Below are 56,473 nucleotides of genomic sequence, written 5' to 3' on the forward strand. Positions count from 1 at the left end.
CTACGGTGCGCCATGGCGTCTGGCCTGGGGCCCGGCTGCGGCAAACGAAATTCCCTACCACGTCATAGTCAAGGGCCGAGCCATTTTCGAGGATCCGGAGACGAGAACAGCGAGGGAGCTGGTGAGCGGAGATATCGTGCTGCTGCCACACGGTGCAGCGCATGTACTACACGACGGTAGTGGGCAAGCACCAATCCGTACCCAGGAACGCCAGGGGTCTGCTGGATGGATGCTGAGCGAGAACGACGGCGAGGGCGAGCAACTCGATCTGATGTGCGGGCGCTTCTTCATTGCGCCACCCCATGATCGGCTGATCCGCAACTACATGCCGACAAATCTAGTGGCGCGGGCTATTGACGGCCACGGAGAAGAGGGCATCGGGTCCGCGTCCAACCAACTGGCCAGTCTGGTGGGGTTGATGCGAATGGAGTCCGCTGGCGACCGAGCGGGAGGACGCGCCATGCTCAACGCACTTTCTTCGGCTCTGTTCACACTGGTACTGCGAGCGGCGAGCGAATCCGAGAAAGCCCCTGAAGGCTTGCTGGCCCTGGCCGGCCATCCGCGACTGGCTCCGGCCATCGCGGCAATGTTTGCCGATCCAACACGGTCCTGGAAACTGCCTGATCTGGCGGACTTGTGCGGCATGTCACGCGCCACGTTCATGCGACACTTTCAAGACAGGTTGGGTTGCTCCGCCCTCGACCTGTTGACCGATCTCCGGATGAGCTTGGCCGCCAACGAACTTAAGAAGCAAGCGATCAGCACCGAGGCTGTGGCCGAGACGGTTGGGTATCAATCCGTTTCGGCATTCCGGCGTGTGTTTGCCGAGAGGATGGGGATGACGCCGGGGGAATGGCGCCGACTGGCGCACAAGGGCGAGTAGACGCACGCGGCCCGGGAATTCTACGCGTGTCAATTTGATCCTTTCGGGCATTATATTGAGGCAATTAAGTCTCGAAATTACTATTCCCTGCCGTAGGTTGAGCTCCGCAATCACTTGATGAAGGAGCCACCCAATGAACTGCATCAGCATCGCTGCCACCGAACCCGCAACCGGCGTAGCCGCGGAAATCTACGCGCAGACCGAAAAGAGCGGAAACACTCTCGCGACCCAACCTTCCCATTCACCCACGCGGCCGACGCCGACAAACGCCGTCATCGAAACTATCCTGAGCCGTAGTGCTGCCAAGTACTACGACCCCAGCGCCACCCTGAGCGACGATCATATCCGCGACCTGGTGCGGATCGGCACCTCCGCGCCGACATCTTTCCATCTGCAGAACTGGCGCTTCATCGCCGCGCGTACGCCTGAGGCCAAGGCTCGGTTGCGTCCGATCGCATGGAATCAGCCTGCGATCACCGACGCCGCCGTTACCTTCATCATCATCGGCCAGTTGGCCGATGCCAGTACCGTCCCCGAGCGCCTGGCGCCGGTGGTGGAAGCCGGCATCATGCCGGCGCACCTGGTGCCGGAATGGGAAATCCCCGCTCGCGGGCTGTATGACGATCAGCCCCAGCGGCAGCGCGACGAGGCTGTGCGCTCCGCGACCTTCGGCACTGCGGCGATCATCTATGCGGCTCGCTCGCTGGGCCTGGGTTCGACGCCGATGATCGGTTTCGACGCAGAGGCCGTGCACCGCGAGTTCGGCCTGGGCGAAGACGAAGTCCCGGTCATGCTGTTGACCGTAGGGCCGGAGCGAGCTGGCAACTGGCCGCAGAAGCCGCGCATGCCGGTGGCCGATGTCTTGGACTTCGCATGATTATCAAGCGACCCAACCACTCATGGAGACTATGATGCCAAGAACTGCAGCCCTGAAGCCGGAACAGGTGCCGGCCGAGTCGAAACCGACTCTCGATGCGTTCACGAAGAACATCGGGTTCACCCCCAACATGATGGCGGCCTTCGCGCAGAGCCCGATAGCGTTCAACGCGTGGGCCACCCTGCTCGGCGCGCTAAGCAAAGCGCTCGACGTGAAGACACGCGACAGCATCGGCCTCGCGGTTTCGGAAGTGAATGGTTGCAACTATTGCCTGACGGTTCACAGCTTCACAGCCGAACATATGGCCAAGCTGCCACCCGATGACATCATTCTCGCCCGGAAGGGCTATGCCAGCGATCCGAAACGGGATGCGGCCGTCCAGTTTGCGCGCAAAGTCATCGAGACCCGCGGGCAGGTCAGCGACGCCGATCTGAAAGCCGTTCGCGATGCTGGATACACCGAAGCAAACATCATCGAGATCATCGCACTGGTGGCGATGTACTCCCTGACGAATTTCTTCAACAACGTGTTCGATCCCGACAAGGACTTTCCCGCCGTTGCACCGGCTGGCTCGATCTGAGCTCTGTCCCTGTCGCAACCTCATGAAGCCATTGGGATCGATCACATGAACATCCTCCATATTGATTGCAGTCCACGTCAGGAATCGTACAGCCGGCAGCTTTCGGCGGCGATCGTCGAAAAGCTTCTCGAGGTTGCGCCTGGGGCGAGCATCACCCGGCGCGATTTGGGGACTGAACCGTTGCCCCACGCCTTGGCTGACTACGCGGTCGCGCTGTCGTCGCCGGCCAGCTTGGCGGCCCCGCCGAAGGGCGCTCTGGATCTTGCCGACGCGCTGATCCAGGAAGTCGAGGCGGCCGATGCGATCGTCATCGGCACGCCGATGTACAATTTCACCATCCCCTCGGTGCTCAAGGCGTGGATCGACAAGATCCTGCGCGTCGGTCGCACGATGAAGTCGACGCCGACGGGGAAGGTGGGAATGCTCAACGATCGTCCGGTATTCATCGGCGTCGCCTCCGGCGGCGTCTTCTCCGGCGACCGAGCCAACCAGCCGGACTTTCTAAGGCCGTATCTGTCGCTGGCGTTTAGCTCCATTGGGCTGACGACCCAGCAATTTCTGCCCCTACAGGCCACTGCGTTCCTCGACCGAGACAAAGCCGAATTGGCGAGGGAGAGGGCCTTGGCGGCGATCGATCTGACAGTCGTGCGAGAGTTTCGAGGTGTCGACGGTTGGCCTGCGGTGCTCGCAAACGCCAATAGACCGTCTCGCGATGCCCCCTGCTCTGGAGAGCATCGCAAGGAGCATTCTGAGGGCGCGCCGCAAGCTCTTGGCGACGCGAGCATCATTACCATCCGGCCTTCGCCGGACTATCAACACGAGGTCTTGTGATGATTTTACCTACCGGTACGATCCCCCAAATCGGCGACAGGATCACCGACAAATCGGCACCGCCCGATGAGAGTGCCGTCCGCGAATGGATCGGACCCGAGGCGTTCGAGCATTGGGCCGAGCTGCGAAACTGGATCGACGAATTCTACCCTGGAGTTTTCGCGCCAGACTGGCTCTACGGTGGCAAGAACCGCGGCTGGTCCCTGCGCTACAAGAAGACCAAGGCGTTCACCGCCTTGGTGCCGGAATACAGGCGCTTTTCGGCTATCGTGGTCATGGGTGGAACAGAGCGAGAAAAGTTTGACGAGCGGCGTTATGTCTGGCGCCCGCAATTGGTCAAGCTCTACGATGACGCCAAAACATACATTGACGGGAAATGGCTGACAGTCGCGATCTCATCGGCTGATGATCTGCATGATGTGACGGAGCTCTTGACCATGAAGCGCCCGCCACTGTCGCGCGGTTAAGGTCACAAAAATCCTGGATTCACGGCGTGGTGGCTCCAACGAACCCAAGTGGCATCACACAGCAATTCGACATCAAGGTCGTCGCGGAAGGCGTCGAACCTGCAGCCAATTGCGTGAGAGATCGAAACGACCCTCGATGCCGAGAGGCGGATTACACTGCGCTAATCCGCGCTACTTCACTTCACCTGCCATGAACAGCACAAACGAACGCCCGGCCGTCTTGTACGTGCTCTCGAACGCGAACTGCGCGCCTGCCGCTTGCTCCGGCGCGTTGGTATCCAGCAGCAGCGACCAGTGCGGGCCGGCCGACGTCGCCGGCAGCTTGAAGTCGACCTCGCCTTCATAGCTGTTGAGGATCACCAGCACGGTGTCGTCCTGGCCTTCGCGGGCGATCGCGGTCTTGCGGGCGCGGCCGTCGAGCACGACGCCGAAGCATTTGATCCAGCCGGTGGTCCAGTCGTCTTGCGACATCTCGGCGCCCGCGGCGTTGATCCAGACCACGTCGCGGATGGCGAGCTGCGGATCACGGTCGCCGGAGAGGAAGCGGCTGCGGCGCAGGATCGGATAGTCGCGCCTCAGCTTGATCATTCGCTTGGTGAAGGCGAGCAGCCTGTTGGCGTCGTCGGAGAAATTCCAGTCGAACCAGGAGATGTCGTTGTCCTGGCAATAGGCGTTGTTGTTGCCGCGCTGGGTGCGGCCGAACTCGTCGCCGCCGAGCAGCATCGGCGTGCCCTGCGAGGCCAGCAGCGTCGCCAGCATGTTGCGCTTCTGGCGTTCGCGTAAAGCTCGAATCTCGGGATTATCGGTCGGCCCCTCGGCGCCGCAATTCCAGGAGTGGTTGTCCGACGAGCCGTCGTTGTTGTTCTCGCCGTTGGCCTCGTTGTGCTTGTTGTCGTAGCTCGCCCAGTCGTTCAGCGTGAAGCCGTCATGGGCGGTGATGAAGTTGACGCTGGCCCAGGTGCGGCGACCCTCGCGGTTGAATACGTCGTGCGAGCCGAGCAGCCGCGGCGCGAGGCTGCCTGGCGCGGCCTCACCGCGCCAGAAATCACGCACCGTGTTGCGGTATTTGTCGTTCCATTCCGCCCAGCCCGGCGGAAAGCCGCCGACCTGGTAGCCGCCGGGGCCGCAGTCCCAGGGTTCTGCGATCAGCTTGACGGTCGCGAGCAGCGGGTCCTGGTTCATCGCCTTGAGGAATCCTGACTGCTCGTCGAAGCCATAGACCTCGCGTGCCAATATGGTGCCAAGGTCGAAGCGGAAGCCGTCGACATGCATGTGGCCGGCCCAGTAGCGCAGGCTGTCCATCACCAGCTGGATTACCCGCGGATGCGACAGGTTCACCGTGTTGCCGGTGCCGGTGTCGTTGATGTAGTAGCGGCGCTTGTCGGGTGACAGCCGGTAGTAGCTCGCATTGTCGATGCCCTTGAATGACAGCGTCGGGCCGCGCTCATTGCCTTCGGCGGTGTGGTTGTAGACCACGTCGAGGATCACTTCGAGCCCGGCGCCATGCAGCCGCGACACCATCTCCTTGAACTCGCGCAGGCTGTTCGCGACATCGGCGGCATAGCGCGGGTCCGGCGCGAAGAAGCCGATCGTGTTGTAGCCCCAGTAATTGGTCAGGTGCTTGTCCAGCAGGTTGCTGTCGTTGATGAAGGAATGCACCGGCAGCAGTTCGACCGAGGTGATGCCGAGCGCCTTCAGATGATCGATTGCGGCGTTCGAGCCGAAACCGGCATAGGTGCCGCGCAAATGTTCGTCGATGCCGGGGTGCTGTTTGGTAAAGCCCTTGACGTGCGTTTCGTAGACGACGGTCTCGTCCCAATGCACGTCCTGGCGCTGCGCCTCCTGGATCCAGTCGAAATTGGGATCGACCACCACGCATTTCGGCATGAACGGCGCGCTGTCGCGCTCGTCGAAAGTGAGGTCGTCGCCGCTCTCCATCTTGTAGCCGAACACGGCCGGATTCCAGGTGAGGCTGCCGGCATGAGCGCAGGCATAGGGATCGAGCAGCAGCTTGTTCGGATTGAACCTGTGGCCGCCGTCGGGCTGGTAGGGACCGTAGACCCGATAGCCGTAGTACGTGCCCGGTTGCACGCCGTTGATGAAGCCGTGAAACACCTGGTCGGTATATTCGGGCAGCTCGAAGCGGTGCGTCTCACGCTCGCCGTCGAACAGGCAGACCTCGACCTTGGTGGCGTTGGCGGAGAATACCGCGAAGTTGGTGCCGTGGCCGCTCCAACGGGCGCCTAGCGGATAGGGTAGTCCTTCCTCAATCGTGAAATCGGACATCGGTCCCCCAAGGCCTGCAACTGACAAATCAACCTGCAACAAACGCCGCCGCGCGGAAAACGTTGCATGGGTGATGTTAGCGGCAAGAGTTCGTGGTTCGTATGACGCCGAGACAGCACTCGCTCAACACATTCGGTGTCGTCCCGGCGAAAGCCGGGACCCATAACCACGAATAGTCATTGTTGAGCGATGTTGGAACGACGAGTTCCTTCAGCAATATCCGCCGCGGAGTCGGGTCCCGGCTTTCGCCGGGACGACGTATGAAGAGAATCTTGTCCCGACCTACACCCGTCATCGCCCGGCTCGCCCGGGCGATCCAGTACGCCGCGGCCCCTCGGCTCAAGCACTGCTGCCTCTGGAATACTGGATCACCCGCATGCGCGGGTGATGACACCGAACACCGTCGCCCCGACATTCGCCAGGACCACGGCGCAACTAGTTGTTCGCCAGCAGCGCAAACCGGCGTCGGTCGATCCGCTCGCGCGCCCCTTGTCCGGCCGCCGCACAAAGATCGGGCGCGTAGAGCTGGCAGGTACCGCGCTTCTCGATGGCCGCGTCGATCAGATGTAGAAGTCGTGCGGGCGCGATGTCGGGAGGCGCGGCAATGCGGCCGACAACGACCTGCTTCTCCATTTGCTCGTGATCGGCGTGATCGATATCGGGGTTGCGCCAGCAATTCGCGCACATGATCTTGAAGCCCTCGGAGTGCGAATAGATCACGGCGTCGCCATCCAATTCGTCGCTGATGTCGGCCAACTGCCGTGCGGTCTTCTGCGTGCCCGCGAAATCGAAGAACTGGTAGTTCCGGCGCAGCAGCGTTGCCAAATGGGGGAAGACCGGAATCTGCTGCTCGCCATAGGTGTGATGGGTAATCGGGGCGCCATCCATCAGGATGACATCGCCATAGTCGACGCCGAGATCGCGGTACAACACGCTGCGGATGATGCCGTGGCATGGGCTCAGCCGTTCGATCCACACGGTTTCCTCTTCGCCTGGATCGTCAGAGTCCGCCGTGCGCTCGGCAAGCGGCCGCTCGGCAAGCCGCACCTTGCAGGCCGGATATCCGCCTTCCGGCAAGGCGAACCGCCCGGGCGCGATGTTCTGTCCCATCCGCTTCCACACGTCCAATGCGGTCTCAGCGTCGCCGGCGCCAGTGGCGCAGATTCCAACGTTCCATTCGAAGCTGTCGACGACCTCTTGCGACAGGCTTGCAGCAGCCCGGTTTGCCGCGACGCCTTCTGCGAACTTACCTCGCGTCTTGTAGAACAGGCCCAGATTATAGTGGGGCGAGCTGTTCTGCGGATTGAGTTCAACCACCTTGCGAAGGCTGTGCTCGGCGATCGCATCGTTCTGGCGCGCCATCATCCGCGCCGCGGTGGCGAGCCCGCGCAGGATCTGCTCCTGCTCAGGCTTCCCCTCATGGAGCCTGGCCAGGCGGTCCAGCTTCTCGACCGTGGTCTGGAAGATCGGGTGTTCCGGAGGCGGCGCGTTCAGATCATCAATGTCGCGCACCGCTTCGAGGCATTGCCCAAGCGTCGAGAGGACATCGATGTCGTCATCGTGAGCATCCGCGATCTCCGAAAGCAGGTCCGCCGCCTCGTCCCTTGGGAGGCTCCGCTGGTCGACAATCCATACCAACGCCCTCGCAGCCTCAGGCTGGTGGCGCTGGACCTTCCGCAATGGTTGGATCTTCTGCCATGCAGCCGGCTTGCGGTCCGCCTGTCCCTCTGCAACGGCGTCACGCGCAATTGCAGCGATCTCGTCGGACGAGAGAACCGCGCTGGGAGCATTCGACATCATCGTCTCCGTGGAGGCGCCGCGATGTGGGCAGGGATCGGTGCGGGACGTCTCAACGCCGCGAGACTACATCAATCTCATGCCCTTGAAGCTGGTATGTCCGTTCTTGCCGACGATGATGTGATCGTGCACGGCGATCCCGAGTGGCTTGGCGATGTCGACGATCGCTTTCGTCATCTGGATGTCGGCCTGCGACGGGGTCGGGTCACCGGACGGATGGTTGTGCACCAGGATCAGCGCGGTCGCGGACAGTTCCAGCGCGCGCTTGATCACCTCGCGCGGATAGACCGGGGTGTGGTCGACGGTACCGGTCTGCTGCACCTCGTCGGCGATCAACTGGTTGCGCTTGTCGAGGAACAGCAGGCGGAACTGCTCCTTGTCGGCGAACGCCATGCCGGTGCGGCAATAGTCGATGACGTCGTTCCACGACGACAACGCGATGCTGCGCTTGATCTGGCCCTTGGCGATCCGGCTCGCCGCCGCGGCGAGCAGCTTGATCTGGTTGATCGAGGCATCCTTGACGCCGTCGACCTCGCGCAGCCGCGCCACCGGCGCGTGCACCACCTCGGCGAAGGAGCCGAATTTCTTCAGCAGCGCCTTGGCCAATGGCTTGGTGTCGCGGCGCGGGATCGCGGCGAACAGCGCCATCTCCAGCAGCTCATAGTCGGTCAGCGCGTCGGGCCCGGCAGCATAGAAGCGCTCGCGCAGCCGCTCGCGATGGCCGTGATAGTGCGGCGTTTCGTCAGGCTCGTCGTTGCTGGCATCGGGTTTGGCGGGCATCGGCCACAACCTTGCCGTGCCAGCCGCGTTTTGCAAGGGCTGATGCTGTCGAGATTTGCCACCGCGCGGCGGGCGAATTACCGTCGCTTGCAGCGAGATCGAAAGGGGGGAGGGCGGCGTGACGTCATTCAAGGTGATCCGCGCGCGCGCCGAGAAGCGCAAGGGCGGGCCGAAGGCGCTGGAGAAGCTGCTGCACCCGCCGGCCGGCACCAAGGCACTTGCAAAGCTCGGCGACGACCGCGTACTGGCCGAAATGACCCGGCGCGTGTTCTGCGCGGGCTTCGCCTGGAGCGTGATCGACGCCAAATGGGAGGGCTTCGAGGCAGCCTTCCTCGGCTTTCAGCCGGCCAAGCTCGCCTTCAAGCCCGATGAATTCTGGGAGAAGCTCACGAGCGACGCCAGGATCGTGCGCAACGGCGCCAAGATCATGTCGGTCCGCGACAATGGCCGCTTCGTGCAGGAGATCGCGCGCGAGCACGGCAGCTTCGGCAAATTCCTCGCGGCATGGCCGTCATCCAACGAGATCGGGCTGCTGGAGCTGCTCGCCAAGCGCGGCAGCCGGCTCGGCGGCAACACCGGGCAGATGCTGCTGCGCTTCCTGGGCTGGGACGGCTTCGTCACCTCGCGTGATGTCGTGGCCTGCCTGCGCGATGCCGGGCTCGATATTGCGGAGGAGGTCAAGTCGAAGCGCGATCTCGCCAAGGTGCAGGCGCAGTTCAACGCCTGGGCGGAAGAGACTGGGCTGTCCTATCTGCATCTGTCGCGGATCTGCGCGATGTCGATCGGCGACAACCACACGCCCGAGGAGATCAAGCGGCGCACGCGGAGTGACTATTGAGTTTGTTGAGGTCGGCTAGACCTGCACCCAATTACACTTGCACCCACGGCTTCTCGCCGTGGCGTTCGGACAGGGTGAAGATCTCGACGCCGTCGGCGGTGACGCCGACCGAGTGCTCGAACTGTGCCGACAGCGAACGGTCGCGGGTCACCGCGGTCCAGCCGTCGGACAGGATCTTCACATGCGGCTTGCCGAGATTGATCATCGGCTCGATGGTGAAGAACATGCCGGGCTTCAGCGGCGCGCCTTCGCCGGGGCGGCCGATATGGATGATGTTCGGCTCGTCGTGGAACAGGCGGCCGAGGCCGTGGCCGCAGAAGTCGCGCACCACGCTCATGCCCTGCGGCTCGACGAAGCTCTGGATGGCGTGGCCGATATCGCCCGTGGTGGCGCCGGGCTTCACCGCGGCGATGCCGCGCATCATCGCCTCATAGGTCACTTCGATCAGCCGCTCCGCCTTCCGCGCGATGGCGCCGATCGCATACATCCGGCTCGAGTCGCCATACCAGCCGTCGACGATGAAGGTGACGTCGACATTGACGATGTCGCCTTCCTTCAGAGGGCGGTCGCCCGGCATGCCGTGGCAGACCACGTGATTGATCGAGGTGCAGGTCGAGTAGCGATAGCCGCGATACATCAGCGTCGCCGGATAGGCGCCGTGATCGAAGGCGAACTTGCGAACGAACTCGTCGATCACAGAGGTCGGGACCCCCGGCTTGACGATGTCGGTCAGCGCATCGAGGCATTTCGACACCAGGGCGCCCGCCTTGCGCATGCCGGCAAAGCCGCTCGGTCCGTGCAGCTTGATCTGGCCGGTCTTGCGAAGCGAGGTGTCGGTGGCGTCGATATAGCTCATGGGCGGGATGTTTCTGCGGGCAAGGGGCTGATTTCAGGCCCTAATTTAATGATCGGCGCGCCCGGCGCAAGCCAAGCTTGGGCATGGGGACAATGTCCACACGGCTTGATTCCAGGACAAAATCCGGAACAGCGGCCGCAATACCGCGCAAAACCGGGCTCTAGATTCCTGTTTTGACGCGTTTTCTTGACGCGAACCGGTGCCCACTTCGCTCGAAAACGCCTTAGCTGGAAACCTCGACCACGCTCTCGACCGGCAGCGCGCCGCCGCGGATGCGGAGTTCCCGCACCGGGTAGGGCACCCGGATGCCCTCCTGCTTGAAGGCATCCCACAGCGACAGCATGACGTCGCTCTTCACGCCGTCCATGCCGTCGGGGTCGGCGATCCAGAAGGTCAGCGAGAACTTCATCCCGGCCTCGGCGAACTCGGTCAGGATGCAGTTCGGGTTGCGGCCCTTGGTGGCGCGCGGATGGGCCGCGGCGGTTGCGATCGCGAGCTTGCAGACCTGCCGCGGATTGGCGTCGTAGTTGGTGGAGAAGGCGATCTTCACCAGCGTGTTCTTGTCGGTGTAGGTCCAGTTGGTGACCTTCTGCGTCACCAGGTCTTCGTTCGGGATCAGGAACTCGCGGCCGTCGCCGGCGGCGACCGAGATGTAGCGGGTCTTCATCGCGCTGATCCGGCCCGAATTGTCGCCGATCGTGACGAGGTCGCCCGGCTTCACCGATTTGTCGACCAGCAGGATCAGGCCGCTGATGAAGTTGGCGACGATCTTCTGCAAGCCGAGACCGATGCCGACGCCGGCCGCGCCGGTGAACACCGCGAGCGCGGAGAGGTTGATGCCGACCGCGCCGAGCGCGATCGCGATCGCCAGCACCATCAGGCCGATGCGGATGATCTTGACCAGCAGCACCTGGATCGACGGCGTCAGGTCGGTGGCCTTGTTGATGCGGCTTTCGGCGAAATTGCTGGCGAGGTTGGTCAGCCACAGCGCCACGATCAAGAGCGCGCCGGCCTTGATCAGCAGCAGCGGGGTGAGGCGGAGGCCGCCGACCACGATCGCATACGAATCCAGCGTATCGGCCGCCCAATCGAGCTGGCCGATGATGCTGAGCGCCGCGACCACCCAGGCCGCGATCGATACGGTTTTTACGATGAAGGCGTTGTCGATCACCGAGGTGACGAGCCGGATCATCAGCCAGGCCAGCGCCAGCTTGGCGGAGACCGCGATCAGATAGCTGCGGCTCGGCCAGGTGGCGTGCCACATCACGATGCGCGAGATCACCATCAGGACCGCGAACACCGCGGTGGAGGCGCTCGTCACCATCACGCGGGCGAAGTGCCGGAGCGGCAGCGGCCAGCGCGTCGCCAGCGTGGACAAGTTGACCCGCGCATGGATGGCGGTATCGGCGGCGTAGGCGAGGCCGGCGGCGGCGAGGATGATGCCGAACTGCAGATAGAACCAGGGCGAGGCGACCTCGGCGCCGACCGAGCGCAGCGCCGTTTGGATCGATTCCAGGACGTCCTTCCAGCTCATGTCCATCGGCAAAGTCTCAACTTGAAGTGCGGGTCAGGCAAAAGTGATTCGAATGGATGGAGAGAATCTCACAACGGCGCTCACCCGACCATCGATACACCACAGTGTCGGGGCGACCTAGAGTGAGCAAGAGCGGGCGGATTGCCGCTGAGGGCAGAAATCGGTTGGCGTCCCAGTGTGGCGACGATAAGGATGCAATTGCAAGTATTTGAGACTTCCGTAGGCGCATGGCATCCCTCGACTCCGTCAGTATAGCGATCCTGCTCGGCGCGGTGCTGGTGATGGCCGGCATCCTGTCGAGCCTGCTGGCGTTGCGGTTCGGCGCCCCCTTGCTGCTGGTGTTCTTGCTGGTCGGCATGCTGGCGGGCGATTCCGGCCCCGGTCGCCTGCAGTTCGACGACGTTCGCACCACCTATCTGGTCGGCTCGGTGGCGCTGGCGCTGATCCTGTTCGACGGCGGATTGAAGACGCGTTTCGCCAGCATCCGCACCGTGCTGGCGCCCTCGATGATGCTGGCGACCGCCGGCGTGCTGCTGACCGCGCTGATCACGGCGCCGGTCGCCCGTTACGTGCTCGACCTCAACTGGACCGAGTCGCTGCTGGTCGGCGCCGTCGTGGCCTCAACCGACGCCGCGGCGGTGTTCCTGCTGGTGCACACCCAGGGCCTGCGGCTGCGTCCCCGCGTCGGCGCCACGCTGGAGGCGGAGTCCGGCACCAACGATCCGTTCGCGATCTTCCTCACCCTGATGCTGGTCGAGTTCATCTCGATCGGCCAGAGCTCGGCCTCGCACATCGCGATGGAGTTCATCCAGGAAGCCGTGCTCGGCGCCGTCATCGGGGTGATCGGCGGGCGGCTGGTGGTGATTGCGCTGAATTACGTCGCGCTGCCGCAGGGCCTGCATGCGCCGTTCGTCACGACGGCGGCGCTGGTGATCTTCGGCGGTTCGCAGATCGTGCATGCCTCGGGATTCCTCGCGGTCTATCTCGCCGGTATCATCATCGGCAACCGGCCGACCCGCGCGCATAATTCGGTGGTGACGTTCCTCGATGCGGCGACCTGGCTGGCCCAGATCGTGATGTTCGTGCTGCTCGGCCTCTTGGTCTCGCCGCATCGTCTGCTGTCCAGCGCCGGCGGCGCGGTGCTGGTGGCGTTCGCGCTGATGCTGGTGGCGCGGCCGCTCGCGGTCCTGATCTGCCTCGCGCCGTTCAAGTTCAACTGGCGGGAGAAGGTCTTCATCGCCTGGACCGGCCTGCGCGGCGCGGTTGCGATCTTCCTTGCCTCGATCCCGATGCTGGTCGGCCTGTCGAAGGCCTATCTCTATTTCGACGTCGCCTTCGTCGTCGTCATCATCTCGCTGCTGCTGCAGGGCTGGACATTGGCGCCGGCGGCGCGCCGTCTGCACGTCGCGCTGCCGCGCGCCGAGCGCGGCCCGCGCCGTGTCGAACTGGATCTGCCCGGCCAGCTCGAGCAGCAGCTGGTCGGCTATCCGGTTCGGCCGAAGAGCCTGTATTTCCGCCGCGGGCTGATCCCGTCCTGGTCGAAGCCGACATTGGTTATCCGCGACGAGCGGATCCTGACACCTGTCGAGGCCGATCCGGTGGCGCCCGGCGACTACATCTATTTGCTGGCGCCGCCGGAGCGCGCCGAGGCGCTCGACCGTTTCTTCGTCGACATGGCGCCCTCGAGCGCGCCCGATCCGCATCTGCTCGGCGACTTCATGGTGTCCGGTGAGCATACGCTCGGCGAACTCGCCGAGATCTACGGCGTCAAGGTTGACGAGAACACCGCCAAGCTGACGCTTGCGGATTATTTCGACATCAATCTCGACCGCGCGCCGAAGGAAGGCGCCGAGCTTGCGCTCGACGAGATCGTGCTGGTGGCGCGCAGCATCAGCGGCGGTCGCGTCAATGTCGTCGGCCTGCGCCTGCCGGAGGAAGAGGAGGAGGTCGCGCCGCAGACGCGGATGCAGACCGTCCGGCGCAAGCTCGCCGACATCTGGGCGTCGGTGGCGGGGGTCTGAGCCGCCGTCACTGCTTGCGCAGGAAGTTCGAATCCGGGGCGAACTTCTTGATCATGTCGGACAGGCCATCGTCGGCCGGTGGACCCTTCGACGCCGCGTCCGGCTTGGACTCATCCTTCAACTTCTGGCCTGAGATCTCGGCCAGCGCCGCGAGCAGCGTCTCGTCGAGATTGTCGGCCGCCGTCTTCGCGGGCGGTGTCTTGGCCGGCGGCGTGTCGGCGAGCGGCGGCGGAGCGGATTTCGGCGCGGTGGGTGCGATGACCCGGATCTCCGGCTCGCCCTTCACCGCAGGTTGCGTTGGCTCCGGAATCGGGGCTGGCTTCGATCCGTCCGCCCGCCTGGCGGCGGCCTCACTGACGGCGGCGATCAACGATGCTTCGAGGTCGGCCGGCGTCTCCACCGGCATGGCGGGTGGTGCAGCCGGCATTGGTGGCGGCTCGGCGGGCTTCGCGTCCCGGGGCGCGCGACCGAACAGCGGTTCCCGCTGGCTCGCTGTCGATGGCCGGCTGTCGGTCGCCTTGCCGTGATCCTTGGCAGGCTTGAAGAGACCGGCGCGTTCGGCGGCGATCCTGGCGGTCGCCTCCTCGACCGTGGCGAGCAGAGATGTTTCCAGTGCATCGGCGGACTTGGCCGGAGGTGCCGGCGGTGGCGTAGCCGGCCTTGCGGCGGGGGCAGATACCCGCGGCTCCGGCCGGGGCGGCAGCGGCGGCGGCGATCCCTCGGCTTGCGCGGGCGGCGGGGCCGGCTGGCCGTCCCGGGCGCGCGCGATGATGCCGTCGACGATCGCGCCGAGGCGGCTCTTGTCGGGGGCGGCGAGATAGCTTGCCGCGAGCTCATCGACGTATTGCGGGCCATAGTCGGTCAGCACCTTGGCAAGCTGCGCGAGATCGGGATCGCTCTCGATCAGCCGGCGCCAGGTCTGCCGGTCGTAGGGGGCATCCCCCTTCTTGTCGGGCCAGGCCACCCGGCGCGGCTGACGCTGCGGCCCGTTGTCCTGGCCGGTGACCGGGTCGAGGGTCGGCGGCTGCAGCCCGGAGCTGAGGCGCGGAGGGGTAAATCCCGCGGCGCCGGCCGGCACGGCGTCACCCGCCGGGTGGCGTCGGCGTTCGGCGACCTGCAGCGAGATCAGGCCGATGCCCATCAGCAGGAAGCCGAGCGCGGCCCACGAAATCGTGGCGCATAGCAGTCCGCCGATCAGCAGCAATACCCAGCCAGTCAGTCGCACGATGCACCTTTCCCCATGCCCGATCGGGATGTCCCGGCGCGGGCCTAGCAGACAAGATGGGCTATCTTATGCCGACTTTCGGAAAAACGGCCAGCTACCCGCCCGCCGTCAACACCTTAACACCGCCGAATGCGGTGACCTGGCCGCCGCGCAGCATCACGATCTGGGTGGCGAGCTGGCGCAGCTCGGCCGCGTCGTGGCTGACATAGACCATCGGGACGCCGGCCTCGTCGCGCAGCCGGACCAGATAGGGCAGGATCTCGAGCTTGCGGCTTTCGTCGAGCGCGCCCAGCGGCTCGTCGAGCAGCAGCAGCCGCGGCTTGGACAGCAGCGCCCGGCCGAGCGCGACGCGCTGCCGCTCGCCGCCCGAGAGCTTGCCGGGGCGGCGGTCGAGCAGGGCGCCGATGTCGAGCAAATCGATGACGCGCTTGTGCTGCGCGGGGTCTTCAGCGAGGCCGTTCATGCGGCGGCCGTAGTCGAGGTTCTGCCTGATATCGAGATGCGGAAACAGCCGCGCGTCCTGAAAGACGTAGCCGATGCGACGGCGCCAGGTCGGCACATGGATGCCGGCCGCGGTATCGTCGACGGTCTCGCCGTCGATCACGATGGACCCGCGATCCGGACGCAGCAGCCCCGCGATGGTGTTGATCAACGACGTCTTGCCGGAGCCGGACGCGCCGAACAGGCCGGTGACGCGGCCCTCGCTGGTGAACGAGGCCGCGAGCGAGAACTCTCCAAGCTGCTTCTGGATGTCGACGCGCAGCATCGCTATTGCCCATGCAGGCGCGCGGTGGCGCGGCGCGCAAACACTTCGGCCGCGATCAATGCGCCGACCGCGAGCACGACTGAGATGATCACGAGCCGCGCGGCGGCGGTGTCGCCGTCGGGTGTCTGGATCAGCGAATAGATCGCCGACGAAATGGTCTGGGTCTCGCCGGGGATGTTGGAGACGAAGGTGATGGTCGCGCCGAACTCGCCGATCGCCTTGGCGAAGCCGAGCACCATTCCCGCCAGCACGCCGGGCAGCGCCAGCGGCAGCGTCACCGTCGCGAACACCCGCCAGGGCGCGGCGCCGAGCGTCTCCGCGGCCTGTTCGAGGCGGCGGTCGACGGCTTCGATCGAGAGGCGGATCGGCCGCACCAGCAGCGGAAACGACATCACGCCGCACGCGAGCGCAGCGCCGGTCCAGCGGAACGCGAACACGATGCCGAGATGATCGGCGAGCCAGCCGCCGACCAGGCCGCGCTTGCCGAAGGTCAGGAGCAGCAGATAGCCGGTGACGACCGGCGGCAGCACCAGCGGCAAATGCACGACGGCGTCGAGCAGCGACTTGCCCCAGAAATCGCGCCGCGCCAGCAGCCAGGCGAGCGCGATCCCGAACGGCGTCGCCACCAGCGTTGCGATGACGGCGACCCGCAGCGACAGCAGGATCGCCGTCCATTCTGTCGGCGAGATCTCGAACATCAGGTGGTCGGGCTGATCAGGAACTTGAAGCCGTATTTCTCGAGGATCGCCTTCGCCGTCGACGAGCGCAGGAAGGCGAGATAGTCTGATGTCTCGGGCTTTGCGGTTGTCGTCGCTGCGACCGGATAGATGATCGCGGGATGGGTGTCGGCCGGGAAGGTGCCGACGATCTTGACGCCCGGCTCGACCTTTGCGTCGGTCGAATAGACGATGCCGAGCACGGCTTCGCCGCGCGCCACCAGCGTCAGCGCCGCGCGGACGCTCTCGGCCATCGCGAATTTCGACTCCGCGGCCTGCCAGGCGCCGAGCTTCTCCAGCGCGGCCTTGGCGTATTTGCCGACCGGCACCGCCTTGACGTCGCCGGTTGCGATCCTGCCGTCACCGGCGAGCTTGGCGAGGTCGAAGCCGGGTCCGATGTTGACGTTATCGATTTTGGAATCCTTCGGCGCGATCAGCACGATCGAGTTGCCGAGCAGGTTGACCCGCGTCGGCTCGTTGATGTTCTTGTGCTTGATCGCATAGTCCATCCAGTCGGTGTCGGCGGAGACGAACACGTCGGCCGGCGCGCCCTGCTCGATCTGTTTCGCCAGTGCGGAGGTCGCCGCATAGCTGGCGCTGATCTTGACGCCGGTCTTGGCGGTATAGGCGGCATCGATCTCATCGAGTGCATTCTTCATCGAGGCCGCGGCGAACACGGTGAGCGTCTTGTCCTCGGCTCGCGCGGGCGAATGGATCGCGCCGAGCAGCATGACGAAGGCGGTGAAAAGTCCGGCAACTCGTGACATGGAAAGCGCTCCGTGCAAGTTCGCGCGCAAGCGGACGCGCGCAAATCAGGCGTTAAATGAGGTCTGGCCCGCGACGGACGGAAGCGCTGTTCCGCTGGTCCCCAACAGGACTTACGGTCCTCGGGGATATCGCACTGCGAACATAGCAGGCTGAGGCTTACGGTAAAGGCGATCGTTTGTCTAACCGATCGTCCTATTCATCCGAGGGCTGGATCACAATCGACAGCGAGTTCTCTTTTGAGCCGCTGACCTGCAGCACGAAAGGGCTGGCCGCGAGGTCGTATTTCATGGTCTTGCGGATACCGTCACAATCGGTCGCGCCGCTGAACGCTTTCGGCTTCAGGAAATGCCCGTCCTGCACCAGGTCGACCCAGGCGCCGGCCGACAGGCTGACGGTATAGAGCCCGGCCTTCGGCGCGGCCTTGAAGCTGGTGAAGCCGGCGAAGCTGCCGTCCTTCGGTGCGCGCTCCGGCGGCGACGGCAATTTGGCATCGCCTGGGGCCACCAGCGCCAGCGTGATGGCGGTTGGCGGCAGCGCGGCCTGCTCGCTGCCCGAGGTGAGCTTGACGCGATCGGGCGCGGTGAGTGCGGCGCGCGCGCGGTCGATCGACCATTTGAACTTGTCGCAACCGCTCGGCTCCTCCGCTGCGAAGGCGGGAATGGATACGAGCAGGAGCGATGCGGCGAGGAGCGATCTGCGCATGTCTGATCCAATGCAATTGTGACGGATGAAAACAGATCGGCGGCCCCGATCCATCGCGCGATCGCGCTTACGGCGCGACGAGGCGAGATCATAACTTACTTCGAGCCGACCGGCATAGCCGCCTGACGAAGATGTTATTGCTCTGAATGTTTGGCGTCGGGTGCGTTCAGCACCGTCCTGCACCCCGCCGGCATCTGCGCCAGCGTCATCGGCGGGTGTGGCTTCGGCGGTTTCGGCGGCGGCTTCGGATGCAGCACCGAGTCCTTGAACCAGAAGGCGAGATCGGACGGCTTGCAGCCTTCGCCTTCGGTCTGCGGCTTCTGCGCTTCGCATTGCGGGCTGCCGGGCGGACATCGCATGCGGATGTGGAAGTGGTAGTCGTGCCCCCACCACGGCCGGATCTTCGACAGCCAGCTGCGGTCGCCCTTGGCCTCGCGGCACAGCGCCTTCTTGATCGCCGGATTGACGAAGATGCGCTGCACCGCCGGCTCGCGCGCCGCGTCGCGGATGACGAGAACATGACCTGGGGTGAAGACGCGCGGATCGATATCGAGCCGGTCGTCGCGCACCATCATCACCGCCGACATCTCCTCGCGATCCTCGCGCGACAATCTGCGATCCGGCATCGGCGTCAGCCAGATGTCGGCGTCGAGACCGATCTGGTGGCTGGCGTGACCGGAGATCGCGGGACCGCCGCGCGGCTGGCCGATGTCGCCGACCAGGATGCCGGGCCAGCCGGCGTCCCTGTGCGCGTCGGCCGCCAGCCGCTTCAATAGCGCGATCATGGCGGGGTGACCCCAATAGCGGTTGCGCGACAGCCGCATCACCTGCCAGGTGGCGCCGTTGAGCGGCATCTGCGCGGCGCCGGCGAGGCAGCCCTTGGTGTAGCCGCCGATCGATTGGGTCGGCATCGCTGCCGGCAGCACCTTGCGGGCGAACAGCTGCTTCGCCCCGATCGTCGGATCGTTAGGGTTGGCGAGCGGCGGCAATGGCTGCGGATTGAGCGAGCCCTTGTCCTGCGCCCGCGCGGAGATGGTGCAGGCAACGAGGGCGGAGATCAGGAGCGGGATCAGACGCAGGCGGGATGTCATTCGGATCACTCTGTCCACGCAAGGCTAGCATGGATTCGTGCTGGACGAACCGCGCTCTCATCCCATTTGCTTGATCGCCCACAGGGCGGATTAAGATTACCCGCGACTTCCGGTTCCGGATGTGAGCCGCGCCACTTTACAACTGCGCCGCGGGCGACATCATGCGCGCAATAATTTCAGGGCAGGCGTTTTTATGACAAGCGTATCTTGCGTGCGGCCGGCAATTGCTGCCGCGATTGCCGCATTGACGATGACGCTCTCGCCGGCGCGAGCCGACGTCGTCGTTCACATCGATAAATCGTCGCAGCGCATGGCGGTCAGCGTCGACGGCGCGCCGCGCTACAACTGGCCGGTGTCGACTGGGCGCCGTGGCTACGGCACGCCGAACGGCGTGTTCCGTCCGCAGATGCTGGCGCGCCGCTGGTACTCGCGGAAGTACTACAACTCGCCGATGCCGTACTCGATCTTCTTCCATGGCGGCTTCGCGATCCACGGCACCTATGAGCTCACGCGTCTCGGCGGACCGGCCTCGCATGGTTGCGTGCGCCTGAATCCCTCGCACGCGGCGCTGCTCTATGGGCTGGTCGAGCGCAACGGCCGCGGCGGCACGCGGATCGAGATCACCAACTGACTCCGCAAGACGGGTTAACCCTCGCGCCTTAACCCCGCGATAACCTTGTCACACGCTGGCAAACATTGATGCGCTGGCGGCGCTTTTCGGCGCATTCATGTGCAGGCAGGCGCAGGTTTACTCTTCCTTCACCACGCTCCGGCGCCTTGGCGCTGCAAATCTGCGCTGTCGGCCGCGTGCGCAGTGCCGGCCACTCGCGCGCGGCGTGAACGCGCCTCCTAAGCAGGCATGCTGCGGCTTCTCAACGCGCGCAGCTATTCGTCAAGAGATACCAATTTTTCAGAGACTTATCGCAGAAATGTCGCCGAACTGGAATGCGCGTGGGGCGTGCGATGCCGATGATGCGGCCGAAGAAGATCAAGAAACCAAAGCAGGCCAAACTGTCGGGCCGGCCGGGCCGCCGGCCCAAGCCGGTGCCGAGACTGTCGGGCAGTTCGCGCCGTACCGCTGTCGAGATCGGCGAGCTGGTGCGCCAGCGCGCGCAGGCCGAGGCGGCGATCGCCGACGCCCGCACGTCCAACGCGCGGCTGCGCGAGGCGGTCGACATCCTTCCGCAAGGCATCGTGTTCCTGGACTCCGAAGGCCGCTATCTGCTCTGGAACAAGAAATACGCGGAAATCTACAAGCGCAGCTCCGATCTGTTCGAGCACGGTGCGCGTCTCGAAGACACCATCCGCATCGGCGTCGCGCGCGGCGACTATCCCGAGGCGATAGGGCGCGAGGAAGAGTGGATCGCCGAGCGGCTCCAGAAGATGTACCAGCCGGGCGAGCGGCACGAGCAGGTCCTGGCCGATGGCCGCGTGGTGCTGATCGAGGAGCGATTGACCTCGGATGGCGGCATCGTCGGCCTGCGCGTCGACATCACCGAACTGAAGCAGCGCGAGGCGTCGTTCCGTCTGCTGTTCGAAGGCAACCCGGTGCCGATGATCCTGTGCGCGCTCGACGGTGAACGGATCCTGGCGGTGAACGACGCGGCGATCGCGCATTACGGCTATGTGCGTGCCGAATTCGAGAAGATGACGATCAAGAGCCTGCAGGCGTTCGATCCCGAGCTGCCCTGGGCCGCCGGCCGCAGCAGCGACGAGCAGGCGGCGCGGACCTGGAAGCATGTGCGTGCGGACGGCACGCTGATCGACCTTGCGATCTATTCGCGCCAGCTGATGCATGGCGACCAGCCGGCGATGCTGCTCGCGCTGATGGACATCACCGAGCGCAAGCGCGCCGAGGCGCGGCTCGCCTTCATGGCCCAGCACGACAGCCTGACCGGCCTGCCGAACCGCAACCTGCTGCGCCAGCAGATGGAGGAGATGCTGCAGCACACCCGACGCTCGACCGACAAGGTCGCGGTGCTGATGCTGGGGCTCGACAATTTCAAGGCGGTCAACGACACGCTCGGCCACGGCATCGGCGACAAGCTGCTGCGCGGGGTTGCCAAGCGCCTGCGCTCGACGCTGCGCGAGGAGGATGCGCTCGCCCGTCTGAACTCCGATGAGTTCACCGTCGTGCAGGGCGGCGTGATGCGACCCGAGGACGCCGTGCTGCTGGCGCGGCGGATCCTGGATGCGATCGGCGAGCCCTATCTGCTCGAAGGACATTCGGTGGTGATTGGCGCCAGCATCGGGATCGCGATGTCGCCCGGCGACGGCGAGGATTCCGAAAAGCTGCTGAAGAGCGCCGACATGGCGCTGTCGCGCGCCAAGAGCGATTTCCGCGGCACCTTCTCGTTCTTCGAGGCCGAGATGGATGCGCGCGCCCAGAGCCGCCGCAAGATCGAGATCGACCTGCGCGATGCGATCCAGAACGAAGGCCTGCAGCCCTACTACCAGCCGCTGGTCGATCTCACCAGCGGACGCATCACCGGCCTCGAGGCGCTGGTGCGCTGGCCGCATCCGGAGCGCGGCATGATCTCGCCCGGCGAGTTCATCCCGGTGGCCGAGGAAACCGGCCTGATCAATCCGCTGGGCAGCCTGATGCTGCATCGTGCCTGCATGGACGCCGCGCAATGGCCCGACGACGTGCGCGTCGCCGTCAATCTGTCGCCGCTGCAATTCCGTACCGGCAATCTGCTGGCGCTGGTCACCGATGCGCTGCGGCAATCCGGCCTGCCGGCGCGGCGGCTCGAGCTCGAGATCACCGAGACGCTGCTGCTCGAGAAGAGCAGCCAGGTGCTGGCGACGCTGCATGCGCTGCGCGCGCTCGGGGTGCGGATGTCGATGGACGATTTCGGCACCGGCTATTCGAGCCTCAGCTATCTGCGCAGCTTTCCGTTCGACAAGATCAAGATCGACCAGTCGTTCGTGCGCGACCTCGGCGCCAACCCGGACGCGCAGGCGATCGTGCGGTCGATCGTCAGCCTCGGCGTCGGGCTCGGCGTCACCATCACCGCCGAGGGCGTTGAGACCGAGGCGGAGTTGAGCTGCCTGCGCGCGGAGGGCTGCCACGAGGGCCAGGGCTTCCTGTTCAGCCGCGCCCGGCCGAACGCCGAGGTCGTCAGCCTGCTGAAGGCGCAGCGCGTCGCGACGGCGCTGGTGGCGTAGAAACTCTGTACTCTCCGCGTCATTGCGAGGAGCGAAGCAACGAAGCAATCCATCGTCCCGCATGCGTGGAAGCATGGATTGCTTCGCTTCGCTCGCAATGACGGCGGAGAGGATTGCGCCCGATCGCTAAGACCTTCGTCTGTTCAAATGATAGGTCAGCGCCAGCGCCACGCAGTGGCGCAGCGCTGCCTCCGGAAGCTTGCCTCCGACGTCGAGCAGGATCGCGCGGTTGCCGCTGTAGCTGAGCTCGGGATAGAGCTCGCGGAAGGTCTCGACCAGATTGGTCTGGCAGTGGAAATAGACCGCGACCTGATCGGTGGCCGGCTTCACCTGGTCGATCCGGATCGTGCTGCCGCTGCCGGTCTCCGGCGTCAGGTAGCTCGGCTGGCTCCATTTCAGCGTCTCTTCCAGCGCGCCGACGCCCTTGGTCGCCTTCGCGGTCTCGAAGATCAGCCGCCGCAACGCCAGCAGCTTGGCCTTGACGGGGGCAGGGTAGGCGCCGAACAGCGTCTCTGCGGAGGCGGCATTGCCCTGGCGCGGCTTCTTCGTCACGCTGGTGCTCGATTTCTTCATCGGTCCGGTCATGGTTGCTTTTGCAGGCGTGCGGAGAAACTAGGCTAACCGCCCGCCGCGTGATAGCCCTTGCTTGAACCTTCGCCGTCATCGTCTCGTCTGATAGGCAGGAGACGTACGAGAGCGGGATGAACCCGATGAGCGTTGCCAGCACCGTTCCATCCGCGGCGGCCGCGCCGCTCTATGCGCGGTTCTCTCGCCGCTTTCGCGGCATCTTCATCGATTGGATCGTCACGCTGCTGACGATCGCCGGCGCGTTGCTGGTGGCGTCCACGGTAGCGATCGACTCCGTTTCGCGTGCGCTCGGGTTCGCCGTGATCGCAGCCCTGGTGCTTTACGAGCCGGTCCTGGTGTCATTCACCGGCGGCACCGTCGGGCATCATCTCACCAATCTGCGCGTGGTCGACGACGCGACCGGCGGCAATGTCGGCTTCCTGAAGGCCTGCGCGCGGCTCCTGATCAAGAGCTTCCTCGGCTGGTACTCGTTCGTCATCATCGCGGCAACCCGCCGCAACCAGGCGATCCACGATCTGGTGACACGGTCGACGGTGCAGATTCGCGATCCCGCGAAGGCGCGACCGGGCCAGTTTGTCACCGAGCGGATTGAAGAGACGCGCGCGTCCCTGATGCCGGCGCGCTGGCAGCGCATCCTGGTGACACTGCTGTATCTGCTGCTCACATTCTTTTTCGTCACCTTGCTCGCCGTGATCGCCGAGACGCTGCTGGGAGGCTGTGCGTTCCACTCTTGCGCGCCCGTGCTAAGGGTCGTCGGCCTCGTCCTCGATGTCGGGCTGCTGCTGGCAATGGCGGGGATCATCGCACTGGGCTGGAAGGGCAAGCTGCCCGGCGCGCGGGTCAGCCGCGCCTCACGATGACAGCGCCTTGAACGTCATATAGAGCGCCATCAGCGACACCACGACGTCGCTGGGTCCATCGCTCAGGCCGCGTTGCGCAGTCCGGCGAGGAATGTATCGACGCTATGCGAAAGCGCGGAGGCGTGATCGCCGAGCTGGCCTGATGTATCCAGCACGGTGCCGGTGAGCGCCCGCGATTGGCCGGCGGCCTGGCTCGCGCCCGCGATATTGGCGGAGACCTCGACGGTCCCTGAGGAGGCCTGCTGCACGCTGCGGGCGATCTCCCGCGTCGCCGAATCCTGCTGCTCGACGGCGGCTGCGATCGCGGTGGCGATGCCGGAGATCTCGCGGATGGTGCCGCTGATGTCGCCGATCGCGCTGACGCAATTGCCGGTGGCCGACTGGATCGCGCCGACCTGGCCGGCGATCTCGTCGGTCGCCTTCGCGGTCTGGCTCGCCAGTTCCTTCACCTCTGACGCGACCACGGCGAAGCCGCGACCGGCCTCGCCGGCGCGCGCGGCCTCGATGGTGGCGTTGAGCGCCAGCAGATTGGTCTGGCTCGCGATCGCGCTGATCAGGCGCAGCACGTCGCCGATCTTCTCGGCGGATGCGGCAAGGCTCGTCACCATCTCGGTGGTTTCCATCGCCTTGGCCACCGCATTGTCGGCGACGCGGCTGGAATGGGTGACCTGGCGGCCGATCTCGGTGATCGAGGACGCCAGCTCCTCGGTTGCGGCGGCGACCGCATTGACGCTGGCCGACGCCTCCTCGGACGCGGCGGCTGCCGCTGCGGTCCGTTCCGAGGTGCCGTTGACGCTGGTGGTGATCTCGCCCGCGACGCGCTGCATGTCGCCCGACGAGCGCGCGACGGCGGCGACCATGCCCTTGACGTCGGCTTCGAAGCGGTCGGCCATCTGCCGCTGCAGCGCCTGCTTGTCGGCCGCAGCCTTCACCTTGTCGGCCTCCTGCGCATCGCGCAGCGACGAGGTTTCGAGCATACTGCGGCGGAACACATCGACCGCCTTCGCCATCGTGCCGAGTTCGTCGCGGCGCTCGCTGCCGGGGATCGTGACGCTGGTGTCGCCGCTGGACAGGCGGTTCATGACCGCGGTGATCGCGATGAGCGGCCGTGACAGGCCGCGGCCGAGCAGGAATGCGAGCAGCACGGCTGCGGCCAGGATCGCGACCACGCCGAGGATCAGATTGCGCTGCGCGCTCGCCGCCGCGGCTGCATAGTCGCTGGTGTCCTTGATGATCTCGAGCACGGCGACCGGTTCGCCGGCATAGTTCTTGATCTGGCCGAGATAGAGCTCGACCGCATGGCCGTCGAGAACAGCGTCGCGCAGCACGGCGGCACCGCTCATCACGCTCTTGAGCTCGTCCTGGGTCGCGACCGCGGTGTCGCCGAAGGTCGAGGACAGCCGCTTGAAGCCCTGGCCGTCGAACGAATGCACCGCGAGGTCGATGCCGAAGCGCTTCTTGGCGCGGTCGACGAATTCCTTGCCGAAGGCGACGCCGATGTCGACATTGCCCAGCGTCTTGCCGTCGCGCATGACCGGGGTCATGCCGAAGATCGAAAGCGCCTCGCGGCCCGGCTCGACGCCGACGATCGGCTTGCCGGCCTTGATCGATTCCACCACCGTGGTGCGCCGCGTCGAGGCGTCGTCGCCGAAGGTTTTCGGCGCGTGGACCCGGTAGAAGCTCGTCGCCGGGGCCTGCCAGAACGAGATCAGCGGGATGCCCTGCGCCTTGATCGACGCCCAGGGAGCGCCGAGCAGCTTGCCGAGCCCATCGCGATCGCCCTTGGCGATGGCATCCTCGACCGGCGGCAGGGCGGCGATGGCTGCCGAGACTGCAAGCGCAGTGCGGCCTTCATAGTCGATCGCCGCAATGACGCTGTCATATTGCAGCTTGAGCTGCTGATCGAGCGCGAGCCGGGTCAGTGCGCGCTGCTGGCTGATCGAGAAGCCGCCGAGGATGGCGCAGGCGACTGCGACGGTAAGTGAAATCGCCAGGATCAGGCGGGCGGCAATCGATCGAAGCGTGAACATGGGACCAGCGGAACTCCAGGCATTAGCGCCGTCCGCAAACTCCCAGAAAAAGCTTAACAACCGGATGTTGCGCCGCCGAAAATTCGCGCCGGACCATCGTCGCCGGTGCCTACTTTCGTACCATGCGCTGAAGCATGATCCGGGAAAGTGCCAAGCGGTTCTCCGAAAGATGCTTCGGGAGAACAAGCGGACATCGCGAACCTGCGTTGAAATTGGTCGAGCAGGTCCAAAGCGGCTGCTTGATTTAAAGACCGTTTGGTCTATATTTCTCTGATGAACAACCGAACCTCGGCGCCATTGCCCCGCGGTCGCCCGCGGAGTTTCGATGAGGACGCCGCCGTCGAACGCGCGATGGGCGTGTTCTGGTCGCGCGGCTATCACGCCACGGCGCTGCCAGACCTGCTTCGTGCGACGAAGCTCTCGCGTGGCAGCCTTTACGCTGCTTTCGGCGACAAGCACTCGCTGTTCCTGCGCGCGCTCGATTGTTACATCGACGATGCCGTGACACGGATAGATATCGAGCTTGACCCTCGCAAGGATCCAGTGGACGGCCTGCGGGCCTACCTTGCTGGATATGTTGACCGCACGAGCGGCGCCCATGGTCGGCGCGGATGTCTGGTGATCGCCACAACCATGGAACTGGCCGGCCGCGACGCTGACGTTAATCGCCGCATCGCGAGCTTCTTCAAAGTCATGGAGGTGCGGGTGGCGGATGCACTTTCCCGTGCGAAGGCGGCGGGCAAGTTGGCCGACGGTGTCGACCCTGCAATTGCTGCCCGCATTCTCGTCTGTTTCGTTGAAGGGCTGCGCGTGATCAGCAAGACGGCGCCGACGGGCGCCATAACGCACGCCGCCGCCGACGCTCTGCTCGATCGTTTCATCAGGTAGGCAAATCCACCGCCCGTTCTCGAAATCGGCTCGCCGATATATGGACCGATCGGTCGTTAAAGGAGAATACCATGTCCGCGATCCAGATTGTTTGCGCGGTGGCCGTTCCCCTGCTGTGGGGTTATCAGTTCGTGGTCATCAAAGTGGGCGTTACGGAGTTTCCGCCGTTCTTTTTCCTTGCGCTGCGTTTCCTCGCCACCGCGCTCCTGCTCATTCCGTTCGTCAAAAAGCCCACGCGTGAACAGTTGCGTCCTATCGCAGCTATCTCGTTCTTTCTCGGTGGGCTGAATTTCGGGCTCTTCTACGTGGGTCTTGGGCTCGGCTCGGGAAGCATGACGGCTGTTGCATATCTGCTCTCCACGCCCTTCACGGTCCTGTTGGCGTGGCCGCTGCTTGCGGAGAGGCCGTCTCTCACGACCGTCTCGGGAGTAGCGCTTGCATTCGCCGGCGTCTTTGTGTTGAGGGCGGAGCCCGGGCTGTCGGCAAACGGGCTGCCACTGCTGCTGGTGATCGGAGCTGCCTTCGCGTTCGCGGTATCCAACGTCCTGACGAAACGCTACGGCCCTTTTGACCCCTTGATGTTGATGGGGTGGTCGTCGCTGTTCACGGTGCCGCAGGTGATGCTGATGTCGTTGCTGCTTGAATATGGACAACTGGCGAGCCTCGTTGCTGCGGATGAACGTGGCTGGCTGGCACTCGCCTACACAATTTTCATCGGAGGGATTGTCGGATTTGGCCTTTGGTTCTGGCTGATCGCTCGCTGCTCCATGGGGCGAGTCGCCCCGTTCAGTCTGCTCCTGCCGGTGTTCGCCCTCATGTCGAGCGCATTGTTCCTTGGCGAGCCGATGACTCCGAAGTTGATTATTGGTGCGCTGCTGGCGATCTCTGGTGTTGCCTTGACACAGTTTAGGCCGAGCGCTCGAACGATTTGAGCACGCGCCCCGGTTCAAATCTGACTTGATCGCAGCTTAGCGCGTCGTCGGCGGGGCTGCGAGATTGCCCGACAGGATCGCCTTGCCGGCATCCTCGTACTGCGTGTCGCGGGCCTGGATCTGCTGCGCGATCGCATGCATGTCACGAAACCGTCGCTCGAACGGATTCTTGGCGAACACCGCGGTCGCCCCCGACATGTGATAGGCAATGTCGACCACGGAGGCCGACTGGTGGATGGTCCAGGTCGAGGCGATGCGGATCGCGATGCGATGCGCCTCGGTGATGGGACCGCCGCTCGCAAGATCGCTCCAGACGTCGTGTGCGGTTGCGTACAGATAGGCGCGCGCGGCGCGCAGGCTGGCCTCGGTGCGGCCGATCTGGCCCTGCACCGCGTTGTTGTCGCGCATCGCTTTCAGGCCCTGCGGAGTCTTGCCGCGGGCAAGCTCGGTCGCCGCATCCAGCGTCGCGCGGGCGACGCCGAGCGCGGTTGCGGCAAAGCCCATGCTGAACACCATGTTGGTGGTGAGCTTGTAGAGCGGCCCTCCCTCGCGGCACGTGCCGGGATCGTCGCGCAGCGCGGCGAATTTCTCCGGGATGAAGAGGTTGTCGACCGAATAGGAATCGGTGCCGGTGCCTTTGAGGCCGATCACGTCCCAGACGTCGTACATCACAGCTGACGACATCGGGAACAAGATGGTGCGGATCTCCGGCGAGCCGTCGGCCTTCTTGCGCGGAGAACCGTCAGCCTCGACGACACGGACATGGGCGCCGAGCCAGCTCGCCTGCCGCGAGCCCGAGGCGAAATCCCAGCGCGCGCTGGCGCGGTAGCCGCCGGGCTCGGCGCGGACCTCATGGGCGATCGCGCCCCAGGCCAGGATACCGGGCGCGGTGTTGAAGATCTCGTTGGCCGCGTCGGGCTCGAGATAGGCCGCGGTCATCGCGCAGACGCTGCACTGGCCGAGGCACCAGGCGGTCGACGCATCGGCCTTGGCGATCTCCTCCTGCATCTGCATGAAGGCGTCCAGCGTCGCCTCGGCGCCGCCGAAGCGCTTCGGCAGCAGCGCGCGATACAGCCCGTTCTCGACCAGCGCCGCGGTGACGGACGGCGTCAGCCGCCGGGTCCGTTCGATCTCGTCGGCTTCGGCAATGATCAGCGGCGCCAGCGCGCGTGCCCGCTCGACAAGGTCTACTCCCTGCGGCCTGTTCATGCTTTTCCTCGGCCCGTTCTGACATTCTTGTTGAGGGCGCGCGATGGTGACCCATCCGGCAGGGGAGGGCAAGGCGGGACGGCGCCGATGCAGATCAGCTATCCGTCACTGATGACGCGAGCGCGGCGAACGCATCCGCGCTCAGGCGGCGGCGCGGCCGAGATCGAGCGAGGGCCGGCGCTTGGTCGAGAAGCTCAGCGCGACGGCGACCGCGGCGAGGCCGATCGCGAAGGAACCGGCGTGCAGCCATGTGTAGCCATGGAACGTGTCGAACACGTAGCCACCGGCCCACGGCCCGAGCGCCATGCCGAGGCTCGCAAAGGCCGACACCGCGCCGAACACCGTGCCCATGATGCGCGCGCCGAAGAACTCGCGCACCAGCACGGCGTAGAGCGGCATCACGCCGCCATAGGCGAGGCCGAACACGACCGACAGTGCGTAGAACTCGCCGAGCTGCGCCACCGCGAGATACGTCGCGATCGACAGCGCCTGCACCAGGAGGCCGCCGACCAAAACCGGCTTGGCGCCGAGCCGATCCGCCAGAACGCCGAGCAGCAGACGCCCGCCGAGCCCGGAGAAGCCGGCGAGGCTGTAGACGGTCACCGCGGTGAGCGGCGCGATGCCGCAGACCATGGCGTAGGACACCATGTGGAAGATCGGCCCCGAATGCGCCGCGCAGCAAGCGAAATGCGCGAGCGCCAGCGTGATGAACTGCGGCGTGCGCAGCGCCTGCGCCACGGTCCATTCGGTTTGCGGCGCGCTCGCACCCGCTGGGATCGCAACGTTCGTTCCCTGCGGTGCCGGGCGCACCAGGAACGATGCGGGGATCAACAGCGCCCAGGCGGCGATGCCGATCACGAGCATCGCAAAGCGCCAGTCATAGGCCGTGATCAGCCAGCTCGCCGAGGGTGCGACGGTGACGGGCGAGACGCCCATGCCGGCCGACACCAGTGCGACGGCGAGGCTGCGATGCTTGTCGATCCAGGCGCTGGCGAGCGCCATCATCGGCGCATAGAAGCTGCCGGCGGCGATCCCGATCAGCACGCCGAAGCAGAGCTGGAATTGCCACAGGGTCTGCGCGTAGCTTGCGGTCACGAGGCCAAGCCCGAGCAGCAGGCTGCCGGCCAGCACCACGATGCGGGTGCCGAAGCGATCGGACAGCGCGCCCCAGGCGAACGCCGCAAAACCCATGCAGAGGAAGTCCAGCGTCGCCGCCGCCGATACGCCGGCGCGCGACCAGCCCATCGCATCCGAGATCGGTTGCAGGAACACGGCGAGCGACAGCATGGTGCCGAAGCCGACGCAGGTCATCAGCGCGCCCGCGCCGACGACGACCCAGCCATAATCGAACCGAGCGGCCTTGCTCATGCGTTTCCCCGGCGCTGTTGTCTTTTGTGGTGCGCGCAGGGGGATGGTGGCCTATCCGGGGTCCAGGGGCAATATGACGGGCAACATGCCTCTTATTCCGGGATCAGTGGATTGTGAGTTGCGTGCGCGAGATGTCGCAGCGACGCGCGGCTAAAGCGGGATGAGATTGGGCTAGATCGCCATCGCGCTTTAGCTTGTTGTTTAAGCATGATCTTTCCGGAAAACCGCTTCGCGCTTGTCCGGATCATGCTCTACCCGCACTGCCAGGCGCGCCCGATCGGTGTCCAGACCCAGCACGGGCCGTAGCTGCCGCCATTGTAGCGGCCTCCGCCATGGAATCCGGGGCGGCCGAAGTAATGCCAGTCCCCGCCATACCAATATTGCGGCGAATAGTCCGGGTAGCCGCGTGTGGCGCCGCGCGGGCCGAGCACCGGAATGGTCTGATTGGGCGGCTGCCGGTAGCCGGGCAGGAAGCCATAGCCATGCCAGCGGGTAGAGCCGTGCCGCTTCTTCGAGGAGGCGGCCAAGCTCAGGTCCGGCTGCAGCAGTGCGAGGATGACGACGAGGACAGACAGAATGCGCAACATGACCGGAGCTTAGTCGGCGCGCCGCGCCGTGGCGATTCAAATCATGGTGCGTTTTGTTGCTGGGACAAGAACCGGCAACAGGTGCGCCGGCGCCTCAGCTGTCCACCTTGAGTGCGGCGATGAAGGCTTCCTGCGGAATGTCGACCTTGCCGAATTGCCGCATCTTCTTCTTGCCTTCCTTCTGCTTCTCCAGAAGCTTGCGTTTGCGCGTGATGTCGCCGCCGTAGCACTTCGCGGTGACGTCCTTGCGCAGCGCGCGCACGGTTTCGCGCGCGATCACCTTGCCGCCGATCGCCGCCTGGATCGGGATCTGGAACATGTGCGGCGGGATCAGCTCCTTCATCTTCTCGACCATGGCGCGGCCGCGGCCCTCGGCGCGGGTCCGATGCACCAGCATCGACAGCGCGTCGACCGGCTCGGCATTGACCAGGATCTGCATCTTGACCAGGTCCGCCGGCTTGTAGTCGGTCAGGTGATAGTCGAACGAGGCGTAGCCCTTGGAGACCGACTTCAGGCGATCGTAGAAGTCGAACACCACCTCGTTGAGCGGCAGATCGTATTTCACCATCGCGCGGGAGCCGACGTAGGTGAGCTCCTTCTGCGCGCCGCGGCGGTCCTGGCACAGCTTCAGCACGCTGCCGAGATATTCGTCGGGGGTGAGGATCGTCGCCTCGATCCACGGCTCCTCGATCTCGGCGATCTTGACCACGTCGGGCATGTCGACCGGGTTGTGGATCTCGAGCTCGGTGCCGTCGGTCAGCTTCATCTTGTAGATGACGCTCGGCGCGGTCGCGATCAAATTGAGATCGAATTCGCGCGACAGCCGCTCCTGGATGATCTCCAGATGCAGCAGTCCGAGGAAGCCGCAGCGGAAGCCGAAGCCGAGCGCGGCCGAGGTTTCCATCTCGAAGGAGAAGCTGGCGTCGTTCAAACGCAGCTTGCCCATCGCGGCGCGCAGCGTCTCGAAATCGTCGGCATCGACCGGGAACAAGCCGCAGAACACGACTGGAATGGCCGGCTTGAAGCCCGGTAGCATTTCGGTGACCGGCTTCCGGTCGTCGGTGATGGTGTCGCCGACGCGGGTGTCGGCGACTTCCTTGATCGCCGCGGTGATGAAGCCGATCTCGCCGGGGCCGAGCTCATCGACCTGCTGCATCTTCGGCGTGAAGAAGCCGACCCGCTCGACGTCGTAGGCGGCGCCGGTGCCCATCATGCGGATGCGCTGGCCCTTCTTCATGATGCCGTCAACGACGCGGATCAGGACGACGACGCCGAGATAGACGTCGTACCAGCTGTCGACCAGCAGCGCCTTCAGCGTCGCGTCGCGGTCGCCCTTCGGCGGCGGCAGGCGGGTGACGATCGCCTCCAGCACATCGGGCACGCCGACGCCGGTCTTGGCCGAGATCATCACCGCATCCGAGGCGTCGATCCCGATCACGTCCTCGATCTGCTGCTTGACCTTCTCGGGCTCGGCCGCAGGCAGGTCGACCTTGTTCAGGACCGGCACGATCTCGTGATTATTGTCGAGCGCCTGGTAGACGTTGGCGAGCGTCTGCGCCTCGACGCCCTGGCTGGCGTCGACCACGAGCAGGGAACCCTCGCAGGCCGCCAGCGACCGCGAGACCTCGTAGGCGAAGTCGACATGGCCGGGCGTGTCCATCAAATTGAAGATGTAATCCTTGCCGTCCTTGGCGCGGTAGTTGAGGCGCACGGTCTGCGCCTTGATGGTGATGCCGCGCTCGCGCTCGATATCCATCGAATCGAGCACCTGCTCCTTGCCCGCCATTTCACGATCCGACAGGCCGCCCGTCATCTGGATCAGGCGGTCGGCGAGGGTCGATTTGCCATGGTCGATATGGGCGACGATGGAGAAGTTGCGGATGTTGGAAATCGGGGCAGTTGTCATGGGGCGCGGGATAGCATCCGCACCCCCGCGCGGGCAACCATATTGCGGTATTTTGCAGGGGTGTGACGGCGAATCACGGGGGTGTCTCGGGCGGGGTTGCAATGATCGATTTCCGGGCATGTTTCTGCTAGGTCTGGCGGCCGAAATTCGTGGATTTGACGATGCGCTGGACCCTTCTCGCCGCCGGATTGCTCGCCATCTTGTTCGCGGCGCCCGCGGCCGCCGACAAGCGCGTTGCGCTGGTCGTCGGCAATTCGACCTATCAGAACGTGTCGCGGCTGCAGAACCCGAAGAACGATGCGCAGCTGGTGGCCGAGACGCTGCAGCGGCTGGGCTTCGCGCTGGTCGGCGGGCAGGCCCAGGTCGATCTGGACAAGGCCGGCTTCGATGGTGCGATCCAGCGCTTCGGCAGCCAGCTGATGGGCGCTGACGTTGCGCTGTTCTATTATGCCGGCCACGGCATCCAGGTGCGCGGCACGAATTATCTGGTGCCGGTGTCGGCGAACCCGACACGCGAGGCGGATGTCGATTTCCAGATGGTCGATGTCGGCCTCGTGCTGCGGCAAATGGAAGGGGCAGGCACGCGGCTCAACATCGTCATCCTCGATGCCTGCCGGAACAATCCGTTCGGCGGCCGCGGCTTGCGCGCCGCCGATGGCGGCCTCGCCCAGATCCGCGCCCCGGAGGGCACGCTGTTGTCCTACGCGACCCAGCCGGGCAACGTCGCGCTGGATGGCGATGACGGCCACAGCCCCTACACGCGGGCGCTGGTCGACACCATGCAGAAGCCCGGGCTCGACGTGCTCCAAGCGTTCAACCAGGTCGGTCTCGTCGTCAAGCGCGCTACCGGCAGTGCGCAGCAGCCCTGGGTCTCGACCTCGCCGATCGACGGCTCGTTCTATTTCGCCGGCAATGCGCAGGCACAGGTCGCGACGGCCGATCCGCCGGCGACCGTGATCCCGCCGCAACAAAGCCTGCCGCCGCCAAGTGCGTCGCCGCCGGCGCCGCAAGTGGCGCGCACGCAATCGGACTTCATCATTCCGGATTCCGACAGCCGCCTGCTGTTGGAGAGCGATCTCAGGGCGCTCAGCAAGGACGATCTGCGGATTGCCCGCAACGAGATCTTCGCGCGGCGCGGGCGCTACTTCAACGCGCCGGACCTCACCGCGCGCTTCAGCAGGTTCGCCTGGTACGTGCCCCGCTCATGGGATCCGCCGCTCAATGCGGTCGAGAGCGCCAATGTCGCGCTGATCGATCGCTTCGAATCCGGCGGCGCGGCACCAAGCGGTTTCATCTTCCCCGACTCCGACCGGCGTCTGCTGACGCCGGCCGATCTGCGGCGGCTGTCGCGGGACGAGTTGCGGATCGCGCGCAACGAGATCTTTGCCCGCAGGGGCCGCTATTTCGATTCCGTCGATCTTAAGGCGTATTTTTCGCGCTTTCCCTGGTATGCGCCGAACAGCTGGAATCCGAAGCTGAATGCGATCGAGGAGGCCAACGTGGCGCTGATCGATCAGGTCGGGAAACGCTGAATGGCCGCGCGAGGGACGGCCTGCATCGTTGCCGTGCTGGCGCTGCTGCCGCCGCTTGCGCACGCCCAGGGCAGAAGCGAGCTGCTCGATCGCCTGGTGCGCGCCTATCCCGATGCGCTCGCCACCCATGACGACACCACGATCACCTGGCGCGACGGCACGATGATGCCGGTCGAAGACGGCGCCTCCGACAAGCCGTTCGATCAGCTGCTGCGCAATGCATCGATCCTCGACCAGATGCGGTTGTCCTATCCGTTGGGGCCAGCGGCGCCGCCGGCGGTGAATGCCGATCCCGGCCGCTTCCGCAACGAGGCCTTCTTCAAGAAGATGTATGGCGACTGCAACACGGCGGAGGTCCGGCGGAACCTGGTGACCATCACCTGGCTGCCGAAATCCTGGGGCAAGCCGGTTCAGGTCACCCGTGTCAACGGCGTCGCCGAACGGCTGAAGCAGGTTTCCGCCGAGATCGACGCGCTCGACCCGGCGCTGCGCGCCGCGGCGTTTCCGATCGCGGGTGTGCTGTCTTGCCGCGCCGTCGCCGATACCGGGCGGATGAGCATGCATGGCTACGCCGCCGCGATCGACCTCAACCTGAAAGTCTCGGACTACTGGCTGTGGGCGGGCAAAGGTAAAACCATCCCCTACAAGAACCGGATGCCGCAAGAGATCGTCGACATCTTCGAGCGCCACGGCTTCATCTGGGGCGGCAAGTGGTATCACTACGATACCATGCATTTCGAGTACCGGCCCGAGCTTCTCGAAAAGTGACGGCGCGTTGGAGGCGTTCTCACGCCAAGCTGATTTCACTGGCCACAAAAACGCGCTAAAGCGCGCCGATGTGCTGGTGAGCGATCACTCATCGCACGTCCGTTTCCACTCGGTATGATCCCTCGGAAAGCCACGCTCCCCTTTTCCGGGTCATGCCTCAGGCACAGGCCATGTCGACCGCTTCCATTCTTCCTGCCGCCCGGCGCACCACCCGCAGGCTGACGATCCGGCGGATCGCGGCCTGGATCGCCTCGCGCGCCATCGATCCCCGGACCAGCCTGTGGTTCGTGATCGGCTTCGCACTGGTCCACGCGTTTCTCTGGACGCTTATCCTGGTCAAGCTCAAGGCCGCGCAGGATGTCCATATGGACGTCGCGGAGGCCTATGCCTGGGGCCAGCGCTTCCTGCTCGGCTATGGCAAGCATCCGCCGCTGTCGGGCTGGATCGCCGGGGTCTGGTTCAGGATCTTCCCGGTCACCAACTGGTCGACCTATGCGCTTGCGATGGCGACCGTCAGCTTCGCGCTTGTGGTGTGCTGGCTGATCGCGCTGCGCGTCGTCGATCGCCGCCGTGCGTTCTTCATGGTGGTGATGCTCGCGCTCTACCCGATCTTCAATTTCAAGGGCTTCAAGTACAACGCCGACCTCGCGCAGCTGGTGCCGCTGCCGCTGTTGGTGCTGGCCTATCTGAACGCGTTCGAGAAGCGCAGCTTCAAGTCGGGTCTGTGGCTCGGCTTTGCCGGCATGCTGGCGCTGATGACCAAATACTGGGTGGTGACGATGATCGGCGCCATCGGGCTCGCTGCGCTGATCCACCCGCAGCGGACCCAGTTCCTGCGCTCGCCGGCGCCCTGGGTTGCGATCGGCACGATGCTCGTAGCGATGATTCCGCACCTGGTGTGGCTCGAGGAGGTGAATTTCGTGCCGTTCACCTATGCCGGCGACGTCTACGCGCTGTCGAGCCGTGAGCTCAACGTCCAGCTCGTGATCGGCTATATCCTGCACAATCTCGGCCTGCTCGCGATTCCCATCGTGCTGGGCCTCATCGCGCTGTTGCTGGGGTCAGTGCCGTGGCGGCCGTCGGACGTGCTGGCGCGGATCTGGTCGCGCGGACCCAATCCGGCCGTCAACCTTCCGCAGGCGCTCAACGTCTGGATCATCCAGTCGATCGTCGCGATCGGGCCGCCGCTCGGCGCGCTGGCATTCACCGTCTACATCAAGACCGATTGGGGCATCCCGCTGTTCTTCCTGGTGCCGCTTGCGCTGGTTGCGATCCCCTCGCTCAGATTCCCGCGCATGGCGTTGTTCTCGATCACGGCGGTCTGGTTCGTGGCCACGATCGCAACGCTGATCGCCGCGCCCTCGATCGCCACGCAGGAGGTCGCGTCCAACCGCATCGGCGGCTCGACCTACGCCGCGCGCTCCGAGCTCGCGCGTGAGCTCACCCAGACCTGGCAGGCCAAATTCCATTCGCGCTGGGCCGTGGTCGTCGCGCGGTCCGACATCGGCGAGCCGATGACGTTCTACAGTCCGGATCATCCGGCCTCGCTGGTGCCGGGCGAAGCCTGGTCATCGGGGCTGACGTCGCTCGACGAAGCCAAACGTCTCGGCTTCATCGGCATCTGCGACACCACCGATCCGGTATTCCTGCAACCATGCGAGGCATGGATGGCCGAGCACGCCAAGGATGCCGAGCCGCTGGTGATGACCACCATGCGCTTCTTCAACGGCCATCCCGGTCCGTCCACGGCGTGGAAAGTCTATCTGGTGCCGCCGGCGAAGTAGTCGTTTCCGGCCACTCGTGCCGCTTCCGTCATCCTGAGGTGCGAGCTCTTGCGAGCCTCGAAGGATGAATCGGCCGCCGCCCGCGGCGCATCCTTCGAGACGCGCTTCGCGCTCCTCAGGATGACGGGCAGAGGCTTTCGCTTAGTGTAGCGGCTGAGGATCGCCCTACGTGCCTTCCTCGTTGAACTTGCTGGCAACGAGTTCGGCGATGGCGTCGAGCGCCTGCTGTGCTTCTTCGCCTTTCGCGGAGACCACGACGGTGGTGCCGGGCCCGGCGGCCAGCATCATCAAGCCCATGATCGAGGTGCCGCCGACGGTCTCGCCGCCGCGCGTCACCCAGATTTCGGCGTTGAAGCGCTCGACCAGCTGGACGAACTTCGCCGATGCCCGCGCATGCAGGCCGCGCTTGTTGACGATCAAGAGTTCACGCGAAATGGCGCCCGCAGGCACGCCCGGGCCGACATGGTTTGCGCCCGGGGCCTCGTCGCTCATTTGCCTGCGAGAACGCGGCTGGCGATGGTGACGTATTTGCGGCCGGCTTCCTGCGCCATCGCGATCGCGTCGGGCAGCGAACGCTCCTCGCGAACCTTGGCAAGCTTGACCAGCATGGGAAGATTGATGCCCGCGAGCACTTCCACCTTCGGGCGGCTCATGCAGGAGATCGCAAGATTCGACGGGGTGCCGCCGAACATGTCGGTGAGGATCGCAACGCCGTCGCCGCTATCGACGCGGTTCACCGCTTCGATGATGTCGCTTCGACAGAGATCGGAATCGTCCTCGGCCCCGATCGTAATTGCTTCAATTTGTTTCTGCGGACCCATAACGTGTTCGAGCGCCGCTCTGAACTCGTCGGCAAGGCGCCCATGGGTCACCAGCACTAGACCAATCATCGGAAACTCCTCGCGGGCGCCCTTTGGTGCACCGCACGAACGCGCCACTTTGACCATCCAGAGGCCCCGCGCAAGGGGGCATCTTGGCTAGTCTCCCGGTTCCTGGCGGTAGAGAGGGGAGGCTGCGCCGGCAAAATCCGACGCGATAGTGGATGTGATATGGTTACCAATTCCCTTCCCACAATTGGCCGCAAGATTACGGGAACATGAACTTTCAGGTTGTCGTCAGCGCAGCAACAACCAGCGGCAGGGGTTGGAAGCCCGCCGCTACAGGAATTCGCGGTACCAAAACACCATTAAGGCGAGTCTGAAGCGCCTCCGACGACGGCAGCCGCTCGGCGTCGTCGGCAGCAAGGTCGACGATCAGGCCGACCACGGCCTCGTCCGCGAACGGGCAATGGCGGATTCCGAGGCCTCGTATCTCGATCATACCGGCCAATTGCCGGGCCGGACGGACCCACAATTGTTCGCCGGCTGTGTCGAGATGGACACGGTCATCCCCTACCAAAATGGTCGGCGGGAGCGCTCCGGTGCGCCCGGCGAGAATCAGTTCGAAGGCGAGACGCGACTTGCCGGCGCCCGACGGGCCGCGGATCAGCACCGCACGCTCGCCGACCAGAACGGCGGATGCGTGCACGCTTGAATTGTCGCTCATAGGGTCGGCAGCCTGACCACGAAACGAGCGCCGGCCACGGTTGGCTTGCCGTCTTCGTCCGCGGGGCCCGGGCGGTTCTCGGCCCAGATCCGTCCGCCATGCGCTTCGATGATCTGCTTGGAGATCGAAAGGCCAAGGCCGGAGTTCTGGCCGAAGCCCTGGTGCGGCCGGTCGGTGTAGAAGCGCTCGAAGATCCGCTCCAGCGCATCTTCGCCGATACCGGGCCCGTCATCATCGACCACGATCTCGATCTCGCCGCGGGTGCGGCGGCAGACGATGCGCACCTTGTCACCCGGCTTGGAGAACGATTGCGCGTTCGACAGCAGGTTGGAGATCACCTGGCCGAGCCGGGAATCGTGGCCGGGCACCGAGAGCGTATCGGTCGGCCCGCGACCCTCGAAGCGGGCTTCGACGGCGACATCGTGGCCGAGCCGCGTCTCGTTGGCGACGCTGGTCAGCGTCGTCAGCAGCCGGCGCAGATCGACCGGCGCCATGTCCTGGCGCTGCAATTCGGCGTCGAGCCGGCTGGCGTCGGAGATGTCGGAGATCAGGCGGTCGAGCCGCTTGACGTCATGCTCGATCACCGCAAGCAGCCGCGCGCGGCTGTTCTCGTTGCGCGCCAAGGGTAGCGTCTCGACCGCCGAGCGTAGCGAGGTCAGCGGGTTCTTCAACTCGTGGGCGACATCGGCGGCGAACATCTCGATCGCCTCGATTCGGCTGTACAGCGCGTTGGTCATGTCGCGCAGCGCGCCGGAGAGATGGCCGATCTCGTCGCGGCGTCCGGTGAAGTCGGGAATCTCGACGCGGGTCTGGATGCGGTGACGGACGCGCTCGGCGCTTTCGGCGAGCCGCCGCACCGGGCCTGCGATCGTGCTCGCGAGCAGCAGCGACAGCATGATCATGACGGCGGACGCGACCCCGCCGATCTTGAGGATCGCGAGCCGTTCGGACATCACCAACTGGTCGATGTCGTCGCCCTGCGTCGTCAGCATCAATGCGCCGCGCACGGCGCGGAAATGCTGCACCGGAACGGCAACCGACACGATGATCGCGCCGCGGTCGGTGACGCGCACGGCACTGCCCTTCATGCCCTCGAGCGATTGCGCGACTTCGGAATAACCCTTGCCGCCTTCGGGGCCGAGCTCGCGGTAGATCGGCAGGTCGCCGCGATTGAGCCAGGTCTTGATCGTGGCCTTGGTCTTCTCATACAGCGACGGCTTCTCGGACGGCGGCGGCAGTTCCATGCGCAGCACGTCGCCGCGCGCGAACAGATTGCGGCTGTCGAGGATCAGGCCGCCGTCGCGGTCGAAGATGCGGGCCCGCGTCTTGGTCGGCGCGATCAGGCGGCGCAGGATCGGCGCGACGCGCTCGGGATTGATCGGGAAGTCCGCCGATTCATCCGGCTGGCCGAAGCTCTCGCCGGGCTTGAGGTCGAGCAGCCGGTCGGGATCGATGGTGACGGTGTTGCCCTCGACGGTCGCGGACGCCGCGATCGCCTCCGAGATGATCTCGGCATAGACCAGCAGGCTCTGGGTGCGCGCCTCGATCAGGCCGGCGCGGAATTGCGACAGATAGAGGATGCTTGCGACCAGCGCGACGAGGCCGGCCAGGTTGAGCGAGACGATGCGGCGCGTCAGGCTCGAGAACGACAGCGCGAAGAAGAATTGACCGGCGCGGCGCAGCCAGCCGAGCGGCCGGCGCCAGCCCTTCTCCGCCAGATCGTCGGCCACGGCCTCGTGATCGAGGAGCTGTGACGCGTCCTCGGTGTTCAGTCCCTGCTCGAGCTGCGTTCGATCAAGCACTGGCAAAGCTGCCGGTTGGTATGGATGTCGTCCCGCGAAGCAGACAGTCGCCCGAGCTTACCCCAGCCGTGCGGAGCCTGTCAGTTAACAAGCCGCTCCGGATGCGCAGATCAGGCTTCCTTGAAGCGATAGCCGACGCCGTACAGCGTCTCGATCATCTCGAAGTCGTCGTCGACCACCTTGAACTTCTTGCGCAGCCGCTTGATGTGGCTGTCGATGGTGCGGTCGTCGACATAGACCTGGTCGTCATAGGCCGCGTCCATCAGCGCGTTGCGGCTCTTCACCACGCCCGGGCGGGTCGCGAGCGCCTGCAGGATCAGGAATTCGGTCACGGTCAGCGTCACCGGCTCGTTCTTCCAGGTGCAGGTGTGGCGCTCCGGATCCATCCGCAGCAGGCCGCGGTCGAGCGCGCGGGCGTCCGGCTCCTTCGGTGCGGCGGTCGGATCCTTGGGCTGGCCGCGGCGGAGCACGGCCTTGACGCGTTCGACCAGCAGGCGCTGCGAGAACGGCTTGCGGATGAAATCGTCGGCGCCCATTTTCAGGCCGAACAATTCGTCGATCTCCTCATCCTTCGAGGTGAGGAAGATCACCGGCAGGTCCGATTTCTGGCGCAGTCGGCGCAGCGTCTCCATGCCGTCCATGCGCGGCATCTTGATATCGAGGATCGCAAGGTCGGGCGGCGACGTGCGAAATCCATCCAGCGCCGACGCACCGTCCGTGTAGGTCATGATGCGGTAGCCTTCGGCTTCAAGCGCGATCGAGACCGAAGTGAGAATGTTGCGGTCGTCGTCGACCAAGGCGATTGTGGGCATGAGCTGCTTTCACAATGAGAGTGGCTTAAACGGCGGGCACTCTGGCAACGCGCCGTGGAAATGGGCTTCGAACGCGGTCAACGAGCAATGCAAGCTGGGCTGAAGTGTGACCGAGTTCCGCAAAAATACGCTTCTGCGACCCATGCGATGGACCCCATATACCACCCTGAGATCATGAAAACAGGCCCTTTTTTCATCCGGAACCGGCTCGAATCGCCCTCAAAATGATCCGTTAGGCCCATGCAACCGACCGCCGACTTCGATCCTGCCCACCTTGCCCGCTCGCTGCTTCGCCGCAGCCGCCAGGGCGCGCTCGCCACGCTGATGGCCGGCTCCGGCGATCCCTATTGCTCCCTGGTCAACCTCGCCAGCCATCCGGACGGCTCGCCGATCCTGCTGATTTCCCGCTTGGCGCTGCACACGAAGAACATCCTGGCCGACAGCCGGGTGTCGCTGATGCTGGACGAGCGTGCCGAGGGCGATCCCTTGGAGGGCGCCCGGATCATGCTGGCGGGGAGGGCGGAAGAGGTCGCCGAGGCCGGGCGCGAGCTCGCCCAACGGCGCTATCTCGCTGCCCAGCCGTCGGCGGAAGCCTTTGTAGAATTTAAGGATTTTTCGTTCTTCGTGATCCGGCCAAGCGGCGCCCATCTGGTCGCCGGGTTCGGTCGCATCGTCGACCTCAAGCCCGCCCAGTTCCTGACCGATCTCGGCGGCGCCGAAGCGCTGCTGGAGGCCGAGCCTGGTGCGGTGGCGCACATGAACGAGGACCACCGCGAAGCCATGAACCTCTACGCCACGCGGCTGCTCGGCGCCGACAGTGCCGACTGGCTGTGCACCGGCTGCGATCCCCACGGCATGGACATGCAGGCCGGCCGCGCCACGCTGCGGCTGGATTTCCCCGAGCGGGTCAGCAACGGCACCGAGCTACGCAAGATGCTGGTGCGGCTCGTCGGCGAAGCTCGCGCCAAGGGATAGCAGGGGATAGCAAGCGATCGGAAGGGATAGGCAGCACTCGCTGCTGACACCGGGGGCTGCGGCGCCCGGCGAGGCATCGTGTCGCATGCTGCGGCTCCCTGCGCCATCGCTGAGTCGGAGTGCGGTGTCTCTGATAGCGCGATCATTTCGCGCCGGCCGTCACGTCATCACTGATGGGTTCGGCGCGGGTGCGCGGATTTCCGTTGCTGCTGGATCGGAAAATCACCGGGATTGCGAGGCTCGCGGCGCGACGATGCGCGGGGCGTCAGGTGCTGATTGCGTTACCATCGATCGTGACGGCCAGCGATCTAGTTGCGCAACGTGCAAGACATCGCGGAACATTCGCCGATGCCGGGCATTGAAGTCACCCCGCTTCGACGACGGCATGTTGAGCTCAACCGAATGCTCGATGCCGAGCAGATGGTGCTATCCGCGTGCAACACGATCGTGGGCGACATGCTCGGCAGTGCAGCGCAGCGTCAACTCGCGGCAGTCCATTGCAACGACACATCCTCAGCGCGAAACGCATACCCGGCATTCCCCTTGCTTTATGCAGCGATCGGCGCACGCACACGCCGATCGCTGGCACTCTTTGTGCATCGCAAGCCTTGTTCGTAGCGGGAAAGGCGACGAAACGTCGCCCGATCGCGGCGAAAACAATGCGAAAGCGAAAGCAAAGCGAAAGGGTTTCGCGCTGCGGTATTTGCGCCAGATGATGTACCCCTGTTGGAATGAACCAAAAGCCGTTCGACCGGCTTGGCAAGCCCGGCGATCCCCACTATTAGGTCGCCGGACCGGGGCCGAGAGGCTATATTCTGATGACGGTCATCACCGCGACGGGGCGCGACTAGCGACATTCGCGCGAACAAGGATACGCGGGTTCGAGGAGGTTCTTCGTGCAAGAGACGGGCGTGCATAACGGTGCCTTCGGCGCCGACAAATTCGGCTTAAAAAATCTCAAGGGCGTGCATTGGAACTATGGTGCGCCGCAGCTCTACGAGCACTCCTTGCGCAATGGCGAAGCGGTGCTCTCGGCCGATGGCGCGCTCTGCGCGGATACCGGTGAGTTCACCGGCCGCAGCCCGAAGGACAAGTTCACGGTCCGTGACGGCCTGACCGACAAGAGCATGTGGTGGGCCGGCAACCAGTCGATCACCTCCGAGCAGTTCGCAACGCTCCATGCCGACTTCCTCAAGCATGCCGAAGGCATGACGCTGTTCGCGCAGGATCTCTACGGCGGCGCCGATCCGAAGCATCGCATCAAGACGCGCGTCTTCACCGAGCTCGCCTGGCACTCGCTGTTCATCCGCACGCTGCTCATTCGTCCCGAGATGTCGGAGCTCGCGGGCTTCGTGCCGGAACTCACGATCATCGATCTGCCGAGCTTCCGCGCCGATCCGAAACGTCACGGCTGCAAGTCCGAGAACGTCGTCGCGATCGATTTCGCCCGCAAGATCGTCCTGATCGGCGGGTCTTATTATGCCGGCGAAATGAAGAAGAGCGTGTTCACCACGCTGAACTTCTATCTGCCCGAGAAGGGCGTGATGCCGATGCACTGCTCGGCCAATGTCGGCCCCGACGGCGACACCGCGATCTTCTTCGGCCTGTCCGGCACCGGCAAGACCACGCTGTCCGCCGATCCGAAGCGCACGCTGATCGGCGATGACGAGCATGGCTGGAGCGAGGACGGCGTCTTCAATTTCGAAGGCGGCTGCTACGCCAAGTGCATCAAGCTGTCGGGCGAAGCCGAACCGGAGATCTATGCCGCCAGCAAGCGCTTCGGCGCGGTGCTGGAGAACGTCGTGCTCGGCGCCAACGATCGCGTGCCGGATTTCGACGACGGCTCGAAGACCGAGAACACCCGCTCGGCCTATCCGCTCGACTTCATCCCGAACGCCTCGCGCACCGGCCGCGCGCCGCATCCGAAGAACGTGGTGATGCTCGCCGCCGACGCCTTCGGCGTGATGCCGCCGATCGCCAAGCTGACGCCGGCGCAGGCGATGTACCACTTCCTGTCCGGCTACACCGCGAAGGTCGCCGGCACCGAGCGTGGCCTCGGCAACGAGCCGCAGCCGGAATTCTCGACCTGCTTCGGCTCGCCGTTCCTGCCGCGCGATCCGTCGGTCTACGGCAATTTGCTCCGTGAGCTTATTGCGAAACACAATGTCGATTGCTGGCTCGTCAACACCGGCTGGACCGGCGGCAAGTACGGCACCGGCCGCCGCATGCCGATCAAGGTGACCCGCGCGCTGCTCACCGCGGCACTGAACGGTTCGCTCCGCAACGCGGATTTCCGCACCGACAAGTATTTCGGCTTCGCGGTGCCGACCTCGCTGCCGGGCGTCGAGCCGCACATCCTCGATCCGATCAAGACCTGGGCCGACAAGGTCGAGTTCGACAAGACGGCGCGTGCGCTGGTCGGCATGTTCCAGAAGAACTTCGCCAAGTTCGAAGCGCAGGTCGACGCCGAAGTCCGCGCCGCCGCGCCGGAAGTGAAGCTGGCTGCGGAGTAAGCCGCGCAAGCGATACGCGATTTGAAAAGGCGGCCCTCGTGGCCGCCTTTTTTGTTTGCGCACTGGGCCGGGACGACATTGAGTGTGTTGTTCCGCTACTCGCCCATCTCCGGCAGTACCGCATTGCTCGGCGTCTGCCTGTCGGTGATCTGCAGCCCGAACAGGCTGCCGATCAACTCCACCGCGACGCGCGCGGTGCGGCCGCGTTCGTCGAGGAACGGATTGAGCTCGACGATGTCGAGCGAGCGCACCAGCCCGGAATCGTGCAGCAGCTCCATGATGAGATGCGCTTCCCGGTAGGTCGCGCCGCCCGGCACCGTGGTGCCGACGCCCGGCGCGATGTCGGGATCGAGGAAGTCGACATCGAACGAGACATGCAGCACGCCGTTCTTCGCCCTGACGCGGTCGATGACGCGTCGGGTCAGCACGGCGACGCCGAACTCGTCGATCTGGCGCATGTCCGCGATCGAGACGCTGCGCTGCCGCAGCAGCTTGCGCTCCAGCGGATCGACTGATCGGGTGCCGATCAGCGCGAGCTGATCGGATGGGATCGAGGCGCGCGGCAATCCACCGAGCAAATCGTCCAGCCCGTCCTCGCCGCACAGGAACGCCGCCGACATGCCGTGCATGTTGCCGGTGATGGTGGTGGCCGGTGTGTTGTAGTCGGCATGCGCGTCGACCCACAGCGCGAACAGCGGCCGGCCTTTCTCTTGCCAGTAGCGCGCAACACCGTTGATCGACCCCATCGACAGCGAGTGATCGCCACCCATGAAGATCGGGATCGCGCCGGAATGCGCCAGCCAATAGGCGCGCTCGGAGAGGGCGCGGGTCCAGGTCTTCACCTCGTCGTAGAACTTGGTGTTGGCCGGCACCGGGCCGTCGGCGACGACAGCCGGGATTGCAAGGTTGCCGTGGTCGTCAACCCTGAAGTCGAGCTGCTCGAGCAGGCGCGCGATGCCCGCGGTGCGCAGCGCGTCCGGTCCCATCAGCGGACCGGGCTGCGACGCGCCAATCTCGATGGGAACGCCAAGCAGCGCGATGCGAGAGGGTTTTGAAGTGTCGGCTTCGGACATGCGGCAGTGCTCCCAAAGGCGTGGAACAGAAGCGACGTGCCAATGTTCCCTCAACCCTTGAAATAGGCAATCCGGTCGTAGCAGACCAATGTGGATATTTGGCTACGATGCGAGCCGGTGGCCGATCCGCTCGGAACGCCTACGCCTTGAAGTAGGCGATCTGCGTCGTGGTCGCGAGCAGGCGGCCGGAGGGCGACCACAATTCGCCGTGCTGGTCGCCGTAGCTCTTGTGGAAGGTTTTCGCGTCGGCCGTGGCCAGCACGCGGGTGGTATCCTCGGCGTCGAGGTCGGCCGCATCGGCGTGGAAATAGGTCGTCAGCGATACCGTGCCGAACGGCACCAGCTCGTGCCGCGCGTGGAAGACGCGGCCGAAGAACGCATCCGACATCGACATCAGCGACAGCGCGTCGAGCTTGCGCGGCACGCGGTCGGCGATCCAGAGTTTTGAATAGGGGCTCGACAGCTCCTTTGCACCGCCGCCACCGGCGAATTTCGGCTCGCCCTCGGCGAAGCGGAAGTCGTACTGGTTGGCCCAGGTCATCGCGAGCTTCGGATAGGGCCGCAGCTCTTCGAACGGCACCGCGCCGGGAAACTCGGCCGGCTGGTGCGACCACGACGGCCGCCGCTCGGCGAACACGGCGGTCGCCAGGGTCGCGACCTCGCCACCGCCTTGCGTCATCTCGACCGACCAGTGCTGGCTCGAGCGGTTGGCCTTGACCAGGCGGACGTCGAGATCGAACACGCCCTCGGCGACCGGCGCGCAGTAATTGACCGTCAGCGCCAGCGGATCGCCCGCGCGCTGCGGGTGCTGCATCAACGCGCGCAGGATGGTCGCGGCCGTGCAGCCGCCGAACGGGCCGACGAAGACCCAATAGTCCGGGCTGGTGCGCCCCTGCCAGCGGCTGTCGCCGGCAGTCACTGCGGTTGCTTCATCGAAAAGGTGCGGGGTCTTGGTGAGCATGGAAGTCCCTAATTCGAATTCGTCTGCCGTCATTGCGAGGAGCCGCCCGGTCCGGCCTCCGGCCGGCCGGATGACAGGCTCCGCGACGAAGCAATCCATGGCTCCGCAAATGTGGAGCGATGGATTGCTCCGCTCCGCTCGCAATGACGCTGCTGCAACAGCAGTAGCCCAGCGACTGCGCCAAATTCAATGATGTCGGACGTAATCGATTTCCGCGCCCCGGGATTATCCCTTCGCCTCGCGCTGGCTGCCCAGCTGCGGCGCGGCGGTCGGGTGCACCGGCACGTGCCAGATGTCCTCGGCGTATTCGCGGATGGTGCGGTCGGAGGAGAACCACGCCATGCGCGCCACGTTGAGGATCGAGGCGCGGGTCCAGGCCGGCGGCACCTGCCAGCGCGCGTCGATGCTACGCTGCGTGTCGTAGTAGGAATCGAAATCGGCCGAGACCATGTAATGGTCGAGGTAGCGCAACGCGTGCCCGATCGAGGCGAAGCGCGCGGCATCGCCCGGCGAGAACTCGCCGCTCTCGATGGCACGGATCGCGCGCTCGAGCCGTGGCGATCTGCGGATCACGTCAGAGGCATCGAGCCCCTGCTTGCGGCGGACCATGACGTCGCCGGCCTCAAGGCCGAAGATCGCGATGTTCTCGGGTCCGACGGCGTCGCGGATTTCGATATTGGCGCCGTCGAGCGTGCCGATGGTCAGCGCGCCGTTCAGCGCGAGCTTCATGTTGCCGGTGCCGGAGGCTTCCATGCCGGCGGTCGAGATCTGCTCGGACAGATCGGCGGCCGGAATGATCACCTCAGCGAGGCTGACATTGTAGTCGGCGAGGAAGACCACCTTCAGTCTGCCGCCGAGCGAGGCGTCATTGTTGACGACCTCGGCGACGTCGCTGATCAGCTTGATGATCAGCTTGGCGTAGCGATAGCTCGCCGCCGCCTTGCCGGCGAAGATCTTCACCCGCGGCACCCAGTTCGCGGCCGGGTCATCCTTCATCGCGTGATACAGCGCGATCGTCTCCAGGATGTTGAGCAGCTGCCGCTTGTATTCATGGATGCGCTTGATCTGCACGTCGAACAGCGCCGACGGGTCGACCTTGACGTTGTTGCGCTCGCCGATCAGCCGCGCCAGCGCCAGCTTGTTGTGATGCTTGACGTCGCGGAAGCGCTTCTGGAATTCGAGGTCGCTGGAATGGGCCTCGAGCCGATCGAGCAGCGAGAAGTCGTCGAGCACGGCCTCGCCGCAGGTCTCGCGCAACAGCGCGGTCAGCCGCGGATTGGCCAGCATCAGCCAGCGGCGGAAGGTGATGCCGTTGGTCTTGTTGGTGATGCGCTGGGGATAGAGGTGATGGAGATCGTGGAACACGGTCTCCTTCATCAGGTCGGAATGCATCGCCGAGACGCCGTTGATGCGATGCGAGCCGACGAAGGCGAGCTGGCCCATCCGCACCCGGCGGCCGCTGCGCTCGTCGATCAGCGAGACCGAGGCGCGATATTCGATGTCGCCGGGGAAGCGTTCCTCGGCAAGCGCGAGATGGGCCACGTTGATGCGGTAGATGATCTCGAGATGCCGCGGCAGCAGCCGCTCGAACAGTTCGACCGGCCAGGTCTCGAGCGCCTCGGGCAGCAGCGTGTGATTGGTGTAGGACAGGGTTGCGACCGTGATCTTCCAGGCCTCGTCCCAGCGGAAATTGTGCAGGTCGACCAGGATGCGCATCAGCTCGGTGACGGCAAGGCTCGGATGGGTATCGTTGAGCTGCACTGCCGCCTTCTGCGCGAGGTTGCGCAGGCCGCCGTCGGAGGCGAGGTGCCGATTCACCAGATCCTGCAGCGAGGCCGAGACGAAGAAATATTCCTGGCGCAGGCGGAGCTCGCGGCCCGCCGCGCTCTCGTCGTTCGGATAGAGGAACTTGCAGATCGCTTCCGCGCGCGCCTGCTCGGCGCTGGCCGAGACGTAGTCGCCCGAGTTGAACACGTCGAGCTTGAGCGGGTCGGGCGCATGCGCCGACCACAGCCGCAGCGCGTTGACGTGCTGGCCGCGCCAGCCGACGATCGGGGTGTCGTAGGCCATCGCCTCGACGGTTTCCGACGGATGCCAGGTGGCGCGGTCGCGACCGCGTTCGTCGACATGCTCGACATGGCCGCCGAAGTGGACGTTGTAGACCACCTCCGGCCGCTGGAACTCCCAGGGGTTGCCGAACGCGAGCCACTCGTCGGGATATTCCTGCTGCCAGCCCTGGTTCATGATCTGGCGGAACAGGCCGAAATCGTAGCGGATGCCGTAGCCGGTCGCCGGGATCGCCAGCGTTGCCATGCTCTCCATGAAGCAGGCCGCGAGCCGCCCGAGGCCGCCATTGCCGAGCGCCGCATCCGGCTCGCATTTGCGCAGGTCCGAGAGATCGACGCCGAGGTCGCCGAGCGCGGCCTCGAACAGCGGCAGGAGCCCCATATTGTTCAGCGCGTCGGTGAACAGGCGACCGATCAGGAATTCCAGCGAGAGATAATAGACGCGCTTGGCGCCGGCATCGTAGGTCTGCTTCTCGGCCGTCAGCCAGTGGTGCACGATGCGGTCGCGCAGCGCCAGCGCCGCCGCCTTGTACCAGTCACGCCGGGTCGCAACGGTGGCGTCCTTGCCGATCGCAAGCCGCAGCTTGGCCAGGATCGCGCCCTTGATCTCGGTCAGCGCCAGCTCGTCAACCGGCTGATTCAAGGCCGGATAATTTGTCTGTTCCTGCAACGCCCAATCCCTGCCGTTCAGACGGGAACCTGATGCCATGGCAGGCATCATGCTCTCGTCGCCTTGTTTGAGCATGGTCCCTCGGAAATTCCGGTACCCGCGGTTCCCCGATCATGCTCCGACGCAATGATACGCGCGTTGCACGGCAATCGAAACCGTCCGGGACAAGGCCATGCAGCGCTGCCGTGAATTTATGCAAGGACCGGGCCGCTCCGGGAACCTTCCGAAGCCGCCCGCGCAGGTGCTACGATCGGCTGCGAAACGCGAGATTTTGCGACAATTTAGCGGAGGATGCGTGATGAGGCTTTTGATCGAGATCGCGGCCGCGGCATTGCTCGTAGTGTGCATCACGGCGACCAGCGCAGCCTATGCGGCGGGCAAATTGGGCCGCAGCGCCGACGGCCTGACGTGCGGCTTCAGCGTGGCGCAGAACGCGTCGCCGGCGGCGCGCTGTGCCGCCATCAAGCGGCAATGCGGCGGCAAGTTCTACGCAAACGCCTGCGGCGACCGACTGCTGTCGGCGGCGAATTGACGGTCGCGCAAGGCGCCTTCACGCGCAATCGGGAACACCGTGGTGATACGGATTCCCAGAACTTAAGGAGTTCTTTACAAACACCCCTGTCGCTCGTGGGGCGGGCAACATTTCAAGCTCCGACGCATTTCATTCCGAAGCAATTTTCAACGGGCCGCTGACCTAGTCAGCGGCCCGAATTGCTTTGGGGGGAGGCATGTCCGTGACAGAGCGATGATGCTCGGTCGCGCCACATCGTCGTCCTGGCGAAAGCCAGGACCCATTACCCCAACTGTCAAATGAGGTCGGACCGGTCGCTCCAATCCGGATTTCCGCTTCAATCAGCTTGATCTTCCAATCGCGTTTCCAGAACTTCAATTGCTTCTCGCGTGCGATGGCTTCCTGCGGTGTGGCGAATTCCTCGACATGAACGAGACGTAACACCTCGTATTGGTGCACGAACTTGGAGCCGCGGCCAGAACGATGCAGTTCAAGCCGCGTACGGATGTCATTGGTGACGCCGATGTAGAGCGTTCCGTGATGCCGGCTCGCGAGAATGTAGACGTAGTAGCTGACCGCAGCTTTCATGGTTTGGCCCAAGCTCGCGATATGTCGACCTGCTGGGGTAATGGGTCCTGGCTTTCGCCAGGACGACACCCATCGATGACCATCTATAAACCAACCAGAACGAATTAAGAACACTTTAGCAAGTCTTTGATATATCATTATGATTCGGCGCTGTGCCGATACAATATCTAGGGTCTCCCAGCCTCCGCGAGGACTACATGTCCACCATCGCCTTCGATCAGTTCGCTCTCACCCGCATCGCGGATTTCGCCCGCTCGCTGTCGCGGCTGCACCAGGCCTCGCGGCGCCAGCCGATCGACGACGACCAGCTCGATCGCGAGTTCAACGCGGTATGCATGTCGATCTGGGGCTACACCACGGATGATTTCAGCGACGAGCTGTTTTCGCTCGACGATCACGCCTGGCTCGATTCGCTCGACGAGGCGCATGCGCGCCTGTTCGCCGCCGAGCAGGGCTACGATCTCGTCGACGACCACGGCATGCTGACGGATTGGTGGGGCTATTGCTGGATGATCCTCGCCGAGAAGCGCGGTCTCCTCACCGCCGAGAACCGCGCCGCCGCGCGGGCGGCGATCGAGGAGAAATACATGGCCGCGCCGAACGTGATCGGCGTGATCGTGGCGCGTTAATTCGCCTCGGCGCGCTTGCCGGACTTTGCCGCGTTGCCCTTCGGCGCGACGGACGACGGCGCGACATCGCTTCTGGTCTCCGGCAGCGGCGCGTCGCTGGCGAGCTCGGCGCTGACGGGCGCAACCCTCATCTCGCCGAGCCGCGCGCGGACCGCCGCAGTCAATCCGGGATAGGAGGCGACCGGGGTGAAGTCGAACGACTGCTCGTTGCCGACCCGGACGCCGGTATAGGCGACCAGGCCGTCGGTGGTCGCGATCACGTCGCCGGCCTTCAGCGAGGCGTCGAGCGCGAGGTCGACCGGCGCGAGCCCCGCCGGGTCGCGGCCGTTGCAGGTGCAGTCGGCGCGCAGCGCCTTGCGATAGGCGAAGGCGGTCTCGCTGTCGGCGTAGCGCTCGCCCGTGCTCGATGCCGAGCTGTCGATATGGCCGCCGTAATAGACCTTGGTCGCGCTCGCCGGACAGAAGGCCTGGCACAGCTGCGCCGGCGTCGCGTTGCCGCGCATCGTCAGCGGAAAATACTTGCCGTCGCAGGTCCGCACGCAATAAGCCGGCCCGGAACCGGCGACGCGCGGTGCCGAGGTGGGTGTGGAAGTCTGCCGTTCCGGCTGGTTGAGGCCGAACGGATCGGCGAAGAAATTGGCCTGCGGCGGGGCCTGCCGGCCCTGCTGCTTCTGGGAACCGCCGAAGAAGAAGTCGAACAGCCCTTCGGCTGAGACGGGAGCGGGCACGACCACGACGGAACCCGCAAAGGCTGCGGCGGCAAGCATCACACAGCGCCGCACGCGCCGATCACTCAACTCTGTACGCAACGCCAACTCCACCCGACGCGCCGCGGCGGCAAGGTGCCCCGGCGGATTCACCTTAGAGCGGGATGGTAAACGAGCGATTGATTCAGCGTGACGGCGTCACAAGCAGAAGGCGAGATCGAGCGAGCTTTCCTTCACCTCGCCCCGGGAGCAGAGAGACCTTCAGTCCTTCAGGAACTCGCCGGCCTTGTACAGCGCGCGGAACGGCAAGCCGGCTTCGGCAAAGGTCTCGGTCGCGCCTTCCTCGCGGTCGACCATGGTGAAGACCAGCGCAATCTCGCCGCCGACCTCGCGCACCGCTTCGACCGCCTTCAGCGCCGAGCCGCCCGTCGTGGTGACGTCCTCGACGATCACGATGCGCTTTCCGGCAAGGCTCTCGCCCTTGGCGAGGCCTTCCACCGCGAGCCGTGCGCCGTGCTCCTTCGGCTTCTTGCGCACGAAGAAGGCGGCGATCGGGTGGCCCTTCAGCCAGGACAGCTGTGCGATCGCGCCGGCGAGCGGCACCGCTCCCATCTCGAGCCCGCCGACGAAATCGAGCTTGTCGTCCTTCAGCGCCTCATAGGTGAGCTCGGCGAGCAGCGCAGCGCCCTCGGGATCGAGCATCGTCGGCTTCAGGTTGAAATAGAAGTCGCTCTTGCGGCCCGACGCCAACGTGATCTCGCCGCGGCCGAACGAACGCTTGCGGATGATCTCGGCGAGGCGGGCGCGGGAGGCTGATTTGGACAAAGACTTCTTCCCTTGAGGGTTTGAGGCGGGCGGCAATCTATCGGCGGTTACCGGGACATTCCAGCGCGGAAATCCGGCCGTCAACAGCGCCTATGCCGCGATTTCCGCGGGCGAGCTTTCCGGAAAGCGCGGTTGTGCGGCCGGTTCGATCCCCCTAAAGCAGTCGCCAAATATCTGGAAGGGAAGCGGAAATGACCATCGAGCTGCACACCTGGAACACGCCCAATGGCCGCAAGATCTCGGTGGCGCTGGAGGAGATGGGGCTGCCCTACAAGGTGATCCCGGTGAATATCGGCAAGGGCGAGCAGATGGCGCCCGCCTTCCTCGCGATCAGCCCGAACAACAAGATCCCGGCGATCGTTGATCCCGATGGCCCCGGCGGCAAGCCGGTCAGCATCTTCGAGTCCGGCGCAATCCTGCTCTATCTTGGCGAGAAGACCGGCAAGTTCCTGCCGAAGCCGCTCGCCGAGCGGATCCCGGTCTATGAGTGGCTGATGTGGCAGATGGGCGGTTTCGGCCCGATGCCGGGCCAGGTGCACCATTTCATCGCGCTGGAGAACGAGCAGGATCGCGCCTACGGCCTGAAGCGCTACATGGCCGAGACGCGGCGGCTCTACGGCGTGCTGGACCGCAGGCTGGATGGCCGCGATTTCGTCGCCGGCGATCTCTCGGTCGCCGATTTCGCCATCCTCGGCTGGGCCTGGCGCCATCCGCGCCACAAGGTCGATCTCGGCGACTTCCCCAACGTCAAGCGCTGGTACGAGACGCTGATGGCCCGCCCCGCGACGAAGCGCGGGATGGAAGCGAAGCTGGATTGAGGGGGTCTTCCCTTCTCCCCTTGCGGGAGAAGGTGGCACAGGCGGCCAACGGCCGTTTGTAATGCAACGCCGACGCGTAGCGTCGGCTACGGCGGCAGATGAGGGGTTGTCTCCGCAGACGATCTCGTGGAGGGAGACCTCACCCGGCTTCGATGCTTTGCATCGAGGCTCCCGGCAGGGCGATCACCCCTTTGTTTCCTCCGGCCTTGGCAGAGGCGAGACGTGCTTGGCAAACTTGCGTCCCGGATAGTGTTTGCCGCAATAGGCGACGAGTTCGTCGATAAAGGATTTGGCATAAGGGGCCAGAAAGCGCTGCGGATCCCAGGCTACGGCTGTCCATCGCCCGATCGAAGCGCCCCTGTGAAGCAGCGGAAGGGCGTGGACGCTGGCGGGGATCTGAACATTCGACGGCACGATGGCGACATCGTTGCCGCCTCTTGCCAGCGCGAGCAGCGTGTGAGGCGCGGCGCTTTCGAGGATCACGCGTGGCCTGACGTGCGCGATGTTGCAGGCGGCATCGAACCAGCCGCGAGATGCGAAGTCCCGCCGCAGCAGCAGCAATGACTCCTCGGCGAGTTCGGCAATCTCCAGCTTCCGCCTGCTTGCGAAGCCATGCCGTGGCGAAACGGCAGCAAGCACATGGACGGGAGCCAGCAGCCGGCGGTGATAGCCATCGTCGGCGGCTGGAATGATCGCGAGATGAACGTCGCCGCGCTGCAGGCGATCCGGAACGCGGGCACCACCGTCCTCGACCAACTCTATGACCACGGAGGGGTGCTTGCGTCGGAATGAGGGGAGGAAATTGGCCAGCACCGTTTCCATATGCTGGGTGCTGCAGCCGACCCGCAGCGCGCCCGCGTGGCCGGTTCTCAGCGCGCGCGCACGCTCGCCGAAAGATTCGACATCCTGCAGGAGACGGCGGCCGCGCCGTAGCAGATCTTCGCCTTCTGAAGTCAGCTTGATCCCGCGGCCCACGCGATCGAACAACGGAATCCCGAGTTCGTCCTCGAGCCCCTGGATCTGGCGAGAAGCCGCCGGCTGACTCAGGCGCAACTGCTGTTGCGCGGCGGCAAAGCCGCCGGCCTCGGCAACGACGACGAAGGTGCGCAGCTGTCGAAGGTCCATTTCAATGCATCAATTGCATGAATTGATGGATATTAAATGCATTGGACACATTGAGCAAGCCGCGCCATGCTTCCGTCAAGCCGAAACCTTGTCCAAAGGGGAATCCCGATGTTCGACACTGAGCGTTTCGTTGCCGACTGCCGTGATGCGTTTGCGGCAGACCCGTCTCACCGGGCCGTTCATGAGGTCGTTGCCCGCGCGATGTCTGAACCGACCGCGGTATTCAGGGCACTCGGCGAGCCGGAGCGCCCCGAAAGCCGTGCGCTCTTCCATTCCCCGACGCTGACCATCCTCCACGTGGTGTGGCCGCCCGGGTATATCGTGCCGCCTCACGATCATCATATGTGGGCCGTGATCGGCGTTTATGCAGGCCGTGAGGACAACGTCTTCTGGCGCCGCATTCCGGGCGAGCCGAACCGGATAGAGGCAGCGGGTGCCAGGGCCTTGTGCGCGCGCGATACCGTGCCGCTCGGCACCGAGATCATCCATTCAGTGATCAATCCGATAGATCGGCTGAGCAGTGCGATCCACGTCTACGGCGGCGATTTCTTTGCCACAGAACGGAGCAAATGGGATTCGTTGACGCTTGAAGAGGGCCGGTCCGACCGCGAAGAAGCGCGCCGCAACTTCGAACGGGCGAGCGCGCGTTACGAAGCAAGTCTGCGCGAGGCCGCCGGTTGACCGCAGCAAAGGTGCCTGACAAACACCTCGCAAAACCTGCGCATCGGGCGCGAGAGAACGAGCGCGTCCTCGTTCGACAAGGAGAGCGGGGGCCTCGCTAGGCCCGCCGCGCCTCGAGCGCCATCTTCATCGCTAGCCCCGCGAGCACCGTGCCCATCAGCCAGCGCTGCACCAGGAGCCAGGTCGGGCGGGTGCCGAGGAACACCGCGATCGAGCCGGCGGCGAGCGCGATCATCGCGTTGACGCTGACGCTGATCACGATCTGGATCGAGCCGAGCGCGAGCGACTGCGTCAGCACGCTGCCGCCGGCGGGATCGATGAACTGCGGCAACAGCGCCAGATAGAGCATCGCGATCTTCGGATTCAGCAGATTGGTGAGGAAGCCCATTGCGAACAATTTGCGCGGGCCGTCGACCTTCAGCGCCTTGACCTGGAACGGCGAGCGGCCGCCGGGCTTCAATGCCTGCCATGCCAGCCAGAGCAGATAGGCGGCGCCGGCGAAGCGCAGCGCGTCGTAGGCATAGGGAATCGCGAACAGCAGCGCGGTGATGCCGAACGCCGCACACAGCATGTAGAACACGAAGCCGAGCGCGACACCGCCGAGCGAGACGATGCCGGCCGCCGGCCCCTGTGTGATCGAGCGCGAGATCAGGTACATCATGTTCGGTCCCGGCGTCAGCACCATGCCGAGGCAGACGAGCGCAAAGCCGAGCAGGGCGGATATGTGGGGCATGATGGGTCTCGCGAGGGGATGCAGACACTTCTAGCGTGTCATCCGCCGCGCGGCCATGTCGGAATTGTCCTCGGATCAATTATCGCGGGTGGCCGGTCGCGACCGCGAACCATATCGCGATGCCGACCAGTGCGATGGCAAACGCTCCGCGGATCGTCCGGCGGTTGTTGGCGACGTCGATGGCCGACTGCATGGCGCCGGCCAGCGCGACGACGGCTGAATGGATCAGGGTTGCGATCGCGACATAGAGCACGCCTAGCATCAGCGTCTGCATCGCGAGAGAGCCGCGGTCCGGCTGAACGAACTCAGGCAGCACCGTTACATAGAACACCGCGGCCTTTGGATTGAGCAGGTTCGTGATCAAGCCGCGCTGGAATGCGGGCCACGGCTGCTCCTTCGTCGCCGTCTCGGGAGAGCCGTCCACCTGACCCGACCAGGCGTCCCAGGCGAGCCACAGCAGGTAGAGCACGCCGCCCCAACGCAGCAGCCCATAAAGCACCGGCGAGCCGTCGACCACGGCAGCCAGGCCGAACGCAGCGATCACGGCGTAGGTCATCAGGCCGAGCGCGATGCCGCAGACCGCGGCAAAGCCGCTGCGCATGCCGCTCGAGAGCGACAAGGCAGCGAGATAGGTCATGTTGGGACCGGGCGTGAGCTCGATCAGGAGCGCGGTCAATGCGAATGCAAGCAGCGGATCGATGTCAGCCAAGGGTCAACTAAGGCTCCCACCCAAACGACGCAACCGATCGGGCCGCGAGCCACCGGTCAATGCGCCTCGTCCCAATTGTTGGCGGCACGGGC

General features: G+C 64.9%; 53 protein-coding genes and 1 pseudogene (2 of these 54 only partly in view). 22 read left to right on the plus strand and 32 right to left on the minus strand.

From position 1 onward, the window contains the following. From CK489_RS11450 to CK489_RS11470, 5 genes are all read left to right on the plus strand, one after another. Positions 1-883 carry the 3' portion of an AraC family transcriptional regulator gene (locus CK489_RS11450; RefSeq protein ID WP_050626860.1) on the plus strand. Its footprint begins 74 nt before the window's first position, so only the last 883 of its 957 coding nucleotides appear in the window; the start codon falls outside the window, past its left edge; it ends in the stop codon at positions 881-883. A 133-nt stretch (positions 884-1,016) separates the two neighbouring features. Further along, complete coding sequence (locus CK489_RS11455) at positions 1,017-1,760, plus strand: nitroreductase family protein (RefSeq protein WP_244485991.1); 744 nt, start codon at positions 1,017-1,019, stop codon at positions 1,758-1,760. 34 nt (positions 1,761-1,794) lie between these two features. Next, on the plus strand, positions 1,795-2,340 hold the full coding sequence (locus CK489_RS11460) for a carboxymuconolactone decarboxylase family protein (RefSeq protein WP_050626913.1): 546 nt from the start codon (positions 1,795-1,797) through the stop codon (positions 2,338-2,340). A gap of 45 nt (positions 2,341-2,385) precedes the next feature. Further along, positions 2,386-3,171: an FMN-dependent NADH-azoreductase gene (locus CK489_RS11465; RefSeq protein ID WP_050626861.1), complete on the plus strand. Its 786-nt coding sequence runs from the start codon at positions 2,386-2,388 to the stop codon at positions 3,169-3,171. Beyond that, positions 3,171-3,638 (plus strand): DUF3788 domain-containing protein, encoded by a 468-nt coding sequence (locus CK489_RS11470; RefSeq protein ID WP_095732380.1) that lies wholly within the window; start codon positions 3,171-3,173, stop codon positions 3,636-3,638. Before CK489_RS11465 ends, CK489_RS11470 begins: the two co-directional genes overlap by 1 nt. Before the next feature lie 171 nt (positions 3,639-3,809). On the opposite strand, the gene glgX is transcribed toward CK489_RS11470, so the two are convergent. The 3 genes from glgX to radC form a co-directional block, all read right to left on the minus strand. After that, the gene (gene glgX / locus CK489_RS11475) at positions 3,810-5,924 is read right to left on the minus strand and encodes a glycogen debranching protein GlgX (RefSeq protein WP_095732381.1); all 2,115 of its coding nucleotides are present in this window, start codon (positions 5,922-5,924) and stop codon (positions 3,810-3,812) included. A gap of 435 nt (positions 5,925-6,359) precedes the next feature. Beyond that, positions 6,360-7,724, minus strand: coding sequence for a tetratricopeptide repeat protein (locus CK489_RS11480; protein WP_245350323.1), 1,365 nt, complete (start codon positions 7,722-7,724; stop codon positions 6,360-6,362). Between the two features lie 63 nt (positions 7,725-7,787). Further along, complete coding sequence (gene radC / locus CK489_RS11485) at positions 7,788-8,501, minus strand: RadC family protein (protein ID WP_095732382.1); 714 nt, start codon at positions 8,499-8,501, stop codon at positions 7,788-7,790. A 118-nt stretch (positions 8,502-8,619) separates the two neighbouring features. Between radC and CK489_RS11490 the strand changes: the two genes are divergently transcribed. Next, positions 8,620-9,339 (plus strand): DNA-3-methyladenine glycosylase I, encoded by a 720-nt coding sequence (locus tag CK489_RS11490; RefSeq protein WP_095732383.1) that lies wholly within the window; start codon positions 8,620-8,622, stop codon positions 9,337-9,339. 31 nt (positions 9,340-9,370) lie between these two features. On the opposite strand, the gene map is transcribed toward CK489_RS11490, so the two are convergent. Further along, the gene (gene map / locus CK489_RS11495) at positions 9,371-10,195 is read right to left on the minus strand and encodes a type I methionyl aminopeptidase (protein ID WP_050426054.1); all 825 of its coding nucleotides are present in this window, start codon (positions 10,193-10,195) and stop codon (positions 9,371-9,373) included. A 223-nt stretch (positions 10,196-10,418) separates the two neighbouring features. Further along, positions 10,419-11,735, minus strand: coding sequence for a mechanosensitive ion channel family protein (locus tag CK489_RS11500; RefSeq protein WP_198960902.1), 1,317 nt, complete (start codon positions 11,733-11,735; stop codon positions 10,419-10,421). Between the two features lie 221 nt (positions 11,736-11,956). On the opposite strand from CK489_RS11500, the gene CK489_RS11505 reads away from it, so the two are divergent. Then, positions 11,957-13,750 carry a potassium/proton antiporter gene (locus CK489_RS11505; RefSeq protein ID WP_095732384.1) on the plus strand — a complete coding sequence of 598 codons (1,794 nt, stop codon included), beginning with the start codon at positions 11,957-11,959 and terminating at the stop codon, positions 13,748-13,750. A 7-nt stretch (positions 13,751-13,757) separates the two neighbouring features. On the opposite strand, the gene CK489_RS11510 is transcribed toward CK489_RS11505, so the two are convergent. From CK489_RS11510 to mepA, 6 genes are all read right to left on the minus strand, one after another. After that, positions 13,758-14,975, minus strand: a complete 1,218-nt coding sequence (locus CK489_RS11510; RefSeq protein ID WP_143278123.1) for a hypothetical protein — start codon at positions 14,973-14,975, stop codon at positions 13,758-13,760. Between the two features lie 94 nt (positions 14,976-15,069). Continuing rightward, positions 15,070-15,741: a molybdenum ABC transporter ATP-binding protein gene (modC, locus tag CK489_RS11515; protein WP_050626868.1), complete on the minus strand. Its 672-nt coding sequence runs from the start codon at positions 15,739-15,741 to the stop codon at positions 15,070-15,072. Positions 15,742-15,743: 2 nt separating this feature from the next. Then, a complete protein-coding gene (gene modB / locus CK489_RS11520; RefSeq protein WP_050626869.1) occupies positions 15,744-16,439 on the minus strand; it encodes a molybdate ABC transporter permease subunit in 696 nt (231 codons plus the stop codon). Continuing rightward, complete coding sequence (modA, locus tag CK489_RS11525; protein WP_095732386.1) at positions 16,439-17,224, minus strand: molybdate ABC transporter substrate-binding protein; 786 nt, start codon at positions 17,222-17,224, stop codon at positions 16,439-16,441. Before modA ends, modB begins: the two co-directional genes overlap by 1 nt. Before the next feature lie 193 nt (positions 17,225-17,417). Next, on the minus strand, positions 17,418-17,927 hold the full coding sequence (locus CK489_RS11530) for a hypothetical protein (RefSeq protein ID WP_095732387.1): 510 nt from the start codon (positions 17,925-17,927) through the stop codon (positions 17,418-17,420). 134 nt (positions 17,928-18,061) lie between these two features. Next, entirely contained in the window at positions 18,062-19,018 is a 957-nt protein-coding gene (gene mepA / locus CK489_RS11535; RefSeq protein WP_050626872.1) for a penicillin-insensitive murein endopeptidase, read from the minus strand. Positions 19,019-19,268: 250 nt separating this feature from the next. Between mepA and CK489_RS11540 the strand changes: the two genes are divergently transcribed. Together CK489_RS11540 and CK489_RS11545 are read left to right on the plus strand one after the other, a co-directional pair. Beyond that, entirely contained in the window at positions 19,269-19,649 is a 381-nt protein-coding gene (locus CK489_RS11540; protein ID WP_095732388.1) for a L,D-transpeptidase, read from the plus strand. A 332-nt stretch (positions 19,650-19,981) separates the two neighbouring features. Continuing rightward, a complete protein-coding gene (locus CK489_RS11545) occupies positions 19,982-22,186 on the plus strand; it encodes a putative bifunctional diguanylate cyclase/phosphodiesterase (protein WP_095732389.1) in 2,205 nt (734 codons plus the stop codon). Positions 22,187-22,312: 126 nt separating this feature from the next. Here CK489_RS11545 and CK489_RS11550 read toward each other — a convergent pair whose 3' ends face one another. Continuing rightward, a complete protein-coding gene (locus CK489_RS11550) occupies positions 22,313-22,759 on the minus strand; it encodes a DUF1801 domain-containing protein (RefSeq protein WP_050626918.1) in 447 nt (148 codons plus the stop codon). A 137-nt stretch (positions 22,760-22,896) separates the two neighbouring features. Between CK489_RS11550 and CK489_RS11555 the strand changes: the two genes are divergently transcribed. Then, complete coding sequence (locus tag CK489_RS11555; protein ID WP_157860887.1) at positions 22,897-23,634, plus strand: RDD family protein; 738 nt, start codon at positions 22,897-22,899, stop codon at positions 23,632-23,634. Between the two features lie 62 nt (positions 23,635-23,696). Here CK489_RS11555 and CK489_RS11560 read toward each other — a convergent pair whose 3' ends face one another. Beyond that, positions 23,697-25,664, minus strand: coding sequence for a methyl-accepting chemotaxis protein (locus CK489_RS11560; protein WP_095732390.1), 1,968 nt, complete (start codon positions 25,662-25,664; stop codon positions 23,697-23,699). Between the two features lie 255 nt (positions 25,665-25,919). Between CK489_RS11560 and CK489_RS11565 the strand changes: the two genes are divergently transcribed. Together CK489_RS11565 and CK489_RS11570 are read left to right on the plus strand one after the other, a co-directional pair. Then, positions 25,920-26,552, plus strand: a complete 633-nt coding sequence (locus CK489_RS11565) for a TetR/AcrR family transcriptional regulator (RefSeq protein WP_502694115.1) — start codon at positions 25,920-25,922, stop codon at positions 26,550-26,552. A 71-nt stretch (positions 26,553-26,623) separates the two neighbouring features. Continuing rightward, positions 26,624-27,484 carry a DMT family transporter gene (locus CK489_RS11570; protein WP_095732392.1) on the plus strand — a complete coding sequence of 287 codons (861 nt, stop codon included), beginning with the start codon at positions 26,624-26,626 and terminating at the stop codon, positions 27,482-27,484. A 36-nt stretch (positions 27,485-27,520) separates the two neighbouring features. Here CK489_RS11570 and CK489_RS11575 read toward each other — a convergent pair whose 3' ends face one another. The 4 genes from CK489_RS11575 to lepA all read right to left on the minus strand — a co-directional run bounded on the left by CK489_RS11575 (position 27,521) and on the right by lepA (position 32,554). Further along, positions 27,521-28,693 carry an acyl-CoA dehydrogenase family protein gene (locus CK489_RS11575; RefSeq protein WP_095732393.1) on the minus strand — a complete coding sequence of 391 codons (1,173 nt, stop codon included), beginning with the start codon at positions 28,691-28,693 and terminating at the stop codon, positions 27,521-27,523. Between the two features lie 141 nt (positions 28,694-28,834). Next, positions 28,835-30,061 carry an MFS transporter gene (locus CK489_RS11580; protein ID WP_050626878.1) on the minus strand — a complete coding sequence of 409 codons (1,227 nt, stop codon included), beginning with the start codon at positions 30,059-30,061 and terminating at the stop codon, positions 28,835-28,837. Positions 30,062-30,312: 251 nt separating this feature from the next. Next, positions 30,313-30,648, minus strand: coding sequence for a hypothetical protein (locus CK489_RS11585; RefSeq protein ID WP_095732394.1), 336 nt, complete (start codon positions 30,646-30,648; stop codon positions 30,313-30,315). Positions 30,649-30,742: 94 nt separating this feature from the next. After that, positions 30,743-32,554 carry a translation elongation factor 4 gene (gene lepA, locus CK489_RS11590; protein WP_095732395.1) on the minus strand — a complete coding sequence of 604 codons (1,812 nt, stop codon included), beginning with the start codon at positions 32,552-32,554 and terminating at the stop codon, positions 30,743-30,745. Positions 32,555-32,715: 161 nt separating this feature from the next. Here lepA and CK489_RS11595 point away from each other — a divergent pair, with 161 nt between their 5' ends. From CK489_RS11595 to CK489_RS11605, 3 genes are all read left to right on the plus strand, one after another. Further along, positions 32,716-34,086, plus strand: a complete 1,371-nt coding sequence (locus CK489_RS11595; RefSeq protein WP_095732396.1) for a YARHG domain-containing protein — start codon at positions 32,716-32,718, stop codon at positions 34,084-34,086. After that, the gene (locus tag CK489_RS11600) at positions 34,087-34,854 is read left to right on the plus strand and encodes a M15 family metallopeptidase (protein WP_095732397.1); all 768 of its coding nucleotides are present in this window, start codon (positions 34,087-34,089) and stop codon (positions 34,852-34,854) included. It abuts the gene before it with no gap. Positions 34,855-35,024: 170 nt separating this feature from the next. Next, positions 35,025-36,638, plus strand: a complete 1,614-nt coding sequence (locus tag CK489_RS11605; RefSeq protein ID WP_095732398.1) for a glycosyltransferase family 39 protein — start codon at positions 35,025-35,027, stop codon at positions 36,636-36,638. Between the two features lie 165 nt (positions 36,639-36,803). On the opposite strand, the gene CK489_RS11610 is transcribed toward CK489_RS11605, so the two are convergent. The 5 genes from CK489_RS11610 to CK489_RS11630 form a co-directional block, all read right to left on the minus strand. Next, on the minus strand, positions 36,804-37,130 hold the full coding sequence (locus tag CK489_RS11610) for an HPr family phosphocarrier protein (RefSeq protein ID WP_095732399.1): 327 nt from the start codon (positions 37,128-37,130) through the stop codon (positions 36,804-36,806). Next, positions 37,127-37,528: a PTS sugar transporter subunit IIA gene (locus tag CK489_RS11615; protein ID WP_021076632.1), complete on the minus strand. Its 402-nt coding sequence runs from the start codon at positions 37,526-37,528 to the stop codon at positions 37,127-37,129. The genes CK489_RS11610 and CK489_RS11615 overlap by 4 nt, the downstream gene beginning before the upstream one ends. Before the next feature lie 214 nt (positions 37,529-37,742). Beyond that, positions 37,743-38,183 (minus strand): HPr kinase/phosphorylase, encoded by a 441-nt coding sequence (locus tag CK489_RS11620; protein ID WP_095732400.1) that lies wholly within the window; start codon positions 38,181-38,183, stop codon positions 37,743-37,745. Continuing rightward, the gene (locus CK489_RS11625) at positions 38,180-39,985 is read right to left on the minus strand and encodes a sensor histidine kinase (RefSeq protein ID WP_198960903.1); all 1,806 of its coding nucleotides are present in this window, start codon (positions 39,983-39,985) and stop codon (positions 38,180-38,182) included. The genes CK489_RS11620 and CK489_RS11625 overlap by 4 nt, the downstream gene beginning before the upstream one ends. Positions 39,986-40,095: 110 nt before the next feature. Continuing rightward, positions 40,096-40,797 carry a response regulator transcription factor gene (locus tag CK489_RS11630; protein WP_016843287.1) on the minus strand — a complete coding sequence of 234 codons (702 nt, stop codon included), beginning with the start codon at positions 40,795-40,797 and terminating at the stop codon, positions 40,096-40,098. A gap of 240 nt (positions 40,798-41,037) precedes the next feature. On the opposite strand from CK489_RS11630, the gene CK489_RS11635 reads away from it, so the two are divergent. The 3 genes from CK489_RS11635 to CK489_RS11645 all read left to right on the plus strand — a co-directional run bounded on the left by CK489_RS11635 (position 41,038) and on the right by CK489_RS11645 (position 44,285). Next, the gene (locus CK489_RS11635; RefSeq protein WP_050626883.1) at positions 41,038-41,772 is read left to right on the plus strand and encodes a HugZ family pyridoxamine 5'-phosphate oxidase; all 735 of its coding nucleotides are present in this window, start codon (positions 41,038-41,040) and stop codon (positions 41,770-41,772) included. A gap of 312 nt (positions 41,773-42,084) precedes the next feature. Beyond that, entirely contained in the window at positions 42,085-42,390 is a 306-nt protein-coding gene (locus CK489_RS11640; protein ID WP_095732401.1) for a hypothetical protein, read from the plus strand. Between the two features lie 278 nt (positions 42,391-42,668). Next, positions 42,669-44,285, plus strand: coding sequence for a phosphoenolpyruvate carboxykinase (locus CK489_RS11645; protein WP_095732402.1), 1,617 nt, complete (start codon positions 42,669-42,671; stop codon positions 44,283-44,285). Positions 44,286-44,380: 95 nt separating this feature from the next. On the opposite strand, the gene rocF is transcribed toward CK489_RS11645, so the two are convergent. From rocF to CK489_RS11660, 3 genes are all read right to left on the minus strand, one after another. Continuing rightward, a complete protein-coding gene (gene rocF, locus CK489_RS11650; RefSeq protein ID WP_050626884.1) occupies positions 44,381-45,358 on the minus strand; it encodes an arginase in 978 nt (325 codons plus the stop codon). Between the two features lie 139 nt (positions 45,359-45,497). Further along, positions 45,498-46,319 (minus strand): acyl-CoA thioesterase, encoded by an 822-nt coding sequence (locus CK489_RS11655; RefSeq protein WP_095732443.1) that lies wholly within the window; start codon positions 46,317-46,319, stop codon positions 45,498-45,500. A gap of 225 nt (positions 46,320-46,544) precedes the next feature. Continuing rightward, positions 46,545-49,094: a glycogen/starch/alpha-glucan phosphorylase gene (locus tag CK489_RS11660; RefSeq protein ID WP_095732444.1), complete on the minus strand. Its 2,550-nt coding sequence runs from the start codon at positions 49,092-49,094 to the stop codon at positions 46,545-46,547. Between the two features lie 259 nt (positions 49,095-49,353). Here CK489_RS11660 and CK489_RS11665 point away from each other — a divergent pair, with 259 nt between their 5' ends. Beyond that, positions 49,354-49,587, plus strand: a complete 234-nt coding sequence (locus tag CK489_RS11665) for a hypothetical protein (RefSeq protein WP_095732403.1) — start codon at positions 49,354-49,356, stop codon at positions 49,585-49,587. A gap of 274 nt (positions 49,588-49,861) precedes the next feature. On the opposite strand, the pseudogene CK489_RS11670 reads toward CK489_RS11665, so the two are convergent. Further along, positions 49,862-50,154, minus strand: a pseudogene (locus CK489_RS11670) (GIY-YIG nuclease family protein). Between the two features lie 197 nt (positions 50,155-50,351). Between CK489_RS11670 and CK489_RS11675 the strand changes: the two are divergent. Then, complete coding sequence (locus CK489_RS11675) at positions 50,352-50,783, plus strand: hypothetical protein (RefSeq protein ID WP_050626887.1); 432 nt, start codon at positions 50,352-50,354, stop codon at positions 50,781-50,783. On the opposite strand, the gene CK489_RS11680 is transcribed toward CK489_RS11675, so the two are convergent. Continuing rightward, on the minus strand, positions 50,780-51,550 hold the full coding sequence (locus CK489_RS11680) for a DUF2865 domain-containing protein (protein ID WP_245350330.1): 771 nt from the start codon (positions 51,548-51,550) through the stop codon (positions 50,780-50,782). The two genes, CK489_RS11675 and CK489_RS11680, sit on opposite strands and share 4 nt — an antisense overlap. Before the next feature lie 201 nt (positions 51,551-51,751). Beyond that, entirely contained in the window at positions 51,752-52,315 is a 564-nt protein-coding gene (gene pyrE, locus CK489_RS11685) for an orotate phosphoribosyltransferase (protein WP_095732405.1), read from the minus strand. A gap of 191 nt (positions 52,316-52,506) precedes the next feature. Between pyrE and CK489_RS11690 the strand changes: the two genes are divergently transcribed. Then, positions 52,507-53,133: a glutathione S-transferase family protein gene (locus CK489_RS11690; RefSeq protein ID WP_050626889.1), complete on the plus strand. Its 627-nt coding sequence runs from the start codon at positions 52,507-52,509 to the stop codon at positions 53,131-53,133. Between the two features lie 183 nt (positions 53,134-53,316). Here CK489_RS11690 and CK489_RS11695 read toward each other — a convergent pair whose 3' ends face one another. Further along, entirely contained in the window at positions 53,317-54,258 is a 942-nt protein-coding gene (locus tag CK489_RS11695) for a LysR family transcriptional regulator (RefSeq protein ID WP_095732406.1), read from the minus strand. A gap of 108 nt (positions 54,259-54,366) precedes the next feature. On the opposite strand from CK489_RS11695, the gene CK489_RS11700 reads away from it, so the two are divergent. Continuing rightward, positions 54,367-54,939, plus strand: a complete 573-nt coding sequence (locus CK489_RS11700) for a hypothetical protein (protein ID WP_095732407.1) — start codon at positions 54,367-54,369, stop codon at positions 54,937-54,939. A gap of 97 nt (positions 54,940-55,036) precedes the next feature. On the opposite strand, the gene CK489_RS11705 is transcribed toward CK489_RS11700, so the two are convergent. From CK489_RS11705 to polA, 3 genes are all read right to left on the minus strand, one after another. Then, a complete protein-coding gene (locus tag CK489_RS11705; RefSeq protein ID WP_095732408.1) occupies positions 55,037-55,672 on the minus strand; it encodes a LysE family translocator in 636 nt (211 codons plus the stop codon). Positions 55,673-55,751: 79 nt separating this feature from the next. Next, the gene (locus CK489_RS11710; protein WP_283807261.1) at positions 55,752-56,381 is read right to left on the minus strand and encodes a LysE family translocator; all 630 of its coding nucleotides are present in this window, start codon (positions 56,379-56,381) and stop codon (positions 55,752-55,754) included. A gap of 56 nt (positions 56,382-56,437) precedes the next feature. Beyond that, on the minus strand, positions 56,438-56,473 hold the 3' portion of the coding sequence (polA, locus tag CK489_RS11715) for a DNA polymerase I (protein ID WP_095732409.1). 3,003 nt of this gene lie beyond the right edge of the window; the window shows 36 of its 3,039 coding nt (coding positions 3,004-3,039); its start codon lies beyond the right edge, outside the window; the stop codon is at positions 56,438-56,440.

It is taken from the genome of Bradyrhizobium sp. UFLA03-84, assembly GCF_002289535.1.
GTDB classification, from domain to species: domain Bacteria; phylum Pseudomonadota; class Alphaproteobacteria; order Rhizobiales; family Xanthobacteraceae; genus Bradyrhizobium; species Bradyrhizobium viridifuturi.

Excerpts from the sequence above, each read along its gene's own strand:
- CK489_RS11500 (WP_198960902.1), bottom strand. The coding sequence starts at position 11,735 with ATGGACATGAGCTGGAAGGACGTCCTGGAATCGATCCAAACGGCGCTG.
- CK489_RS11620 (WP_095732400.1), bottom strand. The coding sequence starts at position 38,183 with ATGAGCGACAATTCAAGCGTGCACGCATCCGCCGTTCTGGTCGGCGAG.
- CK489_RS11705 (WP_095732408.1), bottom strand. The coding sequence starts at position 55,672 with ATGCCCCACATATCCGCCCTGCTCGGCTTTGCGCTCGTCTGCCTCGGC.
- CK489_RS11680 (WP_245350330.1), bottom strand. The coding sequence starts at position 51,550 with ATGCTTGCCGCCGCAGCCTTTGCGGGTTCCGTCGTGGTCGTGCCCGCT.
- CK489_RS11655 (WP_095732443.1), bottom strand. The coding sequence starts at position 46,319 with ATGCTCACCAAGACCCCGCACCTTTTCGATGAAGCAACCGCAGTGACT.
- CK489_RS11505 (WP_095732384.1), top strand. The coding sequence starts at position 11,957 with ATGGCATCCCTCGACTCCGTCAGTATAGCGATCCTGCTCGGCGCGGTG.
- radC (WP_095732382.1), bottom strand. The coding sequence starts at position 8,501 with ATGCCCGCCAAACCCGATGCCAGCAACGACGAGCCTGACGAAACGCCG.
- CK489_RS11455 (WP_244485991.1), top strand. The coding sequence starts at position 1,017 with ATGAACTGCATCAGCATCGCTGCCACCGAACCCGCAACCGGCGTAGCC.
- CK489_RS11660 (WP_095732444.1), bottom strand. The coding sequence starts at position 49,094 with ATGGCATCAGGTTCCCGTCTGAACGGCAGGGATTGGGCGTTGCAGGAA.
- CK489_RS11615 (WP_021076632.1), bottom strand. The coding sequence starts at position 37,528 with ATGATTGGTCTAGTGCTGGTGACCCATGGGCGCCTTGCCGACGAGTTC.
- CK489_RS11575 (WP_095732393.1), bottom strand. The coding sequence starts at position 28,693 with ATGAACAGGCCGCAGGGAGTAGACCTTGTCGAGCGGGCACGCGCGCTG.
- rocF (WP_050626884.1), bottom strand. The coding sequence starts at position 45,358 with ATGTCCGAAGCCGACACTTCAAAACCCTCTCGCATCGCGCTGCTTGGC.
- mepA (WP_050626872.1), bottom strand. The coding sequence starts at position 19,018 with ATGACATCCCGCCTGCGTCTGATCCCGCTCCTGATCTCCGCCCTCGTT.
- CK489_RS11605 (WP_095732398.1), top strand. The coding sequence starts at position 35,025 with ATGTCGACCGCTTCCATTCTTCCTGCCGCCCGGCGCACCACCCGCAGG.
- CK489_RS11550 (WP_050626918.1), bottom strand. The coding sequence starts at position 22,759 with ATGAAGAAATCGAGCACCAGCGTGACGAAGAAGCCGCGCCAGGGCAAT.
- modB (WP_050626869.1), bottom strand. The coding sequence starts at position 16,439 with ATGTTCGAGATCTCGCCGACAGAATGGACGGCGATCCTGCTGTCGCTG.
- modA (WP_095732386.1), bottom strand. The coding sequence starts at position 17,224 with ATGTCACGAGTTGCCGGACTTTTCACCGCCTTCGTCATGCTGCTCGGC.
- map (WP_050426054.1), bottom strand. The coding sequence starts at position 10,195 with ATGAGCTATATCGACGCCACCGACACCTCGCTTCGCAAGACCGGCCAG.
- glgX (WP_095732381.1), bottom strand. The coding sequence starts at position 5,924 with ATGTCCGATTTCACGATTGAGGAAGGACTACCCTATCCGCTAGGCGCC.
- CK489_RS11545 (WP_095732389.1), top strand. The coding sequence starts at position 19,982 with ATGCCGATGATGCGGCCGAAGAAGATCAAGAAACCAAAGCAGGCCAAA.
- CK489_RS11555 (WP_157860887.1), top strand. The coding sequence starts at position 22,897 with ATGAGCGTTGCCAGCACCGTTCCATCCGCGGCGGCCGCGCCGCTCTAT.
- CK489_RS11630 (WP_016843287.1), bottom strand. The coding sequence starts at position 40,797 with ATGCCCACAATCGCCTTGGTCGACGACGACCGCAACATTCTCACTTCG.
- CK489_RS11675 (WP_050626887.1), top strand. The coding sequence starts at position 50,352 with ATGTCCACCATCGCCTTCGATCAGTTCGCTCTCACCCGCATCGCGGAT.
- CK489_RS11695 (WP_095732406.1), bottom strand. The coding sequence starts at position 54,258 with ATGGACCTTCGACAGCTGCGCACCTTCGTCGTCGTTGCCGAGGCCGGC.
- CK489_RS11585 (WP_095732394.1), bottom strand. The coding sequence starts at position 30,648 with ATGTTGCGCATTCTGTCTGTCCTCGTCGTCATCCTCGCACTGCTGCAG.
- CK489_RS11600 (WP_095732397.1), top strand. The coding sequence starts at position 34,087 with ATGGCCGCGCGAGGGACGGCCTGCATCGTTGCCGTGCTGGCGCTGCTG.
- CK489_RS11540 (WP_095732388.1), top strand. The coding sequence starts at position 19,269 with ATGACGCTCTCGCCGGCGCGAGCCGACGTCGTCGTTCACATCGATAAA.
- CK489_RS11470 (WP_095732380.1), top strand. The coding sequence starts at position 3,171 with ATGATTTTACCTACCGGTACGATCCCCCAAATCGGCGACAGGATCACC.
- CK489_RS11560 (WP_095732390.1), bottom strand. The coding sequence starts at position 25,664 with ATGTTCACGCTTCGATCGATTGCCGCCCGCCTGATCCTGGCGATTTCA.
- CK489_RS11690 (WP_050626889.1), top strand. The coding sequence starts at position 52,507 with ATGACCATCGAGCTGCACACCTGGAACACGCCCAATGGCCGCAAGATC.
- CK489_RS11530 (WP_095732387.1), bottom strand. The coding sequence starts at position 17,927 with ATGCGCAGATCGCTCCTCGCCGCATCGCTCCTGCTCGTATCCATTCCC.
- modC (WP_050626868.1), bottom strand. The coding sequence starts at position 15,741 with ATGCTGCGCGTCGACATCCAGAAGCAGCTTGGAGAGTTCTCGCTCGCG.
- CK489_RS11580 (WP_050626878.1), bottom strand. The coding sequence starts at position 30,061 with ATGAGCAAGGCCGCTCGGTTCGATTATGGCTGGGTCGTCGTCGGCGCG.
- CK489_RS11460 (WP_050626913.1), top strand. The coding sequence starts at position 1,795 with ATGCCAAGAACTGCAGCCCTGAAGCCGGAACAGGTGCCGGCCGAGTCG.
- CK489_RS11595 (WP_095732396.1), top strand. The coding sequence starts at position 32,716 with ATGCGCTGGACCCTTCTCGCCGCCGGATTGCTCGCCATCTTGTTCGCG.
- CK489_RS11480 (WP_245350323.1), bottom strand. The coding sequence starts at position 7,724 with ATGATGTCGAATGCTCCCAGCGCGGTTCTCTCGTCCGACGAGATCGCT.
- lepA (WP_095732395.1), bottom strand. The coding sequence starts at position 32,554 with ATGACAACTGCCCCGATTTCCAACATCCGCAACTTCTCCATCGTCGCC.
- CK489_RS11665 (WP_095732403.1), top strand. The coding sequence starts at position 49,354 with ATGAGGCTTTTGATCGAGATCGCGGCCGCGGCATTGCTCGTAGTGTGC.
- CK489_RS11465 (WP_050626861.1), top strand. The coding sequence starts at position 2,386 with ATGAACATCCTCCATATTGATTGCAGTCCACGTCAGGAATCGTACAGC.
- CK489_RS11610 (WP_095732399.1), bottom strand. The coding sequence starts at position 37,130 with ATGAGCGACGAGGCCCCGGGCGCAAACCATGTCGGCCCGGGCGTGCCT.
- CK489_RS11635 (WP_050626883.1), top strand. The coding sequence starts at position 41,038 with ATGCAACCGACCGCCGACTTCGATCCTGCCCACCTTGCCCGCTCGCTG.
- CK489_RS11570 (WP_095732392.1), top strand. The coding sequence starts at position 26,624 with ATGTCCGCGATCCAGATTGTTTGCGCGGTGGCCGTTCCCCTGCTGTGG.
- CK489_RS11700 (WP_095732407.1), top strand. The coding sequence starts at position 54,367 with ATGTTCGACACTGAGCGTTTCGTTGCCGACTGCCGTGATGCGTTTGCG.